This window comes from Phenylobacterium sp., assembly GCF_037189685.1.
Lineage (GTDB): Bacteria > Pseudomonadota > Alphaproteobacteria > Caulobacterales > Caulobacteraceae > Phenylobacterium.
The window spans coordinates 1-56544 of the sequence record NZ_JBBCIT010000018.1; the positions used below are offsets into that span (position 1 = coordinate 1).

A 56544-nucleotide genomic window follows, 5' to 3' on the forward strand; every position below is an offset into this window, starting at 1 on the left:
GAAAGTCAGTCATCTGCAATACCGCTAGGAGGGGAGGGGCGATCGTTTGACATCATCGGGGGCCGGTGAAAGTTTCGCAACGCCCGGCCGACGATCGGCCGTCACCTTGAGCCCCTGATGTTCCGCTTCATCGGCCGCCGACTGCTGGTGGCCATCCCGACCCTGTTCCTGGTGGTGACCGTCGCATTCTTCATGATGCGCGCCGCCCCTGGCAGCCCATTCGACATGGACCGCAAGCTCTCGCCCGAGATCGAGCGGAACGTCATGGCCAAGTACGGCATGGATAAGCCGCTGCACGAGCAGTACTTCAACTATCTCCGCGACGTGACCCACGGCGATTTCGGCCCGTCGCTGAAGTACAAGGACAAGTCCGTCCTGCAGATCCTGCAGGAGAACTACAAGGTCAGCCTGATCCTCGGCCTGGCGGCGATCCTCCTGGCCAGCGTGGTCGGAGTGACCCTGGGGGTGCTGGCCGCCCTGCGCCAGAACAAGCTCGTCGACTACGGGGTGATGGCGGTGGCCATCATCGGGGTCTGTATCCCGACTTTCGTCACGGCGCCGCTGCTCGTGCTGATATTCGGATCGAAATTGCAGCTTCTGCCTTCTGGGGGTTGGAACGGCGGGGCGCTCGCAAACCTGATATTGCCGGTAGCCGTGCTGGCCCTGCCGCAGATCGCGATCATCTCGCGCCTGACGCGGGCCGGCATGATCGAGGTGCTGCGTTCGAACTACATCCGCACCGCCCGCGCTAAGGGCTTGCCGGAACACAGGATTGTCGGAAAACACGCCCTGCGCGCGGCGATCCTGCCGCTGGTCAGCTATCTCGGCCCGGCCTGCGCGGGCCTGCTTACCGGCAGCTTGGTGGTGGAAAAGATCTTTAACCTGCCGGGACTGGGCAAGTTTTTCGTCATTTCGGCGCTCCAGCGCGACTACACCGTGGTCATGGGCATGGTGATTTTCTACGCCGCCCTGATCCTCGTCCTGAACCTGATCGCCGACCTGCTCTATGCGGCGCTTGATCCCCGCGTGAGGCTGTCGTGATCCTGGCTCCCGGTTCGCGCGCCGGCGCGCAAGTCATGGAAAAGGCTGTCAAAGGCCGCAGCCTGTGGGACGACGCGCTTCGCCGCCTGTTCCGCAACTGGGCGGCGGTCAGCGGCATGGTGGTGCTGGCCGTCCTGGTGCTGGTCGCCCTCGTCGGGCCGCACCTGGTCCCGTTCAGCTACGACCAGATCAACAAGGATGACGTCTGGGCCCCGCCGCTGACCGCCGGCCACCTGCTGGGCGCCGACTCCCTGGGCCGCGATCTGCTGGCCAGACTGCGTATGGGGCTTAGGGTTTCGCTGGCCATCGGGCTGGTGGCGACGCTGGTGTCGCTGGTCATCGGCATCACCTGGGGCGCGGTCGCCGGCTATGTCGGCGGGGCGCTGGACGAGATCATGATGCGCGTCGTCGACGTGCTCTACTCGCTGCCCTTCATCTTCTTCGTGATCCTGCTGACGGTCACCTTCGGCTCGAACATCGTGCTGATCTTCGTGGCGATCGGGGCGGTCGAGTGGCTGACTATGAGCCGGATCGTCCGCGGCCAGACCCTGACGCTGAAGAACAAGGAGTTCGTCGAGGCGGCCCGCGCGGCGGGCCTGGGGCGGGGCGGGATCATCCTGCGCCACATCGTCCCGAACCTGCTGGGGCCGGTGGTGGTCTACGTCACCCTGACGATCCCGGCCGTGATCCTGGCCGAAAGCTTCCTCAGCTTCCTGGGCCTGGGCGTCCAGCCGCCGATGGCGTCGCTGGGCACCCTGATCGCCGGCGGGGCGCAAGACATGGAGTTGGCGCCCTGGCTGCTGATCTTCCCGTCACTGGCGATGGTGGCGACCCTGATGTGCTTCAACTTCGTCGGCGACGGCCTGCGCGACGCCATCGACCCGAAGGACCGCTGACAGCCTGAGACCCTACTCCACACGCCTTGCGCGGTAGGCGCGGCGGCCCTCGACGCTGAGAAGGAAACTGCCCAGGGAGGCGCGGCGCACGCGCACCTCCATTCCCGGCTTCGGGGCCAGCATCCCCATCGCGGTGTCGGCCTGCGCCCACACGGCGCCGTCCTCCAGCCGCAGCACCCACCGACCGGTCGAATCCTGGCGGGCCGAGGCGATCCGGCCCGTGACGCTCTCCAGCTCCTCCCGCGCCTCGCCCCGCTCGAAGAGCGTCATGGCGGGGAGTGAGAAGCCGAAGGCCTGACGCCGGACGTGGCGCGCCTGGTCGCGGTCGATCACCACCACCTCGCCTCCGGCCTCGGCCTGGTCGAGCGCGCGGACCGCCTGATCGTAGCAACCCAGGCGCGCCGTATCGTCCGGGATCTTCTGGCAGTCGACGAGGCGTTGCACAGCGCCGGCGCGGGCTGGCTCGGCCTGTGCTCGAACAGGATTCGCCGACGCCGCCACAAGGCCCGCTGCGCCAAGGGCCAGAACTCGAAGACCGGGTTTCATGACCCACCTCAAAGGATCAAGCTCTACCATAGGTGTGCATTCTAGCCTCACTCCTTCGGGAGGGTACATATTCCTTATAATGGTTAAGCTTGGAAAATATGTGCCAAATAAACAAGCTATACAGTAATATGTGTCCTTAAAGATACATATTGTCGACATAAATATTCGACCAGAGGAATGGTCGTTGACCGTCTTCGCATACGATCCGTAACTCGAAGACAACCGAGGGACGTATCCCCCGGGACCTTGTTTTCCTTGTGGGACGCGGCCGCCGACCGGCAGAGCCGCTGGAGGTAAGATCGTGAAAACCAAGCTCATGCGGGAGCGCCTTCTGGCGTCTTCGATGATCTGTGGCGCGGCCATGCTGGGCCTCGCCACGCCCGTTGCGGCCCAGGACACGGGCGCTGCGGAAGTCTCCGAACTCATCGTCACGGGGTCGCGCATTCCGACCCCCAACCTGACGAGCGTCAGTCCTGTGCAGGTGGTCGGCGCCGAAGAGGTGCTGCTGGGCGGACGTCCCGACACCGCGGATGTCCTGAACCAGCTGCCTCAGGTCACACAGAACAGCCAGACCGGCCTTTCAAGCACCTCGAACCCGCTGTCCGGACCCGGCGGCGTGGCGACGGTCGACCTGCGGGGCCTGGGTCAGCAACGCACCCTGGTCCTGATGGATGGCCGCCGCCTCGGCGTGGGCGACCCCAATACGGGCAATCCCAACGCGTCGCCCGACATCAACCAGATCCCCTCGCAGCTCATCGAGCGCATCGAGGTCCTGACCGGGGGCGCCTCGTCGACCTACGGCTCCGACGCCGTCGCGGGGGTCGTGAACTTCGTGATGAAGCGCAACTACGAGGGCGTCCAGATCGACGCGCAGTGGGGCGTCTACCAGCACAACCAGCACAACGAGTTCGTCCAGGGCCTGCTGCGCTCGAACGCGCCCGCGATCAACGTCCCGAAGCGGGCGTGGGACGGCAAGTCGCGCGACCTGAGCCTGGTCTTCGGCTTGAACAGCCCGGACCGCCGCGGCAACGTGACGGCCTTCTTCACCTATCATGACCAGGACCCGGTCACCCAGGGCAAGCGCGACTACTCGGCCTGTCAGGTCAACACGACCGCCGCCGGCATCGCTGGGTGCGCGGGTTCGAGCAACTCCAACATCTTCTACCTGGCGGACGGCACGGGAGACGACTTCGCCGTGCTGGGCGATGCGTTCGTCCCGTACGATCCGAATGCTTCGACCACGCCGGTCCCGCGGTTCAACTCGAACGACTACTCATACCTGATGCAGCAGAACACCCGCTACACTGCGGGATTCTTCGCGTACTACGAGGTGAGCGACAAGGTCGAGCTGTATTCTGACTTCAACTTCATGGACAGCCGGTCGAACGTCCAGATCGCCCCCACCGGCTTGTTCCAGGGCAGCGGCGCGACCGACACGGGCGGTTTCCTGGTCAACTGTGACAACCCGTTCCTGAGCGGGCAGCAGCGGGGCGCCATCGGCTGTACGGCCGACGAGATCGCTGCGGGCGCCGCAAAGGACCTCTACATCGGGCGCCGGAACATCGAGGGCGGCGGGCGCAACTCTTACTACCAGCACCAGAACTACCGCATCGTGGGCGGCGCCCGCGGCAGCATCGTCGATTCGTGGAAGTTCGACGTCTACGGGTCGTACTACTACACCAGCCTGTACCAGGCCTCGGAGAACTACCTCTCCATCGCGCGAATCCAGGAGGCCCTGCTGGTGCAGCAGGGGGCGAACGGTCCGGAGTGCATCTCCGGCGGCTCCTGCGTGCCCTACAACATCTTCCAGGACGGCGGCGTCACCGACGCGGCCCTGGCGTACCTGGACGTGACCGGGACCTCGCGCGGCGTCACCACCCAGCGGATCATGGAAGCCGTCATCAACGGCGACCTGGGCGACTATGGAGTGAGATCGCCCTGGGCGACCAGCGGCGTGGGCGTGGCCTTCGGGGTGCAAAACCGCCGGGATCACCTCGAATACGCCCCGGACGTGGCCCAGCTCAGCGGCGACCTTTCGGGCGCCGGGGGCGCCTCGACCCCGATCGACAACAGCATCTCGGTGACCGAGGGCTTCGGGGAAATCCGCGTCCCCCTGGTCGAGGACATGGCCTTCGCGCGGGAACTGATCCTGGAAGGCGGCTATCGCTATTCCGACTATTCCACCAGCGTGTCGGCCGACACCTACAAGGTCGGACTGCAATGGGCGCCGACGTCCGACCTCCGTTTCCGCGGGTCTTTCCAGCGCGCCATCCGGGCGCCGAGCATTCTTGAACTCTACACGCCCCGCTCGGTGACCAACACCAGCCAACTCGGCGTCGACCCTTGCGCCCCCAACGGCGGCGCGGCGGCCACGGCGAGTCTGGAACAGTGCCTGCGGACCGGCGTCACCGCCGCCCAGTACGGCAACGGCGGGACCACCAACACGATCGTGCAGTGCCCTTCGGGTCAATGCGCCGTCCTCACCGGCGGCAATCCGGTCCTCGACCCCGAGAAGGCCAAGACCGTGTCGGTGGGCTTCACCCTGACGCCCGGGTTCCTGCCGCGCTTCGTGGCCAGCGTCGACTACTACCGCGTCAAGCTCGACGGCTCGATCGGCTCGGTCCCGCTCGGCATCACGATGGACAAATGCCTGACCACGGGCGATCCGGCGTTCTGCAGCCTCATCAGCCGCGCGCCCAACGGCACCCTGTTCGGCACAAGCGTGGTCGGCGGGGGCTACATCGACGGCTCGAACGTCAACATCGGCGCCGGCAAGGTGGAGGGCCTCGACTTCCAGGCCAGCTACGCCCTGCCGCTCGAGGACTGGGGCGTCGACAACTGGGGCGGCCTGTCGCTCAGCTTCGCCGGCAGCTACCTGCTCAAGAACACGACGGTGCCGCTGCCGGGCGATCCCGAGTACGATTGCGCCGGCCTGTTCGGGCCCACCTGCCAGACGCTGAACCCGCGCTGGAAGCACAACCTGCGCCTCAACTGGACCACGCCGTGGGACGCCACCGTTTCCCTGGCCTGGCGCTACATCGGCGGCGTGAAGTTCGAGCGTGACTCGGGCGAGCCCACGATCGGCTCCAACACCACGCCCGAACTGTTCAACCCGCGCCTGCCCGCCCGCAGCTACGTGGACCTGTCGGGCGTGTGGCACGTTCGCGAGAACTTCAGCCTTCGCGCGGGCGTGAACAACCTGTTCGACCAGGATCCGCCGCTGGTGCGCAACACCATCGCCGAGACGGGTCTGCCGAACACCTATCCGGTCTACGACCTGTTGGGCCGGCGGCTGTTCATCGGCTTCACGGCCGACTTCTGAGGACGGAGCGGACGCTCACGCCTTTCGAGGTCCCGAGGGAAGGGCGGCGGGGAGACCCGCCGCCCTTCTTCCCAGCCTGCAGGATGGGGCGCGCTGAAGGCTTCCCGCCCCCCGGCCGTCAGCGGAACGGGGTCGGCGCCAGCACCATGCCCTGGCCTTCGCCACGCAGCCGGGCGGTCGCCACCTCGTCGATGACCGCCTGGGCGCGGGGGTCGCCGAACACCCAGGCCGCCGCCATCAGGGTGCGGGCGGAATTCCCCGACACGCCCAGCGCCTTGCGCAGTGTGTCGAAGGCGCCGGTCGAAGGCGTCATGCGCCGCAAGGGGATCTCGCCCTCGATCCTGGCCAGGGTCTTGGCGCGCGCCACCGCCTGGTAGAAGCCGCCCACCTCGTCCACCAGGCCGACGCCCTTGGCCTGCGCGCCGGTCCACACACGGCCCTTGGCGATTTCGGCCACCTGCTCGGGCGGCAGCTTGCGCCCGGCGGCCACGCGACCCAGGAAGTTGGCGTAGATGCGGTCCATCCAGCCGCCGAACGCCTCGCGCTGGGCGTTGGTGAAGGGTTGGCCCATGCCGAACGCCCCGGCGTAGTCGCCGCCCACGCCGATCTGGCGCACGTCGACGCCATGGCGTGCGAGGGCCGGGCCCAGGGCGAACTTGCCGCCGTAGACGCCAATCGAGCCGGTGAGCGTCGTGGGCTGGGCGACGATGGCCGAGGCCTCCGAGGCGATCCAGTAGCCGCCCGACGCCCCATAGGTGCTCATCGAGACCACCACGGGCTTGCCCTTGGCCTTCGCGAATCGCACCGCGTCGAGGATCTGTTCCGAGGCCGTGTCCGAGCCGCCGGGCGAGTTCACACGCAGTACGATGGCCTTGATCTTGTCGGACCGGGCGGCGCGCAGGATCGCCTTCGCCAGATCGTCGGAGTAGATCGCCGAGCCGCGCGTGAAAGGATTCGCCCCACGGTCTTCGCCGGTCACGATGGGCCCCTCGGCCTCGATCAGGGCGATGGCGTCGGTCAGCCCGCGGTCGGGGTCCGGCCGGGCGTCGACGTAGTCGTCGAAGTCCACCGTCTTGGCGCCGGCGCCCGCCTTGGTCAGGAGGGCCTCCTCCGCCTCGCGCACCTGGCCCACCTTGTCGATGAGCTTCAGGGCCAGGGCCTCCTCGGCGCCGTGAGGCCCCGCCTCCAGGGCCGCGCGCAGGGCCACGGGTTCGGCCTTCCGATCCGCGGCGGCGGCGGCGAGGTTCGACTCGTAGACGGACGACAGCCACGAGACCGTCGCCTCGCGATGGGGGGCGGTGTAGTCCGAGAAGAGGAAGCCGTTGACGGCGTTCTTGTATTCCTGCCGCTGCTCGTACTGCGGGACGACGCCGTACTTGTCGAAGAACCGGCGCAGGAACAGGTCTTCGGTCGCGACCCCCGTGACCTGGAGCGAGGCGCCCGGCTGCATCCAGAACTCGTCGGCGGCGGCGCCCAGCATGTAGGTCGTGGTCACCACACCCGCGGGGTAGACGCCCTGGCTGTGGGCGTAGACCGGCTTGCCCGCGGCGCGGAAGCGCGAGAACCCCTGGCGGATCTCGTCGGCCATTCCCGGCTCCAGCCCCCGTTCCGGCAAGCGGACGAGGAGGCCCTTGATGCGTTCGTCGCGCTCGGCGCGGCGGAGGGTCTCGATGATCGCCATCACCGAGGTCGAGTTGCGGCCGAGCCCCCACAGCGGGTTGTTCGGAGACTGGTCCGAGAGCGCACCGCGCAGGTCGAGCTCCAGCACCGTGTTCGACGGCACGGGTTGGGGCGCAGCGGCCGCCAGGGCCATTCCGACCAGCACGACCGGCACGCCGATCAGGAAGACGACCAGGCCCGCGAACACGCCCGCCATGGTGATCAGGAACTGTTTCATCGCCCGCTTTCGCGCACCGTGAGCCCGAGGGTGCCGCCAGGGCTTCGCACACATTCGCCTGCCCGCAAAGCGGCGAACCCGGTCCTGATCCGGCCTGCGGATCTCAGCGGTCAGGGCCGCCGGCGGGTCTGCAGCGCCGAGCGCAGCGCGTGCTCCAGGGCGCGGGCGTGATAGGGTTTGTCCAGCACCGCGCGGCCGCTATGCCGCTGGGCCACGCCGGCCGCGCCATAGGCCGTGGCGAACACCAGAGGCAGGTCGCGCTCGGTCAGGGCGTCGGCCACCGGAAAGACGGGCGTGCCCGCGATGTTCACATCCAGGACGGCGGCGTCGATCTCCTGGGTGTCGAGCAGCGCCAGGGCTTCCTCCACCGTCGCAGCCGGCCCGACCACGTCGCAGCCGAAGCTGCGCAACACGTCCTCCAGCAAGGCGGCCACGAGGAATTCGTCCTCGACCACCAGGATGCGGGCGCCGTCCAGTATGTCCTGCCGCCGTGCGCCCCCGGTCCGCGGGAGGCTCACCGCCCCCCGGCCCGCGACAGCGCCCGACATCCACCCTGCCGCGCCCAACTCAACCTCCGGACTCTCCGGCCCCGCGTCGACACTGAACCACATCACAACTTTCGCGGGAACAGGGTCGATCAAAGATAGTTGACCTTAGGTCATGTGTGGCCGGTCGAAGGACGGCTGGAGACACGTACGCCGCTCAGCGCCTCGCGAGGGCGGTCGACGCGTGGTCTGCGGACGCCGGGCGCGCCATGCGTACCGCCCGAGATGCGAGCCTGCGCGCCGTCACGACGAACGGAAATTTCCCCAACTGTTCGGGGGAAATGAATGGTCGAGGGCGCAGTCATCCTGACAAGGGCCTCGCCGATATCCGACCCGCCTCCCGCGGAGCCATTCGGGCCGTGCGCCGTTCGGCCTGGACTTCCGGGCGGCAAGGCGAGGATCGCGCATGGGCGGACGAAGACTGGGAACGGCAGGCTGGTCGATCCCTCGTGCCGTCGCCGGCGAATTTCCGGCGGAAGGCGCAGGCCTCGAGCGCTACGCCGCGCGCTTCAACGCCGTGGAAATCAACACCAGCTTCTATCGCCCGCACAGGCGCGAGACCTATGAGCGGTGGGCGCGGAACACCCCGCCGCACTTCCGTTTCTCCGTGAAGGTCCCGCGCGCGGTCACCCACCATGCGAAGCTGGCCGGCTGCGATCCACTGATGGCCCGGTTCCTGTCCGAAGCGGCCGGCCTGGGCGCGAAGCTGGGGCCGATCCTGGTCCAGTTGCCGCCCAGCCTCGCCTTCGATCCAGCCGTGGCCACCGACTTTTTCGCTGCTCTTCGGACGCGCTTTTCCGGCGCCGTCGTCTGCGAGCCGCGGCACCCGACATGGTTCGGCGTCGCGGCGGACGAACTCCTGCAGGCCAACCATGTCGGCCGCGTCGCCGCCGATCCGGCGCCCCACCCGGAGGCCGCCCGGCCCGGGGGCTGGGCGGCGACCAGCTACTGGCGACTGCACGGCTCGCCGCGCATGTACTATTCCGCCTATGAAGATGCCGTGTTGCGGGCTCTGGCGCGGGCGATGCTACGCCGGGACGAGAGCTCGGATAGCTGGTGCATCTTCGACAATACCGCCTCCGGCGCGGCCGTGGCCGACGCCTTGAAGCTCAGCGCGTTGCTGCCGGTGTCGCCGGAGCCGGCGGACGGCTAGCTGTCGTGGGCGCGGCCCACAGGCTTGTACGATCCCGGACGGAGCCGGCAGGCCGGACGAGGGCTCCGCAACAGCACGACCGAAGTGGGCACGCCGGGCAAGCCGGCGCGCCGGGCCGGCAAATCGTCTGGCCGAGGCGCTTCATCCAGACATGGAGCTCTCTCAGCTCAATGGAAGGCCAGGCGCCGGCGGCGTTCATGACCGTGTCGTACATGCGAACGGCGTCCGCCTACCGTCCTACGAAACCCAGCCTCTGAAGCACGCGCTGGACGTGGCTGTCGATGACGAAAGCCGGCCGCTGAAGCGTGCTGAAATTCAAGGTGGACGCTGCAACCTTGCGGCCGACGCCGGGCAGTCGCTCGAGCCAGCCGAAAGCCGCATCGGCCGGCCATGCCCCGAGAAACACGAGATCGAAGTCAGGCCGTTCGCGCGCCACGATCCCGAGAGTCGCCGCCAGGTGAGCCGCCTTGCGGTCGGCGAACCGGACCTGTGCGATGTGAGTCTCGAGTTCGCTCGCCGGGGCGGCCGCCATCGCAGGCCAGCCTTCGTACGCCGCCTCCAACCTGCCATAGGCAGCGAGGGAGACGCGATCGTAGGTCTTGTTGCTGATCAACGACTTTACCAGCTGCGCCATCGGCGTTCGCTGCGGCGGAAGAGCCAGCGGTCCGAAGTGATCGCGAAGCCGGTCACGAACCTTGAGCAGGGCGCTGGCCGCTCCGAAATCAAAGGCCGTCTGCATGACGTATTTCTGGAACAAAAGAAGAACAATGTAAAACGCTTATTCGGTTGCACGATTCAGCCAGCCGACGGACCGAATGGCGGGCTCCCCTCCGGCGGCCCGCAGAGGCGCCCGACCATCCGCAGCCGGGCCCGCGCCGCCTTCGCCGGGCGGTGGCGGTGAGGCGGCGTTTCGTTCTCGCCCGGGGGGGCGGGGCTGAGCTTGTCGGCCTGGTCGACCGGCTGATCGGCGCCGTGCGATTGGCCGCCTCGCTCTTCCTCACCCGGGGTCGGCGAGAAGGAGGCGTTCCACGCGTGCCGCTGTCGACACATGGCGCATCCTGGTCGCCCAAGTCGCGGCGGGCCGGAGGTTGCGACCCCTTCGGATTCCGAGGAAAATATCGATCGCGGCAAGGCAGGGTGAGCAGGAGGTTCCGATCCGTCCCGTCGAGATCGCCCTGCAGCTTCTGGAGCTCCTGAGTCAGCATCAGCCGGTCGGCGTGAGTGATCTGGCGCGCCTTGCCGATCTGCCCAAGTCGACCGCCCAGCGCGCGCTGCGTGTCCTCGAAAAGTCCGGCTGGGCCGAGATGACCGATCCGCGACGCTCGGTCTGGAGCCTCACGGTCCGCGCGGTCGTGGCGTCCAGCCGGCCGACCTACGAGCAGGCCCGGCTCCGGAACCTGGCTGTCCCGGTGATGGAGGAACTCCGCCGCGCAACCGAGGAGACGGTGCACCTCTCCTACCGGTTCCGCCGCTCGACGTTCCTGCTGGAGCGGCTTGATGGCCTGAAGCCCGCACGCTACTTCTTCCCGTACGGCGCGCGCAGTGCGTTGCACGCGACGGCCTCTGGCAAGGCGATCCTCTCGGCGATGACGGACGCGGCGCTCGACAGCTACTTTGATCGGCCGCTGGCGGCCCTGACGCCGACCACGGTGACCGATCCGGAACTGATCCGCCGGGATCTGGCCGAGACGCGGGCGCGGGGCTATTCGGTCACGCTCGGCGGCAACGTCGCCGACCTCCACGCGATCGGCGCCCCGATCATCGGCCCGCAAGGTCACCCCATCGCGGCGCTATCCGTCTCGATGCCCCGTGACCGCGCGCTGCCGGAGACCGTCGCGAGGTTCGGCCCTCTCGTCGCCGACGCCGCCCGGCGGCTTGGCCTGGGCCTGGGCGGGCTGGGAGCCGCCGATCAGGGCGACCTTTAGCCGACGCGCAGTGCATTGCGCGCAAAAACCCATCCGACAACCATGACTTGAAACGGCGCGGGGCGGACGCCCGGTGCTCGACGCGTCCGAAAAAGCGTGGCACATGTACCCTAAATACGGCACGACGTGCCGTTATACGGCACAAATGAGCCGATAGGGAGAAGGCATGCCGGCCGACCCAAAGGTGGCCCTGAAGGGAATCTACGGCCTGCAGGCGGAGGCCGCGGGCGGTCCCGACAGCGCGAGATCGACTCATGGGGCGTGAGATGCGCGTCATCGTCTCGGGCTCCGATGGCCCGGTCCTGACCCGGGCGCCCATCCCGTCGCCGGGCCCGGACGAGGTGCTGGTCCGTGTGCGGGCCAGTGCGCTCAACCGGGCGGACCTCGCGATGCTCGCCGGCGGTCGCCACGGGGCCGCTGGCGGCATGGGCGCCCCGCTCGGGCTGGAATGGGCGGGGGACGTCGTCGAGGTCGGCGAAGGGGTGACCCGCTGGCGGCCCGGCGACCGGGTGATGGCGGCGGGGGGCGGCGCCTTCGCCGAGTACGCGCTCGGGCACGGCCGGCGAATCTATCCGGCGCCTGACGGCCTTGCCTATGAGGAGGCGGCGGGTCTGCCGGTCGGGCTCCAGACGATGCACGATGCGATCGCCACCCATGGCCGACTGGAGGCGGGGCAGTCGATCCTCATCCAGGGCGCAAGCTCCGGCGTGGGGCTGATGGGTCTGCAGGTGGCCAGGCTGCTGGGCGCAGGGCGCGTCATCGGCACGTCGACCTCGCCGGCCCGGCGGGAGCGCCTCGCGGAATTCGGCGCCGACCTGGCCATCGACAGCCGCGCGTCCGACTGGGTGGGCCGGGTGTTGGACGCAACGGACGGCCAGGGCGTCGATCTGCTGATCGACCAGGTCGCCGGAGCCGTCATGACGTCGAACCTGAAGGCGACGCGCATCGGGGGGCGGATCGTCAACGTGGGCCGGCTTGCGGGTCAGCGCGCCGAGTTCGACTTCGACCTGCATGCGCTGCGCCGCATCACCTACGTGGGGGTCACCTTCCGCACCCGCAGCGGCGCCGAGGTCGAGCGGATCAACGAGCTCACCACCCAGGCGTTCTGGCCTGCGCTCCGGGAGGGCCGGCTGCGGCTGCCCGTCGACCGTGTCTACCCGCTCGAGGCCTTCGCCGAGGCCTTCGCGCGGATGGCCGCCAACCAGCACTTCGGAAAGGTCGTCCTCACGCCCGGCTAGGCCGGGACATCGGAAACAGAACTCAAGACAAGAAGGGGGAGAAAAATGAAGCTTCAGGAAGGTCGAGCCGATCTGCAGGTTCGGAGGAGCGCGCACCGTGCGCTGGGGCGCGTGTCGCCTCTGGCGCTGGCCATCGGCCTCGGCCTGGCGTCGCCCCAGGTCGTGTACGCCCAGGCGGGCGACAGCCCGACGGCGAGCCAGATCGAGGAACTGGTGGTCACGGCGCGTAAGCGCACAGAGCGCCTCCGCGACATTCCCACCGCGGCCACCGTGCTGGGGGGCGACCAGATCCGCAGCATGGGGGGCATTCCCTCCGCGCAGGTGTTGCTCGCCAACGTTCCCGGCGTCAATTTCGCCAACACCGCAAATCCCATGACCTCGGAGGTGTCGGTGCGCGGTTCCGGGACGTCGCGCGCCACCAATGCGGAAGCCGGCGTCGGCCTCTACCGCAACGGCGCCTATATCGGCGGTGGCCTCGTCGGCGGGCGCACGTTCACCAGCATCGATCTCTTCGACCTCGACCATGTCGAGGTCCTGCGCGGCGTGCAGGGCGGCCTCAATGGCCGGAACGCGTCCGGCGGCTCGATCAACGTGGTCTCCGCGCGACCGACGCGCGAGTTCGAGGGCAGCCTCGCGGCGAGCTACGGCCGGCACGACCGGGTGGAACTGGAGGGGATCGTCAACCTGCCGGTCAACGACAACTGGGCCGTCCGGCTGGGCGCTCTCTGGATGGATCAGCCGAAGGGCTTCTACTATTTCCCGGCGATCGACGAGTATGGCGACGAAGCCTACCGGGAGTTCCTGCGCGCCCAGGTGAACTACACGAACGGCGCGCTGGAGGTGAACGCCTTGCTGGAGCGCCAGATCGAGCGCTCGGCCGGCGTGACCTACCAGCTCGTCCTTCTTCCGAGCGCGACCTATCCGCAGGGCATCTTCACCGACCGCTACAACCCCGCGTGGAACGAGACGGCGGCGGGCAAGCAGCGCGTGAACAGCTTCGAGCTCACCGCCCGGTACGACTTCGGCTGGGCGGAGGTCGCTTCGACGACCATGCTGCGCGACCGCCACGGTCAGAACATCTACGACGGCGACGCGCTGTCGCGCGAGTTCATCGAGTCCGCCATCGCGCGCGGCCTCGTCGCGTCTGGGGCGGTCGCCACGGCGCGCGCCACGGACGTGAACGTTCACGGCAACCAGATCCACCACGCCCGGATCGTCTATCAGGACGTGCATGTCGGTGGCGAAGAACTGGGCGGGGTCGCGTCGTTGAAATGGGTAGGCGGGGTCGAATACTTCCTGCTCAACGACACGACGTCGATCCCGCTGTCGCGGACGCCGACCGCCGCCAATCCGTCGGCGGGCCGGATCGATCGGGGCCTGTTCCGGTTCGAGTCCTGGGCGCTCTACGGCGCGCTCTCGTACGATCTCACCGAGAAGCTGATCGTCTCGGGTGATCTCCGGTATACGCGCGACCAGGCGGACTTCCTGACCCGGCGGTTCGACCTGGGCACGAACGCCCCGATCACGATCGCCGCCTTGAACAACACGGCCGAGCGCAGTCAGGGCAACGTCTCGTATACGGCCACGCTGGGGTACAAGCCGGTCCCGGACATGCTGATCTACGCCAAGATCGGCTCGGCCTATCGCGCCGGCGGCTTCAACGGGAACCTGGGCGACCCGCGCCAGCCGATCCCTGTCCCGGCCAGCTTCGACAACGAGACGGTCACGGCCTACGAGGTTGGCTTCAAGGGCAACCTGTCGCCCAACGTCTTCCTTACGGCGGCGGCCTATTCCAACCACTACGACAACCTGGTCATCCAGTCCGACAACGGCTGCCGTCTCGGCCTGGCCGTGTGTCCGGTCCAGCAGACCGTCTTCGCGTTCAACGCCGGACCCGCTCGCCTCTGGGGGATCGAGGTCGAGGCGACGGCGCGGACCGAGCTTGCCGGCGGCGTCCTGACCGTGACCGCCGGGGTGGCGCGTCAGGGCGGCCGCGTGACGGGCGGGCGGCTGAAGGGCATCCGCCAGCCCCAACAGCCCGACTACACGGAGACGTTCAACATCAACTATCGCCGCGAGCTCTCCGGCGGCGTCGCCGGCTTCATCAACCTGCAGGGCTCGGCCCGCCAGGGCGGCGTGCAGGAGGTGGCGCAGGTTCCCGACCTGCAGGACTTCGTGCTGGTGAACGGCCGCGTCGGGGTCAATTGGGACGGGTACGAGATCGTCGCCTACTCGGACAACCTGTTCAACGAGAGCTATCTCGTCTTCGAGACCCCCAGCGCCGTCAGTTCGGTGCGGCGATTCAACGTGCCGCGGACCTGGGGCGTCCAGCTGCGCTACAGATGGTAGGCGTGCTGTCCATTTCGCGAGGCGTGCTGGCGGCGGCGCTGTGGGCGGGCCTCATGGCTGGGAACGGGGCCTTCGCCGCGCCGCGCGTCGACCACGATGCGGACGACGCGCGCTGCACGGCGCTCAGGGGGCTTGCGCTGCCGGCGGCGCGCCTGGGCTTGCCCACGCGGGGCGTGCAGGTCGTGAGCGCGGAACCGGTCCGTACGGCGCCCGCGCACTGCAAGGTCGCGGGCGCCATCCGGCCGATCGACACCCAGGCCCCGGACATCCGCTTCGAGCTCGCCTTGCCGGTCGCGTGGAACGGCAAGGCGCTGATGATCGGCGGCGGCGGGTTCAACGGCGTCATCCCGGATGTGTCCGGCGACATCATGCGTCAGCCGGCGCCGGACGTGGCCTCGCCCCTCTCGCGGGGGTACGCCACGTTCGGCAGCGACTCCGGTCATCAGCAGACGCCGGGGGGCGGGCAGGACGGAGCCTTCCTGGCCAACGACGAGGCGCTGGCGAACTACGGCGGCGATGCGCTGAAGAAGACCCGCGACGCCGCGGCCGCGCTGATCGAGCGCCGCTACGGCGCGCCGCCCCGCCGCACCTACTTCGCGGGCGCCTCCAACGGTGGGCGTGAGGCCTTCCGCGTGATCCAGCGGTGGCCCCAGGACTTCGACGGCGCGATCGTCGCCTATCCGATGTGGGACTTCACCGGGACCGCCATGCAGTTCGGGGCGGTGGCGCGCCGGGTCGTGGCGCCCGGCGCCACGACGCCGCCGGCGACCCGCCAGTGGCTGTTCGACGCGATCATGGGACGGTGCGACCCGCTGGACGGGCTGGCCGACGGCCTGATCTCCAACGTCGCGGCGTGCCGTGTGCCGCTGGAGACGTTTGCCTGCGCCACACCCGGACAGCGCGCGGAGCCCTGCCTGACCGGACCGCAGATGGCGTGGCTGCGCGCCTACGACGCGCCGGCGGCGCTGCCCTACCTGGGCCGGGGCGCCGGCTACCCGGGCCATCCCGTCCTGCAGGGGATGCGGATCGGCGCGGAGGACGCGGGCGACGATCCGGCGCTCTACGCCCGTCGCAGGATGGGCTTCGCGCACTGGTACGGCGAGTACCTGCGCCACGCGATCGTGCGCGATCCGTCGTTCGACGCCCTGGCCGTCGACCCGGTCGATCCGGGCCCGCTCGCGCCGCGCATCCGCGCCGTGGCGGCCCTGCTCGATGCGGGCGAGACCGACCTGTCGGCCTTCGCGCGCCGCGGCGGCAAGCTGATCCTCTGGCATGGCCTGGCCGATCCGAAGGTCAGCCACCGCGCGACCGAGGCGTACCACGCAGGCCTGACCGCCCGGATGGGCGGCGACCGTGTGCGGCGCTTCGCACGCTTCTATCTCGTCCCGGGGTTTGGCCATGGCGACGGCGACTTCATCCCGGTGTGGGACCCGCTGACGGCCCTGGAGGCGTGGTCCGAGCGCGGTCGCGCGCCGGACACGCCGGTGGCCCGCGACCGCGCGGCAGGGCACGCTGGTCGGGCACGCCCGCTCTGCGAGATCGGGACGTGGCCACGCTACGTCGGCGGCGACGCCCGCTCGGCCACGAGCTTCCGCTGCACGCCCGACGCGGGGCCCTGACGGCGGCCGCCGTCAGGTTGAATGAGTGAGGAAAGGGAATTCGGCATGCTGGGGCGGAGGGACGTCATGGGACTGGGGCTGGCCGCCGCCGCGTCGATGGTCGGACGGCCGGCGCGCGCGGCGCACGATGACCTGGCCCGGGCCGCCGAGGCGGCCTGGATCTGGAGTGTTCCGCTCATCGAGAACGCGAGGGCCCGGAGCGGCGCGCTGGAGACCCTCGAGCCGGGCCAGCTGTTCCACAACCGCGACCTGACCACGATCGCCACCCAGCGCGTCACGACCCCGAACAACGACACGCTCTACTCCCGCGCCTGGATCGACCTGGCCGCGGGGCCGGTGCGCCTCCACATCCCGCCCATGGGCGGGCGCTACTACTCCGCAGCCCTGATGGACATGTACGCGACAAACTTCGCGGTCCTGGGCTCGCGCACGCTGGGACCCGGCGGCGCAGATGTCACGATCGTCGGCCCGGACGCGGCGGCCGCGCCGGGCGCGGTCCGTTCTTCGACACGATGGTGCTGGCTGCTGGTCCGCATCCTCGTCGGCGACGCGGACGACCTGCCCAACGTGCGCGCACTGCAGGACCGGATCCGCCTGACCCGCCATGCGGCGGCCAGGCCGTCCCGGCCGGCGACGCGCGACGCGCCATGGGACGCCTACTTCGCTTCGGCCCAGCAACTCCTGGCGGAGAACCCGCCTCCCATGCGCGACCTCGGGCTGCTCCGCCGGATCGCGCCCCTGGGCCTCGGCCCGGGTCAGCGGTTCGATCCGGACCGGTTCGGCGCGGGAGAACGGGCCGCGATCGAGCGGGGCGTGGACGCGGCAAGGGCGCAGGTCGAGAACGCCCGCCGGCATGGCCTCGCCGCAGACGGCTGGCTCTATCCCAAGAGCAACGCGGGCCAGTTCGAGACGGACTACGTCTATCGTGCGCAGATTGCGATCAGCGGCCTTGGCATGCTGCCGGTCGCCGAGGCTATGTATCTCCGGGCGCTGGGCCCCGACGGCAAGGTCGTGCTGCCGCCGGCGAGCGGATACCATCTGCGCTTTCCACCCGGCGGCGCACCGCCGAACCAGGCCTTCTGGTCGCTGACCATGTACGAGGCGATGGCCGACGGCCGCTTCTTCTTCGCCGCCAATCCCATCGACCGCTACGCCATCGGCGATCGCACGCGGGGCCTGAAGACGGGCGCCGACGGGTCGCTCGAGATCTGGATCTCGGAGACGCCGCCGGCGCCGGAACGGCGATCGAACTGGCTGCCGGCTCCGGCCGGGCGTCCGTTCAGCCTTGTCATGCGGATCTACGGGCCATCCGACGGCCTGTTGACCGGCGCCTATCGCCTGCCGCCGCTGAGGCGACTGTAGTGCGAGCCGCCGCAAAAGGCCCGGTGCAGGCCGGGTGACGCCGTCTGCTCCGCAGGCTATGGCAGCGCGGCGCCCCCCGGACCGTTCGGAGAACTAGTTGCGTCCCGTCGAACTCGCCCTGCAACTCATCGAGCTGCTCAGCCTCAACCAGCCCGCGGGCGTGGCTGAACTCGCGCGGCTCGCGGACGTGCCCAAGTCGACGGCCCAACGGACCCTGCGGGCCCTGGAGAAGGCCGGCTGGGTCGAGATGCTGGACCCGAAGCATGCCGCCTGGAGCCTTTCGGCCCGCGCCGTCGTGACGGGCAGCCGCCTCACGCAGGATCAGGCCAATCTGCGGAACCTCGCCATCCCCGTGATGGAGGAACTGCGGCGGGCGACCGAGGAAACCGTCTACCTGACCTATCTCTACAAGCGGTCGATCTTCTTCCTGGAGCGGCTGGACGGCATCAAGCCCGTCCGGCACTTCTTCGCCTACGGCGAGCGCACCGCGCTCCATGCCACCGCCTCGGGACAGGCGATCCTCGCCGCCATGTCGCCCGAGGCGCTGGACGCCTACCTCGATCGGCCGCTGACGTCGTTCACCAGGGCGACCGTCACCGACGCCGGTCTGCTCCGCCAGGAACTGGCGGCGGCGCGGGAGCGCGGCTACGCCCTGACACAGGGTGGAAACGTCCTCGACGCCCATGCGATCGCCGCGGCCATTCGGGGCGCTGATGGAGCGCCCGTGGCGGCGCTGGCCGTGTCCATGCCCGGCGAACGCGCGACCGATGCGGTCATCGCGGAGTTCGGACCCCGAGTGGCGGACGCCGCTCGTCGCCTGAGCCTCAGCGCGCCCGGCCTTGCCGCGACAACGCGAGGGGCGTGAGGGCGGCGCGGGCTTCGCCGTCGACGTCAGCCTGATCGCGGCCGACGCCAACCGCCAGCAGTGCGTGCACGACGAGCAGGATCTGCCGCCGGAAGCCGCCACGCGTGATCGACGAGTAGCTGGTGGTGCTGGACGACGCGGCCTTCAGGGTGCGCGCTCGCCGGTAGGCTTTGTCTGCCGCTCGAGCTGAGCGATCTCTGTCGCTGACGCGCTGGTCGGATGGGTGAAGCGAGCTTGAAGGCACAATCTGGGTTTCCGCCCGTGAACGATTTTGACGAAGGAAGCAGGGGGTGACGACGCTCTGACCGTCTGACTCTCCGAAGAGCCAAGATTGGCTTAGAGGGGGTTCCACAATGAATGCTCGTTCGACTGCGGTGTTTCGCCAACTTCGCGGGGCGCTCCTGGCGGGGTCGGCCATCGCCTGCTTGGGCGGCGCCGCCTTGGCGCAGAGCCAGACGCATACGTACGACATCCCGGCCCAGCCGGCCGCGGAAGCGCTCAACCGCTTTGCGACCCAGTCGGGCCTTCGGATCCTGTTTCCTTACGAGGCTGTGGCGGGAAAGCGGACCCGGCCGGTTGCCGGGACCCTCAGTGAGCAGGCGGCCCTCGACCAACTGCTGGCCGACACCGGTCTCGTGATCGTGTCGCGGCAGGGGGACGTCATCACCCTCGGCGCCGGCAGGTTTCAAGGCGAGGCCGAAGCGCCCGTCGCCGTCGGGCTCGACGAAGTCGTCGTAACGGCCTCTCGCCTCAACCGCGCAGATGTTCCGACGCCGCTGACGGTGCTCGACAAGGAGGCGCTCCGTGAAGGCGCGCGCGCGAACTTCATCGCGAGCCTCATGGACAGGCCGCAGTTCAAGGCGAGCTGGTCGCCGCAGATCACCGGCGGCTCCTTCGCCGCGGGCAGCTTCAGCGTCGATCTCCGTGGCCTCGGGAACGCCCGCAGCCTTGTGCTCGTCGACGGACGCCGACTGGCGGGCGGCTATTCGAACGGCGCCGCCGGGATCGATCTGTCGGTCATTCCCGGCGTCATGGTGGATCGCGTCGATGTGGTGACCGGAAGCGCGTCCGCCGCGTGGGGTTCGAACGCGGTCGCCGGCGTCGTCAACGTCATCATCGACAACCAGCTCGAGGGGATCCGGATCGGTGGCCGCTACGGCATCTCCAGCCGCGACGACGTCGAGGAGAAGCAGTTCGAGGCCGTTGGCGGCTGGCGCTTCGCCGACGGCAAGGGACATCTCATCGTCGGCGGCGAGTACGTCGACAACGACGGCGGGCGGCCGAAGACATCGCGCAAAAACGTGGGCCGATGGGCGGTCGTCCCCAACCCGGCCTTCACCGCGACCAACGGCCAGCAGCCGCTGATCTTCGCGCCCGACGTGGGCTTCGCCAACGCGAGCCTGGGCGGGCTCATCCTGACGGGGGTCAACGCCGGCCGGACGTTCAATCCGGACGGAACGCTGCGCGCGTTCGATCTCGGCCGCGTGTCGGGCGTCACGTCCATCGGTGGTGAAGGCCCGTCCAACGATGACTTCAGCTATTTCTCGGCGCCCTACACGCGATACAGCGTCATGGGTCGCGTCACCTATGATCTCAATGACGACCTGAAGCTGACCGCCGACCTTCTGCATTCGCGCGTCCACGACGACTTCGGGTTCCTGCTCGACCCCAACCGCGGCGACATCCGGATCTCCATCGACAACGCCTTCCTGCCGGCGGCCATCCGGGCCCAGATGGTCGCTGCTGGCGAAACCGCGTTCACGATGGGGCGCGCCAACCGCGACTACGCCTTCATCGAGAACGACTACAGCCGCAAGACCACCCAGGGGACCCTCGCGCTCGAGGGCAAGGTGGGCGAGACGTGGCGCTGGAACGCGTACTACAGCCACGGGCAGTTCAATGAGCGCAACGACCTCGGCAACCTGCGCATACGGGCCAACTTCACCGATGCCGTGGACTCCGTCGTCAGCCCCACGACGGGCCAGCCTATCTGCCGCGTCGCGCTGACCGACCCGACGACGACCTGCGTGCCGATCAATCTCTTCGGCGAGGGGGCGCCGTCCGATGCCGCGCGCGCCTACGTGCTGGGGACAGGCCAACTGCGTCTTCAGGCCGACCTCGACACGGGCGGCTTCACCGTCCGGGGCGAGCCCTTCGAGACCTGGGCGGGGCCCGTCTCCGTCGCCCTGGGCGCCGAGGCTCGGCGCGAGGAGCTACGCCAGCGCGTGGGCGCGCTGGATCTCGCGAACGCCTTCGCCTTCTCCAACTTTGCGCCGATCGCCGGCAAGAACAGCACCAGGGAAGGTTTCGGCGAGGTTCTCGTCCCGCTCGTCCGGGATGTCCCGGGCCTGGAGATGCTGCAGTTCAACGGCGCCGCGCGGATCACGGACGACCGCCTGGGTTCGATCTGGTCCTGGAAGCTCGGTTTCACCAACAAGGTGACCGAGGGCGTGCAGGTGCGGTTCACGCGCTCGCGCGACATTCGTTCGCCCAATCTCGTGGAGCTGTTCTCCGGCCAGGTGCTCAACCTGACCCAGATCAGCGATCCGCAGACCGGGACGGCCTACCAGGTCCGGGCCATGACCGGCGGCAACCCGAACCTGCGACCCGAGACGTCGAAGACGACGACCGCCGGCGTCACGCTGTCGCCGCCGCAGATTCCGAGGCTGACGGTGTCGGCCGACTACTTTGACATCGAGATCGACAACGCGATCTCCACCATCGCCGCGCAGACGCTGATCACCCTATGCTCGCAGGGCGTTCAGTCCCTCTGTTCTCAGATAGTGCGCGGCCCGGACGGCCTGATCGCCACCACGTCCGCGACGCTGCTGAATTTCACGCGTCTGAGCACCAGCGGTGTCGATCTCTCGCTGAACTACAGCATCCCGCTGTCGAACGGCGGGCGGCTTTCGCTGCGAAGCACCGGAACGTGGGCCAGCAAGTACGAGAGCAACAACGGCATCACCACGATCGACTTCCTGGGATCCCAGGGCACGATCGGCTCGGCTGGCGTGCCGAAGGTCGTGGTCAATTCGGCGATCACATATGACGACGAGCGCCTTCGTCTGAGCCTGCGCAGTCGCTTCATCTCGGCGGGCACGTCGAACGTGACGCTCGCCATTCAGAACAATCGCATTCCCGCGTACATGTATTTCGACCTTGGCGCGTCGTACAAATTCGATGTTCTTGAGGACAGGGAGGTCGAGGTCTTCGCGAACGTCAACAATCTCTTCGACAAGGATCCGCCCATCTCGTCGGCGTTTTCGCCCTACTACGACATCGTCGGGCGATACATGGTCGTCGGAGCCCGCGCACGCTTCTGACGCTGTCGTCGCAAAAACCGGCGCGCGGGCCGCAAGGCTTGCGCGCCGTCCGGTGAGGCTTGGATGGCGGACGCGCGCGGTGCGCAGCTGCATGACGTTTGACCCCTTGATGAGACGGAGCGTGGGCCTTGAGCCAGCGATTGAACGGGTGCGGCGACAGCGCGTGCGCCGCGGCCTGGAATTGAGGGGGGCGCGTGAACCTCGTCCCGATGAACGCCATCCTGCGCCATAACGCGGCCGTCTTCGGACCGGACGCGGCAGGCCTGATCGACGGCGACCAGGTGGTGAGCTGGGCGCAGCTGGAAGTCGCGGCCAACCGGCGCGCGCGCCTTATCCAGGCCCAGGGGATCGGCCCTGGCGATCTGGTGACCTTCAACCTGCCGAACGGGCTGGAATTCTTCGAGACGACCTTCGCACTCTGGAAGCTCGGCGCTACGCCGAACCCGATCTCTCCGAAGCTGCCGGCCCGGGAACTGGGCGCCATGCTGGAGGCGGCGCGGCCGGCGCTGTTCATCGGCGACGGGGACAGCGAGGGCGCGCCGGCCGGGCTGCGCCGGCTTCCGCGCGGCGTCGATACGGCGGGGCTGTCGGGCCAGCCGCTGGAAGAGGTGGTTTCCGCACAGTGGAAGGCGATCACCAGCGGCGGGTCGACGGGGCGTCCCAAGGTCATCGTCGACCATCGGCGCGCGGTGTTCGACGTCGACGCGCCCACGCTCGGCCAACCGGCCGGCGGCGTGGTCCTCAATCCCGGGCCGCTCTATCACAACGCCCCCTTCCTCTTCTCGCACGAGGCGATGTTCGTCGGCGCAACGGTCGTGAACATGGATCGCTTCGATCCGGAGCAGGCCCTGGCCCTCATCGATGCGCATCGCGTCCAGTGGGTGAACTTCGTGCCGACGATGATGGCGCGCATCTGGCGGCTGCCCGAGGACGTGCGCAGCCGCTACGACGTCTCCAGCCTTCAGACGGTCTATCACATGGCCTCGGCCATGCCGGTGTGGCTGAAGGAGGCCTGGATCGACTGGCTGGGCGCCGAGACGATCTGGGAACTCTACGGCGGCACCGAGCGGCTGGGCTCCACGATCATCCGGGGCGACGAGTGGCTCCAGCACAAGGGGTCGGTCGGCCGCGCGGCCGGAGGCTGCCAGGTCCGGGTCCTGAACGCCGACGGCGAGCCCTGCGCGCCCCGTCAGGTCGGCGAGATCTTCTTCCTGCCGCGGGAGGGCGCCGGAAGGACCTACCACTACCTGGGCGCGGACTCGAAACGCCGCAGCGACGGCTGGGAGAGCCTGGGTGACATCGGCTGGCTGGACGAGGATGGCTTCCTGTACCTGGCCGATCGCCGCTCCGACCTGATCCTGCGCGGCGGCGCCAACATCTATCCCGCCGAGGTCGAAAGCACGCTCGATGAGCATCCGGACGTGGCCTCGTCCATCGTCGTCGGGCTGCCCGACGAAGACCTCGGCCAACGGGTGCATGCGATCGTGCAGTGGCGGCACGGGGTGACGCCGCACGCCGCGGCGCTGCAGTCGTTCCTGCTGGCGCGGCTGTCTCGCTACAAGGTTCCGGAATCCTTCGAGTGGACGACGGAAGACCTGCGTGACGACGCCGGCAAGGCGCGCCGCGGCGCGCTGCGCGAGGCGCGGCTCACCCTGCTTCAGACCGCCGATCACATGCCGGACCAGGTGGTCGACCTTCGGGCGCGCCCCGGCGCGAGGGCCTAGCGCGCGCCGGCCCCGTGTGGAAACGAGCGTGCGTGTCGGCCATGCGAAGCGCACGCTGTCGATGGCCGGCCTTGCCGCCGGGCGGCGTCGCATCACGCCACAACGTCGTAGGCCGCGTTCGCGCGCGCGCCCCGCAATATTGGAGAGTCTGATGACCAAGATCGCCAACCCCGAGGCCCCGTTCGTGGAGATCGCCTACGAGCGACCCGAACCCGGCGTCGCGCGGATCCTCATGAACCGCCCCGACCGCGCCAACGCCCAGGGCGTGGCGATGACCTATGAGCTCGATCGCGCGTTCCAGCGCGCCTGCCGCGACCCCGAGGTCCACGTCATCATCCTGGCCGGCGCCGGCAAGCACTTCAACGGGGGGCACGATCTGGGCGGTCGCGGCCAGCCCGATCCGCGCGAGGGCCGCAGCCTTTGGGGCGAGTTCGACGGGCCGGGATGGGCGGGGAGCTATGCGCGGGAACGGGAAATCTATCTCGACATCACCGAGCGCTGGCGCAACGCTCCGAAACCGACGATCGCCGAGGTCCAGGGCGCCTGCATCGCCGGCGGCCTCATGCTGGCCTGGGCCTGCGACCTGATCATCTGTTCGGACGACGCGCGGTTCCGGGACAACACCGCCGCCGACATGGCGATCCCCGGCGTCGAGTTCTTCCACCACCCGATGGTGATGAACGTCCGCAAGGCCAAGGAATGGCTGCTCACCGGCGACTGGATGGACGCCGAGACCGCCCTGGCGGTCGGCATGGTCAACCACGTGGTCCCGCGCGCCGAGCTGCCGGACTTCACCCTGGGGGTCGCCCGCAAGATCGCCGCCACCAACCCCTTCACCGCCCGGCTGGTGAAGGAGGCGATGAACCAGGCGCAGGACGCCATGGGCCGGCGCGCCGCCATGAGCGCCGCCTTCTCCCTGCACCAGATGGGGCACATGCAGAGCTTGCTGACCAACGGCCTCCCGATCGATCCGAGCAAGCTGCCGGCCAGCGTGCGCGAGAAGCTGCCGCGACGGGGTTAGGCCATGGCGGGCGGTTTGTTGACGATCGACCTGGCGGCGGTGGGCGCCAATTACCGCACGATCCGGGCCCATGCCGCGCCGGCGCGCGTCGCGGCCGTGGTGAAAGCGGATGCCTATGGACTGGGGGTCGGCCCGGTCGCCAAGGCCCTCGTCCGCGCGGGCTGCCGTGACTTCTTTGTCGCCGACCTCACGGAGGCGAGCGATCTGCGCGGACGCCTTGGGGGGGATTGCGACATCTATGTCCTGAACGGCCTCTGGGCGGGCAGCGAGGCGGCCGCCGCGGCTGCGGGCCTGACCCCGGTGCTCAACTCGCTCGCGCAGCTCGATCGCTGGGCCGGTCTCGGCAGGGCCGTCGGGCGCGCGCTGCCTGCGGTGCTGCAGCTCGATACCGGGATGTCGCGCCTGGGCCTGGAGCCTGTCGACGTCGCCGCCCTCGTGCGCTCGCCGGGACGGCTGGACGGCCTCGACATGCGCTACCTCATGAGCCACATGGCCTGTGCGGACGTCGGCGATGATGCGGTCAACGCCCGGCAAAGAGCGCAGTTCGAGAGTCTCGCGGCCCAGTTGCCGCCTTGGCCGCGCAGCCTCGCCAACTCGGCCGCCGCCCTTACCGACCAGCTGGCCCGGGGCGACCTGGTGCGGAGCGGCCTCGCGATCTACGGGGCGGTCCCTGGTCCTGGTCTCAGGCCTGTCGTGGGCTTGTCGGCGCGGGTCATTCAGGTTCGCACTGTCACGCCTGGAACGGGCGTCGGCTATGGCCTGACCTACCAGGCTCGCCGGACCGAGCACATTGCGACAGTAGGTGTCGGCTACGCCGACGGCTGGCCGCGAGCCCTCAGTAATCGGGGCGCAGCCTACCTTGGCGAGGTTCGTCTGCCCATCGTCGGTCAGGTGTCGATGGACAGCATGATGATCGATGCGACCGAACTGGGCGACCGCCTGCAGGCGGGGGATGCAGTGGAACTGATCGGCCCGAACCAGACACTGGCGCAGGCTGCGGCGCTCGCGGATACGATCCCCTACGAACTGCTCACGCGTCTCGGGCGGCGCTATGCGCGAAGCTACCGGCAGGACGCCGACGCCGCTATCGTAGGGGCCTGCGCATGAGGGTGACCATACTGGGCGCCGGTGTCGTGGGCGTAACAACGGCCTGGTACGCGGCGCAGGCCGGCCACGAGGTGACCGTGGTCGAACGGCAGTCCGGCCCGGGGCAGGAGACCAGCTTCGCCAATGCCGGTGAGATCTCGCCCGGCTACGCCTCGCCGTGGGCCGGACCTGGCATACCGCAGAAGGCGATCCGCTGGCTGTTCATGCGGCATGCGCCGCTGATCCTGCGCCCGCAGATGGATGGCCAGACGCTCGGCTGGCTGTTCGCGCTCCTGCGCAACTGCACGGAGGCGCGCTATGCCGTCAATAAGGCGCGGATGGTGCGCCTCGCCACCTACAGCCGCGATCAGATGGAGGAGCTGCGCGGAACCGTCGAGATCGACTATGACGCGCGGGCGCAAGGCACCCTGCAGCTCTTCCGCAAGCAGGCGCAGCTCGACGGCATAGCGAAGGACATCGAGGTGCTGCGCCAGTTCGGGGTGGCCTACGAGGTCCTGGACCGCGCGGGGTGCGAACGGGCAGAGCCCGGACTGCGTGAGAGCCCGTCGCAGATCGCAGGCGGCCTACGGCTGCCGGCGGACGAGACCGGCGACTGCTTCAAGTTTACGGAGCGCCTGGCGTCCCTTTGCGCCGGCGCAGGGGTCCGCTTTCTGTACGGGACGCGGGTGGAGCGGCTGCGCGCCGACGCGGGAGGCGTTCAAGGCGTGGTGACCGACAAGGGCGAATTGCCCGCCGACGCCGTGGTCGTGTGCCTGGGAAGCTGGTCGGCTCGGCTGGTCCGGCCGTTGGGATTGAAGCTTCCGGTCTATCCGGTGAAGGGCTATTCGATCACCGCTCCGATCGTCGATGCCGGTCGCGCGCCTCAGTCCACGCTCCTGGACGAGACCTACAAGATCGCCATCACCCGCCTGGGCGATCGGATCCGCGTCGGCGGCATGGCCGAGATCTCCGGCTATCGCGCCACCCTGGAGCCGCGCCGTCGCAGCACGCTGGCCTATACGCTGGAGAGCCTGTTCCCAGCCGCGGGCGATACTGGAACCGCGACGTTCTGGGCCGGATTGCGGCCGATGACTCCGGACGGGACGCCGGTGATCGGCGCCACGCCCGTTCGCGGCCTCTATCTGAATACCGGCCACGGCACCCTGGGCTGGACCATGGCCTGTGGGTCTGGCCGCGTGATGGCCGACCTGCTCTCGGGCCGGGCGCCGGAGATCGAAAGCGCCGACCTGGCGATCGGCCGCTACGACGCATGATCGCGCCCTCTCGGACCAGCCTGCATTAGACGCCGAGGCGCACATGAGACGGGCCACAATCCACGGCAAGACGATCGGCCTGGCCGTTCAGGTCCAAGCGGACTCTGCCTCTAGAATGTCGGTGGCGTGCAAGCGCTCACGAGGACGCAAGGTTCTTGGCCGACGCATCGAAAGCGATGCGGACGACGGCTCTCGAAATAATAGGCGTCGCCGGGACCTAGGATGCGCCGCTCGTCGCCGACCGTCACCTCGAGCCGCCCGCTGAGCACGATCGCGCCTTCCTCTCCCTCATGGACGAGCGGAATGCGGCCGGTGTCGGCGCCGATTTCGTAGCGTTCGCTGATGATCTGCAGCGAGCGGCCGACCATGGTCTCCCCCACCTGGCGGTAGGAGATGCTCCCCTTGCCGATCTCGGTGAGCTCGTCGGCCCGGTAGAAGACCTTCTTCGCCGCGGTCGGCGTGAAGGCGAAGAACTCGGCGAGGCCGATGGGAACACCGTCGAGTATGCGCTTCAGCGCCCCGACCGAGGGGTTGGTGGAATTGGATTCGATAAGCGAGATCGTCGAGTTGGTCACCCCGGCGCGCTTGGCGAGCTCACGCTGGGAGAGCTTGTACTCCATCCTCACGGCGCGCAGGCGCTGGCCGACATCCAACGTCATCTCAGAACCTCGCTGTCGCTGGTGTTGCGGATCGCACAAAGGCTAGGCGGTTAGTCGTGTCGTTCCAATGGCTGGCGTTCGCGCCCGGTACGGTTTGTTGCGGGATCCGAACCGGCCGCACAGCCTGTGCGGCGGCTTCCCGGGCCATCCGGCCGGGATGGGCGAACAACTCACCGAAAGGCCTGCGCGGCGACGCGGGCGATCGTGCTTCGCCCTCGGACTCCTTTTTTGAAAGGTGGAGCAGGGGGTCGCGACGGCCCGCCCGTCTGAATCCTCGAGGCGCCGACAGAGGCGCGTGAGGGGGTTCACCATGCTGTTCGGCAAGACTGCGGCTGTGCGCAGCGATCGGGGTCTGACCGCCCGCGCCTCTGCGCGCGCCTAGGTCGCAGATCACAATGCTCGCGACTCTCCTCGCCGCGGCCGCTGTCGGCGCCGCCCCCGCGCCGCCGGCATCCGCGCCGCAGCCGGTCTCGGCCGATGCGCTCGCCAAGAGCCTGTTCCTCCCGGGACAGGCCGTGGACGTCGAACATCGCGGCAAGACCTACCGCGTCTTCGTGTCGGTCCCGCCCGATCCGGTCCCGCCGGAAGGATTTCCCCTCCTCGTCGTGCTCGACGGGAACTTCAACTTCCACACCGCCGCGGCCATGGCCTCGAGCCGCGCGCGGTGGAAGGAGATGTCGCCGGTCGTCGTGGTCGGGGTGGGCTATCCCACCACCAGCGTCGACGACATCCTCGCCCGTCGCGTGGCCGACCTGACGCCGTTGAAGACGACCGATCCGGGGGTGCTGGCGAACCGCGCGCCGGGGGCCGTGGGCGGCGAGGCGGCGGCGTTCCGAAGCTTCCTGACAGGCACCCTTCCGTCCGTCGTCGGGTCCTTCACCACGATCGACAGCGCCTGCACGACGCTCTTCGGGCATTCGCTCGGTGGGCTGTTCGTCGCCGACACCCTGTTGCGGGCGCCGCAGACCTATCGCCAGTACTTCGCGTCGAGCCCGTCGCTCTGGAACAACGACTTCGCCGTGCTGAAGCAACAGGCGGAGTTCCGAGACAAGCTCGCTGCGCTGCCCGCGCCGATCCGGGTGGAACTGTCCGTCGGCGGGCTCGAGCGCGAGTTCTCGGCGCGCCAGCTTGCCGGCGTCCCGAGCCTGCGCGGGCTGCCGGACGTGCGGATGGTCGCAGCGCTCACCGAGTTCGGCGGCTGGATGACCGGACTGCGCTCGCCCAATGTCAGCGTCAAGTACGGCGTCGTCGAAGGCGAGACCCACACATCTGTCGTGCCGGGCAATCTCGTCCGCGCCGTAGACCTGGCGTCGGAGTGCCCCGCCACGTCGCCGCAGACCGGCCGCTGAGCAGCGCATCATGACCGGCCGCCCGCTCCAAGACCGCCGCGATACGCCGCGGGACGCGCGCCTTGCCGCGTTCGCCGCGCCCGCCATGCCGATGGCGGTCACGAACCTCTCGCTGGCGGTGTACCTGCCGCAGTTCTATGCGACCCAGAGCGGCATCGGCCTGGCCGTCATCGGCTTCGTCTTCATGGCCGTGCGGCTCGCCGATCTCGTGTTCGATCCGCTGCTGGGGATCGCCATCGATCGGACCTCGACATCGATCGGGCGGTTCCGGCCCTGGATGCTCGCCGGCATCCCTGTGGCGATGATCGGGTCCTGGCTCGCCTTCTTCCCGCCGCAGGAGGTGGGCGTCGCCTACCTGGTCGGCGCGCTGAGCGGCGTGTTCGTCGGCTATTCCCTGATCACGGTCACCCAGTTCTCCTGGGCCGCTGTGCTGGGCGAGGACTCGAACGCCCGTTCTCGCGCCTACGGCGCAATCCAGGGCGCCGCGACCCTTGGTATGCTGCTGATCATGGCCCTGCTGCCCCTGGTTGCGGCCTACCTACCTGGCGGGAAGGACCTGACGGTTCCAGCCATTGGTCTCTTCATCATCATCACCACGCCGCTCACGGTGATGGTGGCGACCACCCGTGTCGCTGAGCCCCAACGGGCGGCCTTGGCGCACGTCCCGTCCTTCGGCCGCGCCGTGCTGGACTACGGCAAGGCGCTGGCCTGCCCGCCGGTGGCCCGCGTCATGGCCAGCACCGTCTTCACGGCGCTCGCATCAGGCGTGACGAGCGCGCTCTTCCTGTTCTTCGCGCCCTTGAAGGGCTTCACGGCGGCGCAGGCCAACCTGCTCCTCCTGATCTATTTCGTCGGCGCGTTCGCCTCGTCGCGCGCGTGGGCTCCGACCGCGTTCCGGTTCGGCAAAGAGAAGGTGCTGATCGCGATCTGTCTCACCGTCGCGGCGGTCAAGCTTACCGTGCTCGCCCTGCCGAACGGCGCGTTCTACTGGGCGAGCGCGGGGCAAGTCGTGCTCGGGGCCTGCTACTCCGGCACGATGATCATGTTGAAGTCGATCGTCGGCGATGCGGCCGATTACGCAAAGCAAAGGCTGGATGAGGACTTCACCGGCCGGCTCTACGCGGTCTACTCCAGCCTGACCAAGGCCAGCATCGCCGTCTCCGTCGGCGTCATCTTCTTCGTCCTGCAGGCGATCGGCTACGCGCCAAAGGCTGGAAGCAGCAATTCCCCAGAGGCCCTGCAGAACCTCGAACTGTCTTTCGTCCTCATTCCCGCGGCCCTGTTCGTGGCGGGGGCGCTCGCGATCGCCCGCTACGGCCGCACGTCACACCCGGATCCCGCTGCGTCGGTCCGGAGGGAGGTCCAGCCTTGATCTACGAAAGCTACAAAGACGCCCGCGCCGCGTTCCTTCAGGCGGCGCGCGATCGGTCCGCCGCGATCTCGGAGCACCCGCTCAGTGAGGCTCGGGGGCGTGAGGGCGAGGTCCTTGCCATGGATGTGGCCGTCATCGGCGAGCCGGCGGCGCCCAAGGTGTTGCTGGTCGTGTCGGGCGAGCACGGTCTCGAGGGCCTTCCGGGCTCGGGCGCGCAACTCGACCTCCTCCTGCGCATGCCGGATCCGCCCAAGGACACCAAGGTTGTCCTGGTGCACGCCCTGAACCCCTGGGGCGTCTCTCACGGCTCGCGCGGCAATGAGGACAATGTCGACGTCAATCGCAACTTCTTGGACTTCGAGGTCCCCTATGTCCGCAACGTGGCTTTCGATGAGATCTTCCCGTTCATGTGTCCGCAGGACTGGACGGACGACGCCGTCGATCGCGCCGCGGCGAACGGCAAGCGCGTCCAGGAAGAACATGGCGGCGCCTTCCTTCTGACCGGCACGACGGGCGGCCAGCGGCACGAGCCCACCGGAACGAACTATGGGGGCGCTGGCCCAAGCTGGACGCGCAGGACCCTGGAGCAGATCGTCGCCGAACACCTGGCGTCCTGCGAGAAGGTGGCCTTCGTCGACTGGCACTCCGGCTTCGGCGCGCATGGTGAGCTGTTCCACCTGTGCACCCATGCCGAGGGCTCGGAGGCGCTCGATCGGGTGGCGACCTGGTGGGGCCGCGACGCCGTCACCCGCAACGCCACCGCCTTCCAGGGCGCCGGCGGCGCCCTTCCCAATTGGCAGGGGATGTTCGCGACCTTCCTTCCGGGCCTGATCCCAAACGCCGCGGTCGCGGGATCCGTGATCGAGTTCGGGACCTTCCCCAATACGGAAGTGCGGGCGGCGATCATGATCGACCGCTTCCTGCGGTTCGGCCGAACGAACAGGAGTTCGATGTCTCGGGAGGCCCTGCGTGAGCAGATGTTGACGGCCTTCGCCCCCACCGATCCGGCCTGGCGAGGGGCGATCCTCGCCCGCGCTTTCGAGGCGCACCAGAAGGCGCTGGAGGGGTTGGCTGCCTGGTGAGCCCGACCGGCCGACGCGCTTTGGCCGCCCGCCACCGTGGCGCGCCTGCGGCCAGCCATCGTCCGGCCAACCAACCCGTGCCCATCCCGCCGGGATCCTTCCTCCGCGAGTCCGTCAGATGCGCTCTGCCCTTTCCGCTCTTGCCGCCGTCGCTGTGCCTGGTCGAACCATGTCGTTGGGCGCGAAGCTCGCCCGCAACGCTGGGGCGTGGCCGGACCGGCCGGCGATCACCTGCGGCGCGCCAGGGGACGCGCGGCTGGATCCTGCGGCCTGACGCGCGCCGCCTCCAAACGATCACGAGAAGTCCAGACCCATGAAACTGATGATCGCCGGCCTCCTGCACGAGACCAACACCTTCTCGCCCGTGGAAACGCCCCTCGCCCGGTTCTGTCCCAACGGCCGGGACCTGCTGCGGGGTGAGGAGGCGATCCGTCGCTATCGTGGCACGGAAAGCTGTGTCGGCGGCTTCATCGAGATCGCGGAGGCCGCCAGCGCCGAATTCGAACTTCCTCTCGCCGCCCACGCCCCGCCGAGCGCGCCTGTGAGCCTCGAGGCGTTCGAAACCATGAGCGCGATGATCATCGACTGCCTCAAGGCCTCGCACTTCGACGGCCTGCTGCTGGCGCTGCACGGCGCGATGGTCGTGGACGGCTTCGACGATGGCGAGGGCGAGCTCCTGCGCAGGATCCGGGCGGTTCGACCGGACGTGCCGATCGCGGTCGCGCTGGACATGCACGCGAACATCTTCCCGGCCATGGTCGAGCTCGCCGACGTGACGAGCGGCTATCATCTCTACCCTCACACGGACATGGCGGAGACCGCGCGCCGGGCCGGCTCGATCCTCCTGTCGAAGATGGCCGGCAAGGTGGCCCCGACGACCGCGTGGGGAAGCGTTCCCATGCTGCCCCACACCATGAGGCAGGGCACCCACGAATGGCCGAACCGCGAGCTGCAGGCCCTGGCCGCCGCCTGGGAAGCGGACGGGCGAGCCCTCTCGGCCAGTGTGTTCACCGGCTTCAACCTCGCGGATGTGAGCCATGCCGGTCTGAGCGCGCTCGTCGTCACGGATGGCGATCAGGCGGCGGCGCAGGCCATGGTCGAGGAGTTGCTCGACAACGCCTGGGCGGCGCGAGGCGACTTCCGTTACGTTCCGGAGCCCTTGGCCGACAGCATCGCGCGCGCGAAGCAGATGACCGGCCTCGACGGGCCGATCTTCCTTCTCGATCACTACGACAACTCCGCATCCGGAGGCACGATGGACACGACCGCCGTGCTGGCGGAAATCCTGCGGCAGGAACTCCAGGACGTCGCGTTTTTCGGCCTGTGCGATCCCGAGGCTGTGGAGACGGCGATCCAGGCCGGCGTCGGGGCGAAAATCGAACTGGAAGTCGGGGGACGGGTCGACTTGCCGTCGCTGAACGTTCCCAATCTTCCCCTCAGGATCCGCGGCACGGTCAGGACGCTGTCGGACGGCCTCGTTCCGAGCCGCACCAAGGCCAGCTTCGGCATGACAATGTCCATGGGAAAGGTCGCCGTCATCGATACCGGCGGGGTCGAGGTCGTCCTCGTCTCGAAGCAGATCGAACCGTTCTCGATCGATATGCTGACCGCGGTCGGGATCGATCCGCGCCGCCGCAGATATGTGGCGATCAAGAGCCGCCACCATTGGCGCGCCGATCTCGGGCCGCTGGCCGCCGCGATCATCGACTGCGCCGGCCTCGGGGTCTGCACCTCCGACTACACCCAGCTCAAGTTCCACAAGCTGCAGCGGCCGACGTACCCGCTCGATGCGGAGGCGCGTCGCGACGGGCGTTCCGTCGCCGGGGCGACCGCGTGAGCCTGCCTTCGAACACGGGGCGCACGGCGCTCGACAGCTACTGGATGCCGTTCACGAGCAACCGGCAGTTCAAGGCCGCGCCCCGCCTGCTGAGCAAGGCCTCCGGCATGTACTACGCCACACCGGATGGGCGCGAGGTCCTCGACGGCACGGCCGGCCTCTGGTGCGTGAACGCCGGACATGGGCGCCGTCAGATCGCGGAGGCGGTCGGCCGCCAGTTGGCTGAGCTCGATTTTGCGCCGTCGTTCCAGATGGGCCACCCGATCGCCTTCGAGACCGCCGAGCGGCTGGCCGCCATGGCGCCCGGTGGCCCCGCCGCCGGTCTCGACCGGGTCTTCTTCACCAACTCCGGATCGGAGTCCGTCGACACCGCCCTGAAGATCGCGCTCGCCTATCAGCGGGCCATCGGGCAGGGGACGCGCACGCGCCTGATCGGCCGGGAGCGCGGCTATCACGGGGTGGGCTTCGGCGGCATCTCGGTGGGCGGGCTGGTGAACAATCGACGGATGTTTCCGCTGCTGCCGGGCGCCGATCACCTGCGCCACACGCATGACCCAGGTCGCAACAGCTTCACGCACGGCGAGCCGGCTCACGGCGCAGACCTGGCCGACGACCTCGAGGCGTTGGTGGCCCTGCACGGCGCGGAAACGATCGCGGCGGTCATCGTCGAGCCCGTGGCGGGGTCGACAGGCGTGTTGCCGCCCCCGGTCGGCTATCTCGCGCGGCTCCGAGGGCTCTGCGACCGCCATGGAATCCTGCTGATCTTCGACGAGGTGATCACGGGGTTCGGCCGGCTGGGGGCGCCGTTCGCCGTCGACCGCTTCGGGGTGATCCCGGACCTCGTCACCACCGCGAAGGGGCTGACCAACGGCGCCGTTCCCATGGGCGCGGTGTTCGCGAGCCGAGCCGTCCACGACGCGCTCATGAATGGACCCGAGGCGCAGATCGAGCTGTTCCACGGCTACACCTACTCGGGTCACCCCGCCGCCTGCGCCGCCGCGCTGGCGACCCTCGACATCTATCGGGAGGAGGGGCTGCTCACCCGGGCTTGCGATCTGGCGGGCGTCTGGGACGACGCCATCCACAGTCTGCGCGGCCTGCCGCACGTGGCTGACATCCGCACGATCGGCCTCGTGGCCGGCATCGACATCGCGCCCCGGCCGAAAGCTCCGGGCGCCCGCGCCTACGATGTCTTCGTGGATTGCTTCGAACGGGGGCTTCTGGTCCGCGTGACCGGCGACACCATCGCCTTGTCGCCGCCGCTGATCATCGAGGGCGGCGACATCAGCAAGACCGTTTCGATCCTGTCCGACGCGCTGAAGCGGGTCGGCTGACGCAAACCCGCGTGAGCCGCGCAGCGCGACCCTATGGCCAGACGGCTATCGACCTGGCTGCCCTCCTCCCCGCAGCCAGGCAAACTGCCTCCCGGCCTTCGTGCCGGGAGGCCCCTTGCCACGTGCTGGCGGCCAAGGCTGGAGGTCCGCTCGCGTCGGCCGAGCGCAGGCCAATCGGCCGATAGACGAGCAGACCTGCAGGCGACCGGGCGGGAGCCTCCCCCGGTCGCCGCAGATGTCCTACCGCATCGTCGGGAAGTGGAACGATTGATCCGCAGGCTCGGTGCTCGCGGCTTCGGTGGGCCAACGCTGGGTGACGGTCTTGGTGCGGGTGTAGAATCGGATCCCGTCCATGCCGTATTGGTTGAGGTCGCCGAACCCGGACCGCTTCCACCCGCCGAACGAGTGGTAGGCCACCGGCACGGGGATGGGCACGTTGACGCCGACCATCCCGACCTCGACCCGGGCCGCAAACTCACGCGCTGCGTCGCCGTTACGCGTGAAGACGGCCACGCCATTGCCGTAGGGATGCTGATCGACGAGACCGATCGCCTCGTCGAGGGAGGCGGCCCGCACCACCTGCAGCACCGGGCCGAAGATCTCCTCCTGGTAGCTCTTCATCGTCGGCGTCACGTGGTCGAAGAGCGTCGGGCCCAGGAAGTAGCCGGCGTCATAGCCTTGCAGCGAGAAGCCGCGGCCATCCACGACCAGCTCCGCGCCCTCGTCCACGCCGAGCTGGATGTAGGACTCGATGCGAGCCTTGTGCGGGGCGCTGATGACCGGGCCGAACTGGGCCTGCGGGTCCGTCGACACACCGACGCGCAGGCCCGCGATCGCGTCGATCAACCGTGCGCGCAGGGCCTCGGCGGTGGCCTCGCCGACCGGCATGACCACAGGCAAGGCCATGCAGCGCTCCCCGGCGGAGCCGAAGGCCGCGCCCACGATGTCGGCGACCGCTTGATCAAGGTCCGCATCGGGCATGACCACGCCATGGTTCTTGGCGCCGCCCATGCACTGCATCCGCTTCCCCCGCGCCGCACCGCGCTCGTAAACGTACTGGGCGATGTCGGAGGAGCCCACGAAGCTGATCGCCTTGACGACCGGATGATCGAGCAGCGCGTCGACCACGATCCGATCCCCTTGGACGATGTTGAAAATCCCCGGCGGAAGCCCGGCCTCGATCAGCAGCTCGGCCAGGCGTTGGCACACCGTGGGATCACGCTCGGACGGCTTAAGGACGAACGCGTTGCCGCACACGATGGCGGGCGCCAGCATCCACAGCGGCACCATGGCGGGGAAATTGAAAGGGGTGATGCCGGCCACCACCCCGAGCGGTTGGCGCATCGAGTAGACGTCGATGCCCGGGCCGACGCCTTGCGAGTAGTCGCCCTTGAGCAGGTGCGGGGCGCCGCAGCAGAACTCGACGATATCGATGCCGCGCTGAAGTTCGCCCTTGGCGTCGGCCAGCACCTTGCCGTGCTCCTGGGCCAGCAACATCGCAAGCTCGTCCATGTGCGCCTCCAGCAGGCGCTTGAACTCGAACATCACCCGTGCGCGGCGCTGGGGATTCACAGCCGCCCAGGCCGGTTGTGCGGCCCGCGCGCTTTCCACGGCGCGCGCCACGACCTCGGCGTCCCCCAGCTCCAACGTCGCCTGCGGACCGCCCAGGCTGGGGTTGAATACGGGCTGGGTGCGGGCCCCGGCGACGGAAAGGGCTTCACCCTGAACGTAGTGGGCGATTGTGCGCATTGTGGACCTCCAAATCAGACGGTCCCGTCATAAGCCTCAACATTTTTGCGGCCTCCAGGAAGACATTCGCGCAGCCGGTGTGCGAAAACGCATATTATGAATTGGGACGACCTGCGGATCTTCCTGGCGATCAGCCGCTCCGGCGGGCTCGCCCAGGCTGGGGCAAGCCTGAAGGTCGACCATACGACCGTGGCCAGGCGGCTCAGCAACCTGGAGGCCACCGTCGGCGCGCGATTGGTTGTCCGCTCACCGCGCGGCGCCCGCCTCACCGAAGCAGGCGCCGCGCTCGCGCTGCATGCCGAACGGATCGAGACGGAGGTCATGTCGGCCGGCGCGCGCCTCGGTGGGATGGATCTCAAGCCCGCAGGCGTGGTGCGTCTGGCCACGCCGGAAGTCTTTGGCGCGAACGTCGTCGCGCCCGCGATGAAAGCGCTTCACGACCGGCGCCCCGAGATCCAGGTGGAACTGATAGCGCAGTCGCGCGCCGTCAGCCTCACCAAGCGCGAAGCCGATCTGGCCATCACCCTCAGCCGACCGCCGAGGGGCCGCCTGCATGTCCAGAAGCTCACCCCCTATCGACTGGGGCTCTACGCATCCCGCGACTACCTGGCTGAGTCCGGCGCGCCGACCGGCCTGGAGGATCTCCGAAGCCGACCCCTGGTCTGGTTCATCGATGAAATGATCGACATCCCGGAGCTGCGATACCTCGACCAGATCGCGGCCGGGGCGCGAACGGCCTTCCGTTCGACATCGATCGCCGCCCAGCACGCAGCCGTCGCCGCGGGCCTGGGCTTGGGCGTGCTGCATTGCTACGTCGCCGACCAAGACCCCCGCCTCGAACGTGTGCTCACCGACGCCGTCACAATCGAGCGGACGTACTGGCTGGTCAGCCATTCGGACGAACGTCATCTCCCACGGGTGCGCACTGTCATCGAATTCCTGCAGGAACAGGTCCGTGGCGCGCGCGAGCGCTTCTGACGGGCGCTGTGACGCCCCGATCACTCGGTAAGCGGACCTCTCGCGGCCGGGGTTGCGCGTCCGGTTGCCGTGACAGCGGTCTTCCCGTGTTGTCGGTGTTGAATATTCCGCAAACACCGTGACGACGATTGTGGAATATCAACGACATAGGCCTGAGAAGAAATAGTCTTGCCCCCCGCCTTCGAACATGGAGCCATGGTGTCGGAGGGGGCGGAACATGGGCAGATCCTCGCGCATCACGGACGTCCTGAGGATCCGACCGATCCCGCCCCTGCGGGCTCGTCACGGCGCGGTCATCAGCCGCCGGCCACGAGGCCGGGGAGGAGCCGGGGGTGTCTGACCGCGCCGAGCGCATCGCCTGGTTCAAGGCTGGCGTGCTGCCGCATGAAGCCAGCCTGCGGCGGTTTCTGCGGCGCACCGGGGCGCGCGACATGGACCTGGACGACCTGGTCTCCGAGGCCTTGACGCGAACCTATGCCGCCGAGGACTGGCAGCGGATCACCAACGGCCGCAGCTACCTCTTCACGATCGCCCGTAACCTCGTGTTCGACGCCGCGCGGCGACAGAAGATCGTGGCGTTCGAGACCGTGGCGGATCTGGACGCCCTTGGCCTCGTGGACGCCCAGCCATCGGCGGAGGCTGTCCTGACAACCCGCGATGAACTGCGGGTCCTCCAGGCGGCTGTCGATCGGCTGCCGCCGCGCGCGCGGGAGGTGTTCCTGCTGCGACGGGTCGAAAATCTTTCGCAGCGCCAGGTCGGGGAACGGCTTAACTTATCCGTTTCTACGGTAGAAGGACATTTCACGAAGGCGATCGCGGCCCTTACGAAGGCCCTGCAAGACAGCGATCCGATTAGGAGCGGAGACGCAGGATCGGGATGGAGAAGCCAGCGGCAGAGGCGTTGAGCGAGCAGGCCGCCGCCTGGTTTGCACGGCTGCACAGCGCCGACGTCACGCCGGAGGACCGCGTCGCCTTCGATCTCTGGATGGAGGCGCCCCACAACGCCGTCGCCTACGCGCGAGCCGAGGCGACTTGGGAACGCGCTGAGCGCCTGCGGGCGACACCGCTTCGCGCGGCGGCGCGATCGCGCCCAGGTGCTGCGCCGCTCTGGACGCGTCGCGCCGCGGCCATCGGCGTATTGGCGCTTGGCGGCGTCGCGGGGTGGCGCTGGTTCAATGCGCACGAGGTGTTCGAGACGGCGCTTGGTGAACGCAAGCGCGCCGCCCTGATCGATGGCAGCATCGTCGAGCTGAACACCGGCAGCCGACTTGAAGTCGATTTCAGCGGAAAGTTGCGGGCCGTGCGGCTCCTCGCCGGCGAGGCCCTGTTCCAGGTGGCCAAGGACACCACACGCCCCTTTGTCGTCGCGGCCGGCGAGGCGCAAGTCCGGGCCATCGGCACGGCGTTCAATGTCCGCCTTCGCGAGCACCTGGTAGAGGTCACCGTGACCGAAGGCGTCGTGCAGATTGGTGGGAAGCAGGCCGATCCGGTCGCCTCGCCGCGCCTCGCGCGCAATCTCGCCGCAGGGCAAGGCGCTGTCGTGGGCCCCGGGGCGGTGGCGGAGGTGTCCCTCAACCCCGAAGCCCTGCAACGTCGGGTGGCCTGGTGCGACGGCGTCATCGAACTGCGCGGCGAGACCCTCGAACAGGCGGTCGCCGAGTTCAATCGCTACCGCACCGCAAAGCTCGTTGTCGGGGATCCGGAGCTGGCTGGCGTCCGCATAGGGGGCACCTTCGGCGTGCTCGAGGCGGACAAGTTCCTCGGCGCACTGCGCTCCGGCTTCAATGTCCGGACGGTCGAAGGCGCTGGCGGAACGATCTACCTGCTTCCGGCGGCGTAAGCGCTTCCTGGACGACGAGGCAGGGGGTTTCGCCCGCTCGCCCGTCTGACTCATCGGAACGCCGAGGGAGGTTCGGGCCGTCATGCTCGCACCCGCTCTGGTCGAGGCGGCATGCCCCGTCGCCCACCGGGAGGATGGCGTCTCCGCAGCCCAGGCGCCTCAAGGGAACAACGAATGACCGATATCGAGGCCCGTCTGGCCGAATTGGGTGTGACGCTTCCGACGCCACCGAACCCGGTGGCGAATTATGTGGCCGCTGTGACGACCGGCGGCCTCACCTACATCTCAGGCCAGGTGTCGTCCCACGCCGATGGGGGCATTCGCGGAACCGTCGGGGTCGATCTCGATCCTGCGCAAGGTCGTGACGCTGCCCGCCTCTGCGGCGTCAACCTCCTCGCGCAGATGAGGGTGGCGGCGCGCGGCGATCTCGCCCGCGTGCGCCGCGTCGTGAAGCTGGGCGGGTTCGTGCAGTGCGGTCCCGACTTCAGCGACATCCCGGCAATCCTCAATGGCTGTTCGGATTTGCTCGTGCACGTGCTGGGGGACGCTGGCCGCCACAGCCGCTCGGCTGTCGGCGTTTATCGCCTCCCGCTGGGCTTCGCGGTGGAAGTCGATGCCGTCGTCGAGATCGACGGCGCGGCGAACTGAAGATCGCGGCTGGCTCACGCGTGGGATCCCGATCGCCGCGCGCGGGCCGCACCGATCGATGACGTGACTTGCAAGCCCTGGTGCTCGGCCGTCGCCAAGCCAGGAGATTTCGGCTTTGACCAGGGGGCTCTGGCGTCTCGTCCGTCTGAATCTCAGGAAAGCTGAGAGATCGCTGCATGGTTCAGGACGCCGCATCCGTCGAATCAGCGCCTGCGGGCGTGCGGGCCGTGTCCGTCGTCAGCTCCGATCGTCACGCGCGCAGTCCCGATCTCCTTCGAATGAAACGGATGTCCCACATGAGGCCGCTCTTCCCCGTCCTGGTGCTAACCACGGCTCTACTCCTGAGCGCCAAGCCGACGCTCGGTGCGACCCCGGACGCCCGGTTTGGGGATGGCGGTGTTTCCGCGTTCTACAACTGGTCTGGGCCTATCCAGCGGCCCGGCAGATTGTTGCGGCAAGAGCCCTTGCCCCCGGAACTGGTTCTCTCCGAGGCGGGGCAGGGCATGCGGATCCTGTACACATCCACCGACGGGATCGGCGGAACCGAACGCGTCGTGGTCTCAGGCGCCTATTTCACCCCGAAGGGCAAGCCGCCGAAGGGGGGCTGGCCGCTGGTCGCCTGGGCGCACGGAACCGTCGGGCTGGCCGATACCTGCGCTCCGTCCTGGGCGGGTCGCTCCGAGCGCGACATTCGCTATCTGAACCGCTGGCTCTCGGAAGGCTTCGCGGTCGTCGCGAGCGACTTCCAGGGAATTGGAACTCCGGGACCGCACGGCTACATGATGACACGGCCGGTCGCCTACAGCGTTCTTGATAGCGTTCGGGCTGTGGTGACGACCCAGCGTGGGCTCTCGCGGAAGGTCATTCTTGTCGGTCAGTCGCAGGGCGCGAGCGCCGCCTTCGCTGCGGCTGGCTTTTCCCCGACCTACGCCCCGGAGCTCGACATACGAGGTGTCGTATCGACTGGCACGCCCTACGTCTCTGAGAAGAAGATCGACGCTACGAAGACTTATGGTGATGGAAGTCGGATCGACCCGACCATCGCCTATACCTACTATCTGACTCTAACTCTTCAGCATCTGCGGCCAGACATCGCTGCGTCGGATATCTATACCGAGAAGGCCATGCCGCTTCTGGAGTCAGCGCGATCGATGTGCCTCCGCCCCTTGATTCAAGCGGTCATCGATGAGGGGCTGACGCCAGATAACGCGGTGAAGGGCGGCAAACAGGCGGAAATCTTCGGCCCGTTCCTACCGCATTTCATCTACCCGACGCTCAAGTTGCCCATGCCGATCTTCATGGGCGCCGGAGCGGCCGATACGGACGTGGCGCCGTCCGGCCAGATGCAACTCGCGCTTGAAGCCTGCGACGCTGGCACGGTTGTCGAAGCTCACCTCTACAAGGGGCTCGATCATTCAGGGACGGTAAACGCTTCGCTCAAGGACAGCCTTCCGTTCGTCCGCAAGGTGCTGGATGGCGAACCGATAGCGCCCCGTTGCGCCCCGCAGAGCGATCCCCCCGGCGCGCTGTAGGCGCAGGGAATTTGCATGTGACTGATGGAGGAGCTTGGGTCTGCGACCGAGGGGCTCCCTTCGCAGGAGCGCCTCGAGCTTGGCGGCGGGGATCAAGCCGGGCCTGATGGCGCTTCCAGAGCTCCCGCTTCCGGGCTACGTCCGGCCGATCCTGCTCGGTGGCGTGCGGCTTTTTGAAGATCATCCCCTGGCGCAGATAGAAGCGCCACACCGCATCATAGCTCACGACCACGCCCCGCTCGGCCAGCTCCGTCCGGATCGCCCGCAGCGTCAGCTCCGGCTCATCGGCGATCCGCCGCGACAGCCAGTCATCGGACGCGCCGCTGCGCTGCCTTCGGCCCGAAGGCGTTGCGACCACCGAACCGCCGTCGCAACCCCAACCCCGACTTGAATCATGATCCCCTGCCAGCAGAATCCAGATTTATCTGGACACGGTCACACTCCAACAGCGAATTCCGACGCCCGGGCGAAACCTACACTTCTGGAATGGGCTAGAGAGAAGGCGTGGGAAGGCGCCGGGACGGGCCGAAAGACGGGCCTTCGGAGAGCCACGCGCGGCGGGCAACCTCCGACATGTGCTGGAACTTGCGGGGATTTCTAAGGGAGGAAAGTCACCCCGCGTTGGCGCAGGAATGAATGGTCGTGCGGGTAGTGCGAAGGGCATGCGTCTCCAGATCAAATGAGACGGGTCTTGTTCAGAAAGGATATGGAGCTTGGTTGAGAAACACATTTGGCGCTGGGATGCCTAGATAACCTCCGAATTGTCCCTCTATTCCAAGACGACCTTCCTTATATTCGTCAGATCCATACAGATCTGAGGAGAGGCCTTTGAGCGCAAGCATCAAGGCCTGAAGGCTCCATTCGCCATAGATGTCCTGATCATGGCTGATCGGTTCTCCGATTTCGTACCTGCAGCGCCAACCTGGCCCGTCTTTCAGTTCCTCCGGCGCGAACAGCCGAACGGTCACCTTCTGCGTTGTTCCCGCAAGGTCCAGCGAGAGTTCGGCGATCACAGTCATGCTCAGGCCAACCTAGTGGGTTTGGAGCGGCGGCCACCCAACCTCGCCATCGTGGCTTATACAATATCCCCTGCGCTCCGATGCGCTTTCCCAGCATTTGCTGCGTGCGCCCGCTGTCGGAAGTGTGCGGCAGACTTCGCTGTCGTTGTCATACTGGACGTCACACTGAGGAAAGCGGCGTTTGGGGGAGCCGGTGCGCCGATAGTGCGTCGCCGCCGGCCGATTTATCCCCTGGCAAGCTTCTGACGATCTCAGGGGCAGAGGGCGAAAGTCACACTTCTGGAATGGCCCCAGAGAGCGGCGGGCGAATTGGGCCTATGGCGGTGGGATTGCGGCTCTCGGAGAGCCCGGCGCATAGGCCCGCATCCGCCTAACCGGCGGACTTCTCGGGACTAACTGGGGGCGGGAAAGTCACCCCGCGTTGACGCGGGAATGAATGGTCGGAGTGGCAGGATTTGAACCTGCGACCCCCGCGTCCCGAACGCGGTGCTCTACCAGACTGAGCCACACTCCGACTTGGAGGCGCGCCTTATAGAGGAGGGTTTCGGGCCTCGCAAGCGGCCCTCTGGCCTGGCGCGTCCAGGGTGCGTTCAGGGGCGTTGCATCGGCCCTCACGCTGCGCTATTTCCCCCGCTCCCGAGGGGCCTGCCCCTCTGGCGGCCGTTCCTGCTGGGGAATGGTGTAATGGTAACACTGCGGTTTTTGGTACCGTCATTCTAGGTTCGAGTCCTAGTTCCCCAGCCAACGGCCTTCCCGACAAGACGACTGCGCCGCCGACCTGCGCCTGGCTGTCCGGCGCCTGGCTGTCCGGCGCGATCTCGGCCCGTCACGCCACCCGGCGCGCGGTGCGGGCGTGGGCGTGGGCGATGGCCACGGCCAGGGCGTCGGCGGCGTCGACGGCGGTCTTGCCCGCGGTGGGCAGCAGGCGGGCGATCATCCAGCCGACCTGAGCCTTGTCCGCGCCGCCGGTCCCGACGACCGACTTCTTGACCACGGTCGCGGCGTACTCCGCCACCGGCAGGCCGGCGCGGGCGGGAACGACGAGGGCCATGGCGCGGGCGTGCCCCAGCTTCAGCGCGGACCGGGCGTTGGTGTTCATGAAGGTCTCCTCCACCGCCGCCTCGTCGGGGGCATGGGCGGCGACCACCGCCTCGATCTCGACGAAGAGGGTGTGGAGCCGCTCGGCGAAGGGCAGGCTGTCGCGGGGCGCGATGACGCCGTGGGCCACATGGGCGAGCCGTGCGCCTTCGCAGGCGATCACGCCCCAGCCGGTGCGGCGGAGGCCGGGGTCGAGGCCCAGGATTCGAATCGGCTTGTTCATCGTCCGTTCCGAGAATGCCGGAAGCACGGAGCGGTTGGAATGGTGAAGAGTGCGTGAAGACGACGAGGCCGCCGCCGGCGGTCACTTCCAGAAGAAGAAGGCGTCCCAGCCGGCCTGCATCGCGGACAGGGGCACGCCCAGGGCGTGGGCCAGGCTGGCCGCGCCGCCGAACAGGAGGCGGCTGAAGCCGGGTATGAGGAACACGGCGGCCAGCAGGATCACCAGCGCCAGCGCGTCGGCCTTGCGCAGGGCCGGGTCCCAGCGGTCCGGCAGGAAGGGCCGGATCGCGTTGAAGCCGTCCAGGCCGGGGAGCGGCAGCAGGTTGAGGATGAGCGCCATGGCCTGGAGGAAAGCCAGCATGGCCACGGCGGCGTAGAGAGGGCCGCCGCCGGCGTCGGCGGTGAGGTTCAGGAGCAGGGCCAGGACCAGCAGGACGGCCAGGGTCGCGCCCGGCCCCGCCAGGGACGCCGCGGCCCGCCAGCCGGGGCCGCGCATCAGGTCGTGACGCAGATAGACGGCCCCGCCCGGGAAGCCGATGCCGCCCAGGGCCAGGGCGATGAGCGGGATGACCAGACTGGTCCCCACGTCGCCGTAGCGGCGCGGGTCGAAGGCCAGGTAGCCCTTGTCGCGCACGGTATGGTCGCCCGCGAGCCAGGCGACGCCCGCGTGGCCGAACTCGTGCGCCATCACCGCCAGGATCCAGCCGGTCAGCACGAAGGCGAAGGTCAGGGGCGTACGCCCTTCGGGGGCGTAGGCCAGGGCCGCGCCCAGGGCGAGGAACAGCGCGACGAGGGCGACGCCGACGAGGTTGTTGGGGGGCGGCGCAGGGCGAACGTCGGCGGAGCTCATGAAGCAGAGATAGGTTGACTTGCCCGCCGGGCGAAGACTCGCATTCCCCTTGCGGGGACTGGGGGAGGGGCGAGGTGATCGAGTGCGAGGGCGAGCGGCTGGACAGCCATGAACGGCTGCGCCGCCTTTTGTCGGCCATCATCGACGAGCCGGAGCGCCGGACCGAGCTTTCCGACCAGATCATGACCGAGTTCACCCGCCGCTGCGCGGTCATGGTGCTGGACATGAGCGGTTTCTCGCGCACGACCCAGGTGCACGGCGTGGTCTCGTTCCTGCTGATGATCCACCAGATGCGCCTGCTGGCGGTCCCTTCGATCGAGGTGTGTGGCGGGACCCTGGTGAAGGCCGAGGCCGACAATCTCTACTGCATCTTCCCGGAGACCGCGGCGGCGGTGAAGGCTGCGCGAGAGATCATGCGCCGGCTCGAGACGGTCAATCCGCTGCTGCCGGCGGGCCGCCGGCTCTACGCCTCCATCGGCATCGGATTCGGGGACATCCTGCTGCTCGACGATCAGGACCTGTTCGGCGACGAGGTGAACCTCGCCTCCAAGCTGGGGGAGGATGTGGCCCAGAGCGGTATGATCACCCTGACCGACAGTGCCCGCGCCGCTCTTTCCGACGAGGCGCCGTCGGCGCCGGAACGCGCCAGCATTTCAGGCCTGGCGATCACGTACCACGTGGTGGGTTGAGACGCCTCAGCTCCGGTGGATCGGGTCGATCCAGGCGACGCCCTCGGGCGTCTCGGCGGGTTCGATGTCGAGGTTCACGACAACGGCCTCGGAATCCGAGCGGACCAGAACGCAGGAGAGGGTCTCTTCCGACGAGGCGTTGATCTCCTGGTGCGGCACATAGGGCGGGACATAGATGAAATCGCCAGGTCCCGCCTCGGCGACGTACTCCAGTCTCTCGCCCCAGCGCATACGGGCGCGGCCCGAGACGATGTAGATCACGCTTTCGAGGGGACCGTGGTGATGCGGGCCCGTCTTGGCGTTCGCGTGGATATGTACTGTGCCGGCCCACAGTTTCTGGGCGCCCACGCGGGCGCGGTCGATGGCCGTGGCGCGGTTCATGCCGGGCGTCTGGGCGGTGTTGAGATCGAGCTGGTCGCCCGGGATCACGCGGACGCCCGAGTGCTTCCAGCCGTCCTCGGGATTGGCGCTCTGGTCGGTCATGCGGGCAGGTTAGCTGGCCCCCGGCCTGCGGGCCAGCCTGCCGCCGCCGCACATTTACTCGCCTTCCAGGGGAGTCGGGTGAGTTGTGGTTTATCAAATGTGTAGATTTCGACGCACTGACACGGGGAACCATCATGAAGCGTCTCGCTTTCGCTGCGGCGGCCCTCGCCGCCACGGCCTTCGCCGGCTCGGCCGGCGCCGCCAGTAACCTCGTCCTCAACGGCAGCTTCGAGGAGAGCCCGCTGGGCCTTGCCTGGACCTACGAAGGTTCGGGCGCGGACGTACCGGGTCACCAGGCGGTGATCATCCCGTACAACTCGGGCGCGAGCTATCCGGGCGGCGCGTTCGGCGAACCCATTCCGCCGGACAATTCCGATTCGGCCAGCCCCGATGCGGTGGGCGAGTACGCCGCCTATTTCGTGGCCGACAACTCGACCGAAAAACTGTCGCAGATGGTCTGGCTGGACCCGGGCCTCTACACGATCGGCTTCTCGGTCTACGTGCCGTTCAACGGGTTCAACAATTCGGGCGACGCGTCGTTCACCGCCACGGTGGCCGGTCAGTCCTTCGCCACCTTCAACGTCGACGGCTCGACCCCCGGCCAGTGGGTCCACTACGCCGGCGTGGCGAACATCCTGACGGCCGGTGAATACGAGACCTCGTTCACCTACGTTTCCGGCCCGGCCCCGGCCGGCGACTTCGTGGTCGACCGCGTCTACATCGTGGCCGGGAACGCCATTCCCGAGCCGGGCGCCTGGGCGCTGATGATCCTGGGCTTCGGCGGCGCAGGCGCGGCCCTGCGGCGCAACCGCCGGCTGGCGTTCGCCGGCTGACGCAGCGCTCGTCTCCAGACTGTGTCGAGGGCCCCGGAGCTTCCGGGGCCTTCTTCTTTTGTGACCTCAGTTGGCGGGCGGCGCCTGGGCGACAGGCGAAGGGTCGGCCTCCGGCTCAGCCGCCGCCGCCGGGGGTGGGCTTTGGGGCGGGGGCGCGGCGGCCCGGCTGATGCGCGTGATCCGGACGGGCCGCACCAGCATTTCGCCCTTCATCGCGCCTTCGCCCCGGTTGGGGTCGACGGGCAGGGCGATGATCGTCTTCACGACGTCCAGGCCCTCCACCACCTGGCCGAAGGCGGCGAAGCCCGGGGCGCCCCTCGGGTTCTTGGGGTCGGCGTCGAGGTAGCTCATGTCGCCCAGGGTGATGAACCAGTCCGCCTGGGCCGTGCCCGGCGCATGGCGGCCCATGGAGATCGTGCCGTCGCCGTGCTTCAGGCCGGTCCTGGTCGTCGGCTCGTGCGCGATGGGCGGAAGGACCTTGGCCGGGTCGTTCTGGAGGCCGCCCTGGATGCTGCCGTAGTCGGTGGCCGTATATCCCGGCGGCCGCGAGGCTCGGTAGAAGGTCGCGCCGTTGAACAGGCCGCGATCGACGTAGCGCAGGTAGTTGGCGACCGTGACCGGGGCCTTGTCACGATAGAGTTCGACCACGATGGCACCGTGGGCGGTCTCGATCCTGACCCGGGGGTTTGCGGGCGCCCCGGCGCCGGGCGCCTGGGCGCCGGATGTCTGGGCGGCGGGTGTCTGCGCCACCGCGGGAATGGCGGCCGCGGCGAGGGTGAAGGCGGCCGCGAGGCCGGGGAGACCGTATCGGAACATGGGGCGAGGTTAGCGCCGCGGCCCGATCCCGTCACCCGCGGCGGCAGCGCACGAAGGTGTCCGTCCGGCTCCGCGCGCGGAGTTCGCCGGCCTCGCGCACCAGGGCCTGCTCGCGGCTGGCGCAGAGGCGGCGGGGACGGCCATCCGCCCAGACGATCGAGCCGACCGACGTGGTCGCCAGCACGCCGCCGTCGGGCGCGGGCCGGAGGCTGAAGACCTGGCCCGCCTCCTTCGGCCACGGCTTGCGGGCGAAGGCGCGCCGGGCGTTCGCCTGCGCTTCGGCGCGGGTGCTGCTCCCGTAGGGTACGGGCGGCTTGCCGCCGACGTAGGCCTGGTCGGTGAAGGTGGCGTCGGGCGTGAAGCCGGCGAAGTAGGCGTCGAGCCGCCCGGCGTTCCAGTGCGCCTCCTGGCGGGTGAGGAACGCACGGACCTCGGCCTCGCCGAGGGCCTGCCCCGCGGTCTGAGCCGCTGCTGTCTGGGCCGCTGCTGTCTGGGCGAAGAGCAGGACAAGGGCGATCAACCGGCGCATCGGGGCCTCAGGGCGCGAGATGGCGCATCCGATAGCCGTTCACGGCGGTCTCGCCCAGCCGCTCCAGCAACCGCCAGTTCACCACCGCCCCGATCGGGGCGCCGACCACGGGGATGAGCTGGGCCAGCTTCGCCAGGTCGATGTAGTCGCGGTACTCGCGCTGGAAGCTGCGCCAGTCGAAGTGGGCGAAGTCGGCCGGGTGCGCGCGGGCGTCCCAGGCCTCCAGCCCCTCGAACACCTTCGCGCGATGCTCAGCGCCCGAGAAGGCGAGCTGGAACAGCGCCAGGATGTAGAGCCGCTCGGAGAACGTCTCGGCCTCGTGTCCATAGAGCGCGGCCAGGTCGAACAGCAGCTTGATCTTGATCGTCAGCAGCGCCGGGAAGTCGGCCACGGCCAGCCAGAAGCCGCCGGCGCCGGCCACGCCACCCTCGACCGCCGCGGTGGCGCGATAGCCGTCGATGGCCGCCCACGCCCGCCGGTCGCGCTCCTTCAAGGGTGCGTCCCGGAGCGCCGCCGCCGTGGTGAGGTCGGCGCCCGTGAGCAGGGTGCGTGTCAGACCTTCCATCACCGTCGTGACGGCGGCGTGGACCCGCTCGGGGATCATCCGGTTGATCTGGCCCTGAAGGCCGCGCGCCGCCACGTCCAGCGGCCCTGGCGGCTTCAGCACCCGGGCGCGCCAGCGCGCCACCTCGGCCCGGGCCCAATCCTCGTAGGCGGCGTCGGAGGCGCCGAAGGGCGGCGTGGCGCGGGCTATGGCGTGTTCACCAGTTGCAGGATCCAGGCGATGAGGGCGGTGACGACGCTGCCGACCAGGGCGCCGCGGACGAAGGCGCCGTTGCGTTCCCACCAGATGCGCCGAGCGCGCATGCGCTGGGCGCGATCGACCTTTCGACGTTGCATGACGCTCCGCTCCCCCCGCACTGCGGCGCGACACTAGCCCGCCGGCCGTCGGGGTGGAACCGGGCGTGCGCCTACCTGGCTTCCGCCGTGGCCTTCATGGTCTCCAGCACGCCCTTGAACATGGCCGCGCGGCGGGCGCGGTTGGCCTCGCGCTGGTCGGCCGGGATGGAGGCCTGATCGAAGAAGAGGGTGTAGACGAACTTCGAGGTCCCGGGCGTCACCGCCCGCACCTCGATCGTGCCGTGGTAGAGGATCTTCGGATCGATGTCGGCATAGGTGTAGGATGTCGCGGTGGTGGCCACGATCACTTCCTCGACCCGGCCGGCGATCTTGCGGAGCGCGCCCACCTCGCCGTCCTTGCCCGCGGTGATCTCGCAGGTCGTCTTCAGCCAGGCGCCGATGTCGCAGTACCCCCTGACCCTGGCCCAGGCCGTGTCGGCGGGCGCGTTCACGGGGATTTCCTGGACGATGGATACATAGTCGCCGGCCGCCTGGGCGGCCGGCGCAAGGCTGAATGCGGCCACGACGGCGGCGAAGCTGGCGGCGAGTTTCATGGCGGGTCCCCCGGATGAGGGCGCGACCATACCGAGGTTTCCGCGCCGGCGCCTACCGGGGAGGGCGCGGTCTCAGTCGTTGCGGGGAGTGATCTTGAACCGAACCACCCGCGTGTCGGCCAGCAGACGCTCGGCCAGCATCTGGCCGTCCACTTCGCCCCGAAGACGCAGGCGGGCGCCCAACTCCACCGTTTCGCTGTCGTCGCACAGCGCATGGCTGAGCCGTCCAGGCCGGACGCCGAACTCGGCCAGCAGCGCCCGGAAGGCCGGCGCCGTCGGCTCGCCGCCCCGGCGGAAGGCCACCAGGACCTCCATCACCCGGTCGCCGGGCAAGATCGCATCCACCCAGCGCAAGCCCACCAGGACGGCCAGGACGATCGTCGCACCGGCCGCGCCCAGCGCCAGCATGCCGGCGCCGAACAGGACGCCCAGGGCCGAGGTGATCCACAGCGACGCCGCCGTCGTCAGGCCATGCACCGACAGCCCCTGCCGGAAGATGACGCCGCCGCACAGGAAGCCGACGCCGGTCAGCACGCCGTGGGCCATGCGGACCGGATCGATACGGATCGCCGCCTCGGGCGTGCCCGTCATCCAGCCCACCTGGTGGACGGCGCCCAGCATCAGCAGGGTGGAGGCGAGACACACCAGGATGTGGGTGCGCAGGCCCGCCGGATGGCCCCGCCATTCGCGCTCCAGCCCGATCAGCCCACCCGCCGCCACGGCCGCCGCGATCGGGATCAGGTACGCCTGGACCAGGTCGGGCGGCAGGGTGGGCATGTCAGAGCAGCATCGGCCCGAGCCAGAGGGCCAGCAGCACCAGGACGACGATCGCCAGGATAAGGCCGGCCCGCGGGTTCGAGCCCAGCACCGAGGGCTTCTGCGACCGCGGTTCCTGGGGGCCGGTTCTCGGACCACCGGCTCCCAGCCCGGCGGCGCCCCGACGACCGACGTCCTGGGGCCTGGATTTGGGTGGCGGCCGCCGCGCCGCCGCCGCCTTGGCCTTGCGGTAGCGGGCCAGGTCGGTGACCTGGGGGTCGTCGTTCGGCGGGGGTTTCGCCATCAGCCGGCCAGCTTCTCCAGGTCCTCGGGCGCGATGTCGGCGTTGGAATAGACGTTCTGCACGTCGTCGTCGTCTTCGAGGGTCTCGATCAGCTTCATCAGGGTGGCCACGGCGTCGCCTCCGAGGGGCGTCAGCGCCTTGGGGCGCCAGGCGAGCTGGGTGGACTTGGCCTCGCCCAGCGCCGCTTCCAGGGCGCCGGCCACGTCCGAGAGCTGTTCGAAGGCGGTGTAGATCGTGTGCCCGTCCTCGTCCGACTCGACATCGTCGGCGCCGGCCTCGATCGCGGCTTCCATGACCGAATCCTCGGACCCCGCCTCGGGGCCGTAGATGATGCGCCCCACACGGTCCCACATGAACGAGACCGAGCCGGTCTCACCCAGGTTGCCGCCGCACTTGGTGAAGGTGGACCGCACGGTCGAGGCCGCACGGTTGCGGTTGTCGGTCAGCGCCTCGACGATCACGCCGACGCCGCCGGGACCGAAGCCCTCGTAGCGGATCTCCTCATAGCTTTCCGCGTCGCCGCCCTGGGCCTTCTTGATCGCCCGGTCGATGACGTCCTTGGGCATCGACTCGGCCTTGGCGTTGGCCACCGCCAGGCGCAGGCGCGCGTTCATGGCCGGGTCGGGCAGACCGGATTTGGCGGCCACGGTGATCTCTCGCGAGAGCTTGGAGAACAGTTTGGACCGGGCCGAATCGGCGCGGCCCTTGCGGTGCATGATGTTCTTGAACTTGGAATGGCCGGCCATGGTCGCAGGGTATGACGAGAGAGGTCTGAATGGCGCTTCTACCCGGCGGAACCCGTGAGGTCGAGGCGGGTTAGGCTGCGGTCACTCGGAGTCTGCGTCATGACTGTGATGCTCGAAACAGGCGCTTCGGACGCCCCGCGGCGCGAACTGGTGCAATGGATGGAGCCTGGCCCGGTCCGGCTCGAACGCTCTGGGCTTACCGCCCTCGCCGTGCTCGGCGCCGTCGTCGGCCTGGCCGGGATCGCCGCTGCGCGCTGGATCGCGCCGCGCCGGGAAGGCTTGCCGCCCTGGAACTGGCGGCGCGGCCCGTTGCACTGAGGCTCAAGGGACGGGTGCGTCAGGACGCCGGCTCACAGTCGAAGCGGTCGATCTGGCCCTTGTGGAGCCGGAAGACGGCGTCCTGTGGAACGTCCTGGTTCAACGTCGCCTGCCGGTCCAGACCGGCATAGGCCCCCCGCAGGAGCCGCCCCCACACGCCGTGGCTAACGGCGACGATCCGCCGGCCCGGCTCAGGGGCCAGGGACGCCAGCCAGTCCGAGGCTCGGGCGGTGACGTCCTCGAAGGTCTCACCGCCGGGGGCGCCGAAGAACCATTCCCGGCTTGCGAAGGCTTCAGGATGGATATGGGCGATGTCGGCCCGTAGGCGACCCTCCCATTCCCCGCAGGCGATCTCGGCCAGACGGTCGTCGAGTTCGACCGCCAGGCCCGTCGCTTCGGCCACCATCGCCGCCGTCCGCTGCGCGCGCCCGATGGGGCTGGCCACCAGGCGGAACGCGCCGCCGTCGCGGCGCAAGAGGTCGGCGACCAGGCCCGCCATGGCCGCGGCTTGGCGTTCCCCCAGGGGAGTCAGGTCGGACTCTGTCCGGCCCTGAATGCGGCCTTCGCGGTTCCAGAACGTCTCGCCGTGCCGCAGCAGGAGGATCATCGCTTGCGGCGCACCACGGGATGCGACGTCGACAGGCCGCCGTCCACCGCCAGCGTCTGGCCGTTGACGTAGGACGCTTCGTCCGAAGCCAGGAACAGGGCCGCCGCGGCGATCTCCTCGGGCTGGCCATAGCGGGTGGTGGGGTTGAGCTGGCCGATCTTGTCTTCGTTGCCGCGAGCACGGGCGCCGTCGAAGATCGGCTTGGTCATGCCCGTCTCGATCAGGCCGGGAGCCACGGCGTTCACGCGGACGCCCGTGCCGTACAGTTCGTTGCAGGCGGTCTGGACCAGGCTGATGACGCCCGCCTTCGACGCCGAATAGGCCGGGCCGCCGGCGCCCGAGCGGATGCCCGCCACCGAGGCCGTGCAGATGATCGAACCCTTGCCGCGCGGGATCATCGCCTCGGAGGCGTACTTCACGCCCAGGAACGCGCCGATCAGGTTCACCCGCAGAATCTCGGCCCAGTAGTCGGCCGTCTGCTCGTGCAGCGGCATGAAGCCGCCCGAGATGCCGGCGTTGGCCCAGAACACGTCGAGGCCGCCGAAATCCGCCTGGGCGCGGTCGGCCAGCCCCTTCACGAAGGCGTCCTCGCCGGCGTCGCCGACGACGGCGACGGCCTGGCCGCCGGCCGCCTTCACCGCCTCGGCGGTCTCGGCCACGGCGTCGGCCTTGTCGGCGATGAGCAGGCGGGCGCCCTCGGCGGCGAACAGCTTGGCGGCCGCGCGGCCGATGCCGCTGGCCGCGCCGGTGATGACGGCCGTGCGGCCGGAAAGTCGTCCCATGATGTCCTCGTCTCGGAAGGTGTCTTGTGGATCAGGCCTTCGTCCCGGCCTTCGCCGCTGCGGCGACGATGGCTTCGATGAAGGTGTCGTACAGGCCGGGCGGCAGGTCGTGGCCCATGCCGGGGATCACCCGCAGTTCCGCGCCGGGGATGGCCGCCGCCGTGGCCTCGCCGTCCTTGAGCTGGACCAGGGGATCGTCGGTCCCGTGCAGCACCACGGCCGGGACGGCAAGCTTGCGCAGGGCTTCCGTCCGGTCGCCGTCGGCGCCGATGGCGCGGCGCTGGCGGATCACGCCGGTGGGGTTGAACGCGCGTCGATAGTCGCTCTCGACCCGTGCGCGCAGATCCTCATCGGTCCAGGGATACCCCGGGCTGCCGATGACGCGCGCGTTCTTCATGCCGTGCGCGACGAACGCCTCGAAATCGGCCTTCGGGTCGGGCGCGGGCGTGTTCAGCACCGCCGCCGCCTCGGGGGTGGAGGAGACTGAGCCATAGGGCGCCGACATGATCGAGGTCATCGACAGCACGCGGCCGGGATGGTCCAGGGCGATCCGCTGCACGATCATGCCGCCCATGGAGACGCCGGCGATGTGGGCGCGGTCGACTCCCGCCGAGTCCAGCACGGCGATTCCGTCGCGGGCCATGTCGGCCAGCACGTAGCGGTCCTCTTCGCCGAACCAGGTGGAGAGGCCGGTGTCGCGGTTGTCGTAGCGGATCACCCGGTAGCCGCGCGCGGCGAGGCGTTCACAGAAGGCCTCGGGCCAGCGGGTCATCTGCGACCCCAGGCCGTTCACCAGCAGAACCGTCTCCGGCTGATCGTCGCCGAAGCTCTGATACTCGATCTCCACCTGTCCGTTACGGGCTCTCGGCATCGGCTTTCTCCTGTTTCGGGTCCCCTGGTGGTTGAGTGGATTCGCCCGAGACGATCCCTACGCGTGAATTGGCTGGCCTTCGCGACGCTTGTGCGACAATCATGATCGCAAGAGTCGCCTTGGGGGAGGCACGGCCGAAGGCATGCGTGTGATCGTACCGCTGTTGCTGTCCCTGGCGATGTGGGCGTTCATCCTGCTTGGCCTCGCGGGACTCTGGCTCAAGATCTTCGGCCGATAGCGCCTCACGGGATCAGGAGCACCCGACCGACGGCCTGCCGGCTCTCGATGTAGCGGTGGGCCTCGGCAGCCTCCGACAGCGGGAACTCGCGATCGATCAGCACCTCCAGCTCGCCGCGGGCGACCCGGTCGATCAGGCTGGCGATATTCTTCTGCACCCGCGGCGTGGCGATCTCGGCGCCCAGGAACACGCCCGATAGGGTGCGGTTGCCGCCCATCATCGAGCCCACGTCCACGGTCATCGGCTCACGGCCCGCCTGGCCTACCATCGAAACCCGGCCACGATAGGCCAGGCTCAGGATGGAGGACTGCAGCGTCGGGCCGCCCACCGAGTCCACGATCACGTCGCAGCCCTTCTTGTCGGTCAGGCGCATGACCTCCTGGACCACGTCGTGGGTGCGGTAGTTGACGCCGTGCGTCAGGCCGTAGGGCTTGAGCCGTTCCAGCCGCTCGTCCGACGAGGCGGTGGCCAGCACCATCTTCGCGCCCGCCTTGGCGGCGAGCTGGATCGCCGCCACGCCCACGCCCGAGGCGCCGGCCTGGACCAGCACCACGTCGCCCGCCTTCATGCGCCCGAACTCGAACAGGCAGTCGTCCGCGGTGCCGAAGGTCACGGGGATCACCGCCGCCTTCTTCGTGCTCAGCCCGTCGGGGATCTTCCACGCCGTGATCGCCGGCACGGCGCGCAGTTCGGCATGGCTGCCGAAGGCGGCGGTGGTGCAGACCTTGTCGCCGACCTTCAGGGTGGTGACCTCGGCGCCCACCTCGATGACCTCGCCGGCGGCCTGGTAGCCCACCACATGCGGATTGGTCATCAACGGCCCGCGGAAGCGGTTCAGGGTGTCGCCGCCCTCAATGGAGATCGCCTCGACCCGGATCACGACGCCCTTGGGATGGCATTGCGGGTCGGGAACGTCTTCGTACTTCAGGACCTCGGGCGGACCGTTTTCGTAGTAGACGGCGGCTTTCATGATGTCCTCCCTTGACCTCAAACGCTTGTTTGAGGTGACTCCTTCCATGCGTGGGGTGATGACGCAAGGGGAGGAGCGCGAATGACGATCGTCCGGGGACGCAGCAGACAATGGAACTGATCCTCGTCCGCCACGGCCTGCCCGAACGCAGTGCCGAGAGTTCCGACCCGCCGCTGTCGGCCGAGGGTCACGATCAGGCCCGCCGGGTCGCCGCCGCGCTGGGCCGCGACCGGATCGACGCCGTCTTCGCCAGCACCATGCGGCGGGCCATCCAGACCGCCGAGCCCTATGCGGGCGGGGCGGGACACGCCTTGGAGACCCACGACGGCATCTGCGAGTTCGACCGGCACTCTGGAAGCTACGTGCCGCTCGAGGTCCTCAAGCGCGAGGACTACGAAGCCTGGAAGGCGTTCGTGGCCCGGGGCGCAGATTCCGACATCGCCGTGTTCCAGGCGACGGTGGTGGCGGCGCTGGAGGAGATCGTCGCCCGCCACGGAGGCCGAAGGGTGGTGGTCTTCTGCCACGGGGGTGTGATCAACGTCTGGGCCGCCCATGTCCTGGGCATGCCGCCCCGGCTGTTCTTCGAGCCCGCCTACACCAGCATCCATCGCTTCCTGTGCGCCCGCTCCGGCGAGAAGAACCTGGTCAGCCTCAACGACATCGCGCACCTGCGCGAGGCCTGACCTCAGCCGTTGCGCTTCACGAAGTTGCGGATCGCCCCGATGATCCGGTCCTGGGTCTCGGGCTCCAGATAGGCGTGCATGGGCAGGGCCAGCACCTTTCCGGCGGCGGCCTCGGTCACCGGCAGGCCGCCGGGCGCGGGATAGTCGCGATAGGGCGCCTGGAGGTGCAGCGGGACGGGATAGTAGACGGCGGTCGGCGTCCCTTCGCCGCGCAGGTGGGCGGCCAGGCCGTCGCGGTCGGCGGTCTCGATCACGTACTGGGCCCAGACCGAAACGCCGCCCGCGATGACGCCCGGCACGCGCACCACGTCGCCCAGGCCCCGGGCGTAGCGGTCGGCGACCGCGTTCCGCGCCTGGATCTCGTCGGCGAAGATGGTGAGTTTCTGGAGCAGCACCGCGGCCTGGATCGTGTCCATCCGGCTGTTCATGCCGACCCGCATGTTCAGGTACTTGGGGTCGTGCTCGAAGGTGCGGCCTTCCAGGTCGGATGTCACCGCCTGGCCGTGGACGCGCAGCGACACCAGCAGGTCGTGGAAGCGGGCGTCCTTCGACAGCACCGCGCCGCCGTCGCCGTAGCAGCCCAGCGGCTTGGCGGGAAAGAACGAGGTGGTGGTCACGTCGGCCCAGTGGAGCGGGTGGCGGCCCTCCAGCGTGCAGCCGAACCCCTGGGCGCTGTCGGCGATCAGCTTCAGCCCGTGGCGTCCGCAGAC

The 56544-nt window shown here is 68.8% G+C and carries 52 protein-coding genes and 2 tRNA genes (1 of these 54 only partly in view); 30 read left to right on the plus strand and 24 right to left on the minus strand.

The annotated features are described in order from the left end of the window. Positions 1–117: 117 nt before the first annotated feature. The gene (gene oppB / locus WG212_RS12755) at positions 118–1041 is read left to right on the plus strand and encodes an oligopeptide ABC transporter permease OppB (RefSeq protein WP_337187479.1); all 924 of its coding nucleotides are present in this window, start codon (positions 118–120) and stop codon (positions 1039–1041) included. A gap of 35 nt (positions 1042–1076) precedes the next feature. Beyond that, complete coding sequence (locus WG212_RS12760) at positions 1077–1937, plus strand: ABC transporter permease subunit (protein WP_337187480.1); 861 nt, start codon at positions 1077–1079, stop codon at positions 1935–1937. Between the two features lie 12 nt (positions 1938–1949). On the opposite strand, the gene WG212_RS12765 is transcribed toward WG212_RS12760, so the two are convergent. Continuing rightward, a complete protein-coding gene (locus tag WG212_RS12765) occupies positions 1950–2381 on the minus strand; it encodes a hypothetical protein (RefSeq protein ID WP_337187481.1) in 432 nt (143 codons plus the stop codon). Positions 2382–2784: 403 nt separating this feature from the next. Between WG212_RS12765 and WG212_RS12770 the strand changes: the two genes are divergently transcribed. Continuing rightward, positions 2785–5805 carry a TonB-dependent receptor gene (locus WG212_RS12770; protein ID WP_337187482.1) on the plus strand — a complete coding sequence of 1007 codons (3021 nt, stop codon included), beginning with the start codon at positions 2785–2787 and terminating at the stop codon, positions 5803–5805. 118 nt (positions 5806–5923) lie between these two features. Here the strand turns inward: WG212_RS12770 and sppA are convergent, their stop codons facing one another. Then, complete coding sequence (sppA, locus tag WG212_RS12775) at positions 5924–7702, minus strand: signal peptide peptidase SppA (RefSeq protein WP_337187483.1); 1779 nt, start codon at positions 7700–7702, stop codon at positions 5924–5926. 110 nt (positions 7703–7812) lie between these two features. Next, on the minus strand, positions 7813–8250 hold the full coding sequence (locus WG212_RS12780; protein ID WP_337187484.1) for a response regulator: 438 nt from the start codon (positions 8248–8250) through the stop codon (positions 7813–7815). 403 nt (positions 8251–8653) lie between these two features. Here WG212_RS12780 and WG212_RS12785 point away from each other — a divergent pair, with 403 nt between their 5' ends. Beyond that, on the plus strand, positions 8654–9400 hold the full coding sequence (locus WG212_RS12785; protein WP_337187485.1) for a DUF72 domain-containing protein: 747 nt from the start codon (positions 8654–8656) through the stop codon (positions 9398–9400). 229 nt (positions 9401–9629) lie between these two features. Here WG212_RS12785 and WG212_RS12790 read toward each other — a convergent pair whose 3' ends face one another. Then, positions 9630–10139: a hypothetical protein gene (locus WG212_RS12790; protein WP_337187486.1), complete on the minus strand. Its 510-nt coding sequence runs from the start codon at positions 10137–10139 to the stop codon at positions 9630–9632. Between the two features lie 349 nt (positions 10140–10488). Between WG212_RS12790 and WG212_RS12795 the strand changes: the two genes are divergently transcribed. The 11 genes from WG212_RS12795 (at position 10489) to WG212_RS12845 (ending at position 27186) form a co-directional block, all read left to right on the plus strand. Next, positions 10489–11325, plus strand: a complete 837-nt coding sequence (locus WG212_RS12795; protein WP_337187487.1) for an IclR family transcriptional regulator — start codon at positions 10489–10491, stop codon at positions 11323–11325. A gap of 266 nt (positions 11326–11591) precedes the next feature. Then, positions 11592–12563, plus strand: a complete 972-nt coding sequence (locus WG212_RS12800; RefSeq protein ID WP_337187488.1) for a zinc-binding dehydrogenase — start codon at positions 11592–11594, stop codon at positions 12561–12563. Between the two features lie 45 nt (positions 12564–12608). Further along, on the plus strand, positions 12609–14912 hold the full coding sequence (locus WG212_RS12805; RefSeq protein ID WP_337187489.1) for a TonB-dependent receptor: 2304 nt from the start codon (positions 12609–12611) through the stop codon (positions 14910–14912). A gap of 2 nt (positions 14913–14914) precedes the next feature. Next, positions 14915–16531 carry a tannase/feruloyl esterase family alpha/beta hydrolase gene (locus WG212_RS12810; protein ID WP_337187490.1) on the plus strand — a complete coding sequence of 539 codons (1617 nt, stop codon included), beginning with the start codon at positions 14915–14917 and terminating at the stop codon, positions 16529–16531. 45 nt (positions 16532–16576) lie between these two features. Next, complete coding sequence (locus tag WG212_RS12815; protein ID WP_337187491.1) at positions 16577–17893, plus strand: DUF1254 domain-containing protein; 1317 nt, start codon at positions 16577–16579, stop codon at positions 17891–17893. A gap of 97 nt (positions 17894–17990) precedes the next feature. Beyond that, positions 17991–18758 (plus strand): IclR family transcriptional regulator, encoded by a 768-nt coding sequence (locus tag WG212_RS12820; RefSeq protein ID WP_337187492.1) that lies wholly within the window; start codon positions 17991–17993, stop codon positions 18756–18758. Between the two features lie 374 nt (positions 18759–19132). Next, the gene (locus WG212_RS12825; protein WP_337187493.1) at positions 19133–22081 is read left to right on the plus strand and encodes a TonB-dependent receptor; all 2949 of its coding nucleotides are present in this window, start codon (positions 19133–19135) and stop codon (positions 22079–22081) included. Positions 22082–22275: 194 nt separating this feature from the next. After that, positions 22276–23805 carry an AMP-binding protein gene (locus tag WG212_RS12830; RefSeq protein ID WP_337187494.1) on the plus strand — a complete coding sequence of 510 codons (1530 nt, stop codon included), beginning with the start codon at positions 22276–22278 and terminating at the stop codon, positions 23803–23805. A gap of 151 nt (positions 23806–23956) precedes the next feature. Continuing rightward, entirely contained in the window at positions 23957–24826 is an 870-nt protein-coding gene (locus WG212_RS12835) for an enoyl-CoA hydratase (protein WP_337187495.1), read from the plus strand. A gap of 18 nt (positions 24827–24844) precedes the next feature. Then, positions 24845–25933, plus strand: coding sequence for an alanine racemase (gene alr / locus WG212_RS12840; RefSeq protein ID WP_337187496.1), 1089 nt, complete (start codon positions 24845–24847; stop codon positions 25931–25933). Then, positions 25930–27186 carry a D-amino acid dehydrogenase gene (locus WG212_RS12845; protein WP_337187497.1) on the plus strand — a complete coding sequence of 419 codons (1257 nt, stop codon included), beginning with the start codon at positions 25930–25932 and terminating at the stop codon, positions 27184–27186. Before alr ends, WG212_RS12845 begins: the two co-directional genes overlap by 4 nt. 110 nt (positions 27187–27296) lie before the next feature. On the opposite strand, the gene WG212_RS12850 is transcribed toward WG212_RS12845, so the two are convergent. Further along, entirely contained in the window at positions 27297–27845 is a 549-nt protein-coding gene (locus WG212_RS12850) for a cupin domain-containing protein (protein WP_337187498.1), read from the minus strand. A gap of 395 nt (positions 27846–28240) precedes the next feature. Here WG212_RS12850 and WG212_RS12855 point away from each other — a divergent pair, with 395 nt between their 5' ends. The 5 genes from WG212_RS12855 (at position 28241) to WG212_RS12875 (ending at position 34819) form a co-directional block, all read left to right on the plus strand. Next, the gene (locus tag WG212_RS12855) at positions 28241–29194 is read left to right on the plus strand and encodes an alpha/beta hydrolase-fold protein (protein WP_337187499.1); all 954 of its coding nucleotides are present in this window, start codon (positions 28241–28243) and stop codon (positions 29192–29194) included. A gap of 10 nt (positions 29195–29204) precedes the next feature. After that, positions 29205–30566 (plus strand): MFS transporter, encoded by a 1362-nt coding sequence (locus WG212_RS12860; RefSeq protein WP_337187500.1) that lies wholly within the window; start codon positions 29205–29207, stop codon positions 30564–30566. Further along, on the plus strand, positions 30563–31648 hold the full coding sequence (locus tag WG212_RS12865) for a DUF2817 domain-containing protein (protein ID WP_337187501.1): 1086 nt from the start codon (positions 30563–30565) through the stop codon (positions 31646–31648). Before WG212_RS12860 ends, WG212_RS12865 begins: the two co-directional genes overlap by 4 nt. A gap of 313 nt (positions 31649–31961) precedes the next feature. Next, complete coding sequence (locus tag WG212_RS12870; protein WP_337187502.1) at positions 31962–33485, plus strand: M81 family metallopeptidase; 1524 nt, start codon at positions 31962–31964, stop codon at positions 33483–33485. Positions 33486–33529: 44 nt separating this feature from the next. Continuing rightward, a complete protein-coding gene (locus WG212_RS12875) occupies positions 33530–34819 on the plus strand; it encodes an aspartate aminotransferase family protein (RefSeq protein WP_337187545.1) in 1290 nt (429 codons plus the stop codon). Positions 34820–35059: 240 nt separating this feature from the next. Here WG212_RS12875 and WG212_RS12880 read toward each other — a convergent pair whose 3' ends face one another. Beyond that, on the minus strand, positions 35060–36568 hold the full coding sequence (locus tag WG212_RS12880; RefSeq protein ID WP_337187503.1) for a CoA-acylating methylmalonate-semialdehyde dehydrogenase: 1509 nt from the start codon (positions 36566–36568) through the stop codon (positions 35060–35062). A 96-nt stretch (positions 36569–36664) separates the two neighbouring features. Here WG212_RS12880 and WG212_RS12885 point away from each other — a divergent pair, with 96 nt between their 5' ends. From WG212_RS12885 to WG212_RS12905, 5 genes are all read left to right on the plus strand, one after another. Further along, positions 36665–37546, plus strand: coding sequence for a LysR family transcriptional regulator (locus WG212_RS12885; RefSeq protein WP_337187504.1), 882 nt, complete (start codon positions 36665–36667; stop codon positions 37544–37546). Between the two features lie 332 nt (positions 37547–37878). Further along, complete coding sequence (locus WG212_RS12890) at positions 37879–38451, plus strand: sigma-70 family RNA polymerase sigma factor (RefSeq protein ID WP_337187505.1); 573 nt, start codon at positions 37879–37881, stop codon at positions 38449–38451. Continuing rightward, entirely contained in the window at positions 38424–39386 is a 963-nt protein-coding gene (locus WG212_RS12895; RefSeq protein ID WP_337187506.1) for a FecR domain-containing protein, read from the plus strand. Before WG212_RS12890 ends, WG212_RS12895 begins: the two co-directional genes overlap by 28 nt. 174 nt (positions 39387–39560) lie before the next feature. Further along, entirely contained in the window at positions 39561–40034 is a 474-nt protein-coding gene (locus WG212_RS12900; protein WP_337187507.1) for a RidA family protein, read from the plus strand. 296 nt (positions 40035–40330) lie between these two features. Beyond that, the gene (locus tag WG212_RS12905; protein ID WP_337187508.1) at positions 40331–41566 is read left to right on the plus strand and encodes a lipase family protein; all 1236 of its coding nucleotides are present in this window, start codon (positions 40331–40333) and stop codon (positions 41564–41566) included. A gap of 695 nt (positions 41567–42261) precedes the next feature. On the opposite strand, the gene WG212_RS12910 is transcribed toward WG212_RS12905, so the two are convergent. Together WG212_RS12910 and WG212_RS12915 are read right to left on the minus strand one after the other, a co-directional pair. Further along, positions 42262–42585: a hypothetical protein gene (locus tag WG212_RS12910; RefSeq protein WP_337187509.1), complete on the minus strand. Its 324-nt coding sequence runs from the start codon at positions 42583–42585 to the stop codon at positions 42262–42264. A 437-nt stretch (positions 42586–43022) separates the two neighbouring features. Next, positions 43023–43099, minus strand: a tRNA-Pro gene (locus tag WG212_RS12915). Between the two features lie 156 nt (positions 43100–43255). Between WG212_RS12915 and WG212_RS12920 the strand changes: the two genes are divergently transcribed. Next, positions 43256–43329 (plus strand) — tRNA-Gln (locus WG212_RS12920). Positions 43330–43411: 82 nt separating this feature from the next. Here WG212_RS12920 and ruvC read toward each other — a convergent pair. Together ruvC and WG212_RS12930 are read right to left on the minus strand one after the other, a co-directional pair. Then, entirely contained in the window at positions 43412–43906 is a 495-nt protein-coding gene (gene ruvC / locus WG212_RS12925; RefSeq protein WP_337187510.1) for a crossover junction endodeoxyribonuclease RuvC, read from the minus strand. A gap of 81 nt (positions 43907–43987) precedes the next feature. After that, complete coding sequence (locus tag WG212_RS12930; protein WP_337187511.1) at positions 43988–44755, minus strand: site-2 protease family protein; 768 nt, start codon at positions 44753–44755, stop codon at positions 43988–43990. A gap of 74 nt (positions 44756–44829) precedes the next feature. On the opposite strand from WG212_RS12930, the gene WG212_RS12935 reads away from it, so the two are divergent. Beyond that, positions 44830–45444, plus strand: a complete 615-nt coding sequence (locus tag WG212_RS12935) for an adenylate/guanylate cyclase domain-containing protein (RefSeq protein WP_337187512.1) — start codon at positions 44830–44832, stop codon at positions 45442–45444. 6 nt (positions 45445–45450) lie between these two features. Here WG212_RS12935 and WG212_RS12940 read toward each other — a convergent pair whose 3' ends face one another. Beyond that, the gene (locus WG212_RS12940; RefSeq protein WP_337187513.1) at positions 45451–45927 is read right to left on the minus strand and encodes a cupin domain-containing protein; all 477 of its coding nucleotides are present in this window, start codon (positions 45925–45927) and stop codon (positions 45451–45453) included. Between the two features lie 134 nt (positions 45928–46061). Here WG212_RS12940 and WG212_RS12945 point away from each other — a divergent pair, with 134 nt between their 5' ends. Beyond that, positions 46062–46760: a PEPxxWA-CTERM sorting domain-containing protein gene (locus WG212_RS12945; protein WP_337187514.1), complete on the plus strand. Its 699-nt coding sequence runs from the start codon at positions 46062–46064 to the stop codon at positions 46758–46760. Between the two features lie 66 nt (positions 46761–46826). Here the strand turns inward: WG212_RS12945 and WG212_RS12950 are convergent, their stop codons facing one another. From WG212_RS12950 to WG212_RS12985, 8 genes are all read right to left on the minus strand, one after another. Next, positions 46827–47576, minus strand: coding sequence for a peptidylprolyl isomerase (locus tag WG212_RS12950; protein ID WP_337187515.1), 750 nt, complete (start codon positions 47574–47576; stop codon positions 46827–46829). Positions 47577–47607: 31 nt separating this feature from the next. Next, positions 47608–48105 (minus strand): hypothetical protein, encoded by a 498-nt coding sequence (locus WG212_RS12955; protein WP_337187516.1) that lies wholly within the window; start codon positions 48103–48105, stop codon positions 47608–47610. A 7-nt stretch (positions 48106–48112) separates the two neighbouring features. After that, positions 48113–48793 (minus strand): EcsC family protein, encoded by a 681-nt coding sequence (locus tag WG212_RS12960; protein ID WP_337187517.1) that lies wholly within the window; start codon positions 48791–48793, stop codon positions 48113–48115. 62 nt (positions 48794–48855) lie between these two features. Next, positions 48856–49005 carry a hypothetical protein gene (locus WG212_RS12965; RefSeq protein ID WP_293381772.1) on the minus strand — a complete coding sequence of 50 codons (150 nt, stop codon included), beginning with the start codon at positions 49003–49005 and terminating at the stop codon, positions 48856–48858. Between the two features lie 71 nt (positions 49006–49076). Continuing rightward, positions 49077–49559, minus strand: coding sequence for an SRPBCC family protein (locus WG212_RS12970; protein WP_337187518.1), 483 nt, complete (start codon positions 49557–49559; stop codon positions 49077–49079). A 72-nt stretch (positions 49560–49631) separates the two neighbouring features. Beyond that, entirely contained in the window at positions 49632–50336 is a 705-nt protein-coding gene (locus WG212_RS12975; protein ID WP_337187519.1) for an MgtC/SapB family protein, read from the minus strand. 1 nt (position 50337) lies between these two features. After that, positions 50338–50619, minus strand: a complete 282-nt coding sequence (locus tag WG212_RS12980; protein ID WP_337187520.1) for a hypothetical protein — start codon at positions 50617–50619, stop codon at positions 50338–50340. Beyond that, a complete protein-coding gene (locus tag WG212_RS12985; RefSeq protein WP_337187521.1) occupies positions 50619–51365 on the minus strand; it encodes a YebC/PmpR family DNA-binding transcriptional regulator in 747 nt (248 codons plus the stop codon). The genes WG212_RS12980 and WG212_RS12985 overlap by 1 nt, the downstream gene beginning before the upstream one ends. 99 nt (positions 51366–51464) lie before the next feature. Here WG212_RS12985 and WG212_RS12990 point away from each other — a divergent pair, with 99 nt between their 5' ends. Then, positions 51465–51683, plus strand: coding sequence for a hypothetical protein (locus WG212_RS12990; RefSeq protein WP_337187522.1), 219 nt, complete (start codon positions 51465–51467; stop codon positions 51681–51683). 19 nt (positions 51684–51702) lie between these two features. Here the strand turns inward: WG212_RS12990 and WG212_RS12995 are convergent, their stop codons facing one another. The 4 genes from WG212_RS12995 to WG212_RS13010 form a co-directional block, all read right to left on the minus strand. Beyond that, positions 51703–52290 (minus strand): histidine phosphatase family protein, encoded by a 588-nt coding sequence (locus WG212_RS12995; RefSeq protein ID WP_337187523.1) that lies wholly within the window; start codon positions 52288–52290, stop codon positions 51703–51705. Continuing rightward, positions 52287–53072 (minus strand): SDR family NAD(P)-dependent oxidoreductase, encoded by a 786-nt coding sequence (locus tag WG212_RS13000; RefSeq protein ID WP_337187524.1) that lies wholly within the window; start codon positions 53070–53072, stop codon positions 52287–52289. The genes WG212_RS12995 and WG212_RS13000 overlap by 4 nt, the downstream gene beginning before the upstream one ends. Before the next feature lie 31 nt (positions 53073–53103). Next, a complete protein-coding gene (locus WG212_RS13005) occupies positions 53104–53943 on the minus strand; it encodes an alpha/beta hydrolase (protein WP_337187525.1) in 840 nt (279 codons plus the stop codon). A 242-nt stretch (positions 53944–54185) separates the two neighbouring features. Further along, the gene (locus tag WG212_RS13010; protein ID WP_337187526.1) at positions 54186–55151 is read right to left on the minus strand and encodes a zinc-binding alcohol dehydrogenase family protein; all 966 of its coding nucleotides are present in this window, start codon (positions 55149–55151) and stop codon (positions 54186–54188) included. A gap of 110 nt (positions 55152–55261) precedes the next feature. Between WG212_RS13010 and WG212_RS13015 the strand changes: the two genes are divergently transcribed. Next, on the plus strand, positions 55262–55834 hold the full coding sequence (locus WG212_RS13015; protein WP_337187527.1) for a histidine phosphatase family protein: 573 nt from the start codon (positions 55262–55264) through the stop codon (positions 55832–55834). Between the two features lie 2 nt (positions 55835–55836). On the opposite strand, the gene WG212_RS13020 is transcribed toward WG212_RS13015, so the two are convergent. Continuing rightward, positions 55837–56544, minus strand: partial view of a DegT/DnrJ/EryC1/StrS aminotransferase family protein gene (locus WG212_RS13020; RefSeq protein WP_337187528.1) — the 3' portion only. Its footprint extends 453 nt past the window's final position; the window shows 708 of its 1161 coding nt (coding positions 454–1161); its start codon lies beyond the right edge, outside the window; its stop codon occupies positions 55837–55839.

What these genes read in the sequence shown, in the direction of transcription:
- oppB (WP_337187479.1), top strand. Translation starts at nt 118, where the DNA reads ATGTTCCGCTTCATCGGCCGCCGACTGCTGGTGGCCATCCCGACCCTG.
- WG212_RS12760 (WP_337187480.1), top strand. Translation starts at nt 1,077, where the DNA reads ATGGAAAAGGCTGTCAAAGGCCGCAGCCTGTGGGACGACGCGCTTCGC.
- sppA (WP_337187483.1), bottom strand. Translation starts at nt 7,702, where the DNA reads ATGAAACAGTTCCTGATCACCATGGCGGGCGTGTTCGCGGGCCTGGTC.
- WG212_RS12780 (WP_337187484.1), bottom strand. Translation starts at nt 8,250, where the DNA reads ATGTCGGGCGCTGTCGCGGGCCGGGGGGCGGTGAGCCTCCCGCGGACC.
- WG212_RS12785 (WP_337187485.1), top strand. Translation starts at nt 8,654, where the DNA reads ATGGGCGGACGAAGACTGGGAACGGCAGGCTGGTCGATCCCTCGTGCC.
- WG212_RS12790 (WP_337187486.1), bottom strand. Translation starts at nt 10,139, where the DNA reads ATGCAGACGGCCTTTGATTTCGGAGCGGCCAGCGCCCTGCTCAAGGTT.
- WG212_RS12800 (WP_337187488.1), top strand. Translation starts at nt 11,592, where the DNA reads ATGCGCGTCATCGTCTCGGGCTCCGATGGCCCGGTCCTGACCCGGGCG.
- WG212_RS12805 (WP_337187489.1), top strand. Translation starts at nt 12,609, where the DNA reads ATGAAGCTTCAGGAAGGTCGAGCCGATCTGCAGGTTCGGAGGAGCGCG.
- WG212_RS12815 (WP_337187491.1), top strand. Translation starts at nt 16,577, where the DNA reads ATGCTGGGGCGGAGGGACGTCATGGGACTGGGGCTGGCCGCCGCCGCG.
- WG212_RS12835 (WP_337187495.1), top strand. Translation starts at nt 23,957, where the DNA reads ATGACCAAGATCGCCAACCCCGAGGCCCCGTTCGTGGAGATCGCCTAC.
- WG212_RS12845 (WP_337187497.1), top strand. Translation starts at nt 25,930, where the DNA reads ATGAGGGTGACCATACTGGGCGCCGGTGTCGTGGGCGTAACAACGGCC.
- WG212_RS12850 (WP_337187498.1), bottom strand. Translation starts at nt 27,845, where the DNA reads ATGACGTTGGATGTCGGCCAGCGCCTGCGCGCCGTGAGGATGGAGTAC.
- WG212_RS12855 (WP_337187499.1), top strand. Translation starts at nt 28,241, where the DNA reads ATGCTCGCGACTCTCCTCGCCGCGGCCGCTGTCGGCGCCGCCCCCGCG.
- WG212_RS12860 (WP_337187500.1), top strand. Translation starts at nt 29,205, where the DNA reads ATGACCGGCCGCCCGCTCCAAGACCGCCGCGATACGCCGCGGGACGCG.
- WG212_RS12870 (WP_337187502.1), top strand. Translation starts at nt 31,962, where the DNA reads ATGAAACTGATGATCGCCGGCCTCCTGCACGAGACCAACACCTTCTCG.
- WG212_RS12875 (WP_337187545.1), top strand. Translation starts at nt 33,530, where the DNA reads ATGCCGTTCACGAGCAACCGGCAGTTCAAGGCCGCGCCCCGCCTGCTG.
- WG212_RS12880 (WP_337187503.1), bottom strand. Translation starts at nt 36,568, where the DNA reads ATGCGCACAATCGCCCACTACGTTCAGGGTGAAGCCCTTTCCGTCGCC.
- WG212_RS12885 (WP_337187504.1), top strand. Translation starts at nt 36,665, where the DNA reads ATGAATTGGGACGACCTGCGGATCTTCCTGGCGATCAGCCGCTCCGGC.
- WG212_RS12895 (WP_337187506.1), top strand. Translation starts at nt 38,424, where the DNA reads ATGGAGAAGCCAGCGGCAGAGGCGTTGAGCGAGCAGGCCGCCGCCTGG.
- WG212_RS12900 (WP_337187507.1), top strand. Translation starts at nt 39,561, where the DNA reads ATGACCGATATCGAGGCCCGTCTGGCCGAATTGGGTGTGACGCTTCCG.
- WG212_RS12905 (WP_337187508.1), top strand. Translation starts at nt 40,331, where the DNA reads ATGAGGCCGCTCTTCCCCGTCCTGGTGCTAACCACGGCTCTACTCCTG.
- WG212_RS12910 (WP_337187509.1), bottom strand. Translation starts at nt 42,585, where the DNA reads ATGACTGTGATCGCCGAACTCTCGCTGGACCTTGCGGGAACAACGCAG.
- ruvC (WP_337187510.1), bottom strand. Translation starts at nt 43,906, where the DNA reads ATGAACAAGCCGATTCGAATCCTGGGCCTCGACCCCGGCCTCCGCCGC.
- WG212_RS12930 (WP_337187511.1), bottom strand. Translation starts at nt 44,755, where the DNA reads ATGAGCTCCGCCGACGTTCGCCCTGCGCCGCCCCCCAACAACCTCGTC.
- WG212_RS12940 (WP_337187513.1), bottom strand. Translation starts at nt 45,927, where the DNA reads ATGACCGACCAGAGCGCCAATCCCGAGGACGGCTGGAAGCACTCGGGC.
- WG212_RS12945 (WP_337187514.1), top strand. Translation starts at nt 46,062, where the DNA reads ATGAAGCGTCTCGCTTTCGCTGCGGCGGCCCTCGCCGCCACGGCCTTC.
- WG212_RS12950 (WP_337187515.1), bottom strand. Translation starts at nt 47,576, where the DNA reads ATGTTCCGATACGGTCTCCCCGGCCTCGCGGCCGCCTTCACCCTCGCC.
- WG212_RS12955 (WP_337187516.1), bottom strand. Translation starts at nt 48,105, where the DNA reads ATGCGCCGGTTGATCGCCCTTGTCCTGCTCTTCGCCCAGACAGCAGCG.
- WG212_RS12965 (WP_293381772.1), bottom strand. Translation starts at nt 49,005, where the DNA reads ATGCAACGTCGAAAGGTCGATCGCGCCCAGCGCATGCGCGCTCGGCGC.
- WG212_RS12970 (WP_337187518.1), bottom strand. Translation starts at nt 49,559, where the DNA reads ATGAAACTCGCCGCCAGCTTCGCCGCCGTCGTGGCCGCATTCAGCCTT.
- WG212_RS12975 (WP_337187519.1), bottom strand. Translation starts at nt 50,336, where the DNA reads ATGCCCACCCTGCCGCCCGACCTGGTCCAGGCGTACCTGATCCCGATC.
- WG212_RS12980 (WP_337187520.1), bottom strand. Translation starts at nt 50,619, where the DNA reads ATGGCGAAACCCCCGCCGAACGACGACCCCCAGGTCACCGACCTGGCC.
- WG212_RS12985 (WP_337187521.1), bottom strand. Translation starts at nt 51,365, where the DNA reads ATGGCCGGCCATTCCAAGTTCAAGAACATCATGCACCGCAAGGGCCGC.
- WG212_RS12990 (WP_337187522.1), top strand. Translation starts at nt 51,465, where the DNA reads ATGACTGTGATGCTCGAAACAGGCGCTTCGGACGCCCCGCGGCGCGAA.
- WG212_RS12995 (WP_337187523.1), bottom strand. Translation starts at nt 52,290, where the DNA reads ATGATCCTCCTGCTGCGGCACGGCGAGACGTTCTGGAACCGCGAAGGC.
- WG212_RS13000 (WP_337187524.1), bottom strand. Translation starts at nt 53,072, where the DNA reads ATGGGACGACTTTCCGGCCGCACGGCCGTCATCACCGGCGCGGCCAGC.
- WG212_RS13005 (WP_337187525.1), bottom strand. Translation starts at nt 53,943, where the DNA reads ATGCCGAGAGCCCGTAACGGACAGGTGGAGATCGAGTATCAGAGCTTC.
- WG212_RS13010 (WP_337187526.1), bottom strand. Translation starts at nt 55,151, where the DNA reads ATGAAAGCCGCCGTCTACTACGAAAACGGTCCGCCCGAGGTCCTGAAG.
- WG212_RS13015 (WP_337187527.1), top strand. Translation starts at nt 55,262, where the DNA reads ATGGAACTGATCCTCGTCCGCCACGGCCTGCCCGAACGCAGTGCCGAG.